55 protein-coding genes and 1 pseudogene are annotated in these 57,671 nt (G+C 35.0%); 11 read left to right on the top strand and 45 right to left on the bottom strand.

The features are described from left to right. Nucleotides 1–563: 563 nt before the first annotated feature. From ACZYRN_RS04290 to ACZYRN_RS04265, 6 genes are all read right to left on the bottom strand, one after another. A complete protein-coding gene (locus ACZYRN_RS04290; protein WP_488910245.1) occupies nt 564–2,030 on the bottom strand; it encodes a restriction endonuclease subunit S in 1,467 nt (488 codons plus the stop codon). Further along, the gene (locus tag ACZYRN_RS04285) at nt 2,027–3,457 is read right to left on the bottom strand and encodes a type I restriction-modification system subunit M (protein ID WP_488910244.1); all 1,431 of its coding nucleotides are present in this window, start codon (nt 3,455–3,457) and stop codon (nt 2,027–2,029) included. The genes ACZYRN_RS04290 and ACZYRN_RS04285 overlap by 4 nt, the downstream gene beginning before the upstream one ends. Nucleotides 3,458–3,585: 128 nt before the next feature. Continuing rightward, nucleotides 3,586–6,795, bottom strand: coding sequence for a type I restriction-modification system endonuclease (hsdR, locus tag ACZYRN_RS04280; RefSeq protein ID WP_488910243.1), 3,210 nt, complete (start codon nt 6,793–6,795; stop codon nt 3,586–3,588). A 581-nt stretch (nt 6,796–7,376) separates the two neighbouring features. After that, nucleotides 7,377–8,201 (bottom strand): SH3 domain-containing protein, encoded by an 825-nt coding sequence (locus ACZYRN_RS04275; RefSeq protein ID WP_488910242.1) that lies wholly within the window; start codon nt 8,199–8,201, stop codon nt 7,377–7,379. A 463-nt stretch (nt 8,202–8,664) separates the two neighbouring features. Beyond that, nucleotides 8,665–8,898: a hypothetical protein gene (locus ACZYRN_RS04270; protein WP_488910241.1), complete on the bottom strand. Its 234-nt coding sequence runs from the start codon at nt 8,896–8,898 to the stop codon at nt 8,665–8,667. Nucleotides 8,899–9,474: 576 nt separating this feature from the next. Next, nucleotides 9,475–9,897: a YndM family protein gene (locus ACZYRN_RS04265; RefSeq protein WP_488910240.1), complete on the bottom strand. Its 423-nt coding sequence runs from the start codon at nt 9,895–9,897 to the stop codon at nt 9,475–9,477. 340 nt (nt 9,898–10,237) lie between these two features. Between ACZYRN_RS04265 and ACZYRN_RS04260 the strand changes: the two genes are divergently transcribed. Continuing rightward, nucleotides 10,238–10,600: a hypothetical protein gene (locus ACZYRN_RS04260; protein WP_488910239.1), complete on the top strand. Its 363-nt coding sequence runs from the start codon at nt 10,238–10,240 to the stop codon at nt 10,598–10,600. Between the two features lie 248 nt (nt 10,601–10,848). On the opposite strand, the gene ACZYRN_RS04255 is transcribed toward ACZYRN_RS04260, so the two are convergent. The 5 genes from ACZYRN_RS04255 to ACZYRN_RS04235 form a co-directional block, all read right to left on the bottom strand. Continuing rightward, nucleotides 10,849–10,992, bottom strand: a complete 144-nt coding sequence (locus tag ACZYRN_RS04255) for a hypothetical protein (protein ID WP_488910238.1) — start codon at nt 10,990–10,992, stop codon at nt 10,849–10,851. Between the two features lie 307 nt (nt 10,993–11,299). Continuing rightward, nucleotides 11,300–11,896, bottom strand: a complete 597-nt coding sequence (locus tag ACZYRN_RS04250) for a hypothetical protein (RefSeq protein WP_488910237.1) — start codon at nt 11,894–11,896, stop codon at nt 11,300–11,302. 12 nt (nt 11,897–11,908) lie between these two features. Next, nucleotides 11,909–12,253, bottom strand: a complete 345-nt coding sequence (locus ACZYRN_RS04245; protein WP_488910236.1) for a hypothetical protein — start codon at nt 12,251–12,253, stop codon at nt 11,909–11,911. Nucleotides 12,254–12,339: 86 nt separating this feature from the next. Continuing rightward, nucleotides 12,340–13,245 (bottom strand): S-layer homology domain-containing protein, encoded by a 906-nt coding sequence (locus tag ACZYRN_RS04240; protein ID WP_488910235.1) that lies wholly within the window; start codon nt 13,243–13,245, stop codon nt 12,340–12,342. Between the two features lie 65 nt (nt 13,246–13,310). Then, a complete protein-coding gene (locus tag ACZYRN_RS04235; RefSeq protein WP_488910234.1) occupies nt 13,311–13,541 on the bottom strand; it encodes a hypothetical protein in 231 nt (76 codons plus the stop codon). Between the two features lie 538 nt (nt 13,542–14,079). On the opposite strand from ACZYRN_RS04235, the gene ACZYRN_RS04230 reads away from it, so the two are divergent. The 4 genes from ACZYRN_RS04230 (at nt 14,080) to ACZYRN_RS04215 (ending at nt 16,192) form a co-directional block, all read left to right on the top strand. Further along, nucleotides 14,080–14,634 (top strand): TetR/AcrR family transcriptional regulator, encoded by a 555-nt coding sequence (locus ACZYRN_RS04230; protein WP_488910233.1) that lies wholly within the window; start codon nt 14,080–14,082, stop codon nt 14,632–14,634. After that, nucleotides 14,631–14,954: a DMT family transporter gene (locus ACZYRN_RS04225; RefSeq protein WP_488910232.1), complete on the top strand. Its 324-nt coding sequence runs from the start codon at nt 14,631–14,633 to the stop codon at nt 14,952–14,954. Before ACZYRN_RS04230 ends, ACZYRN_RS04225 begins: the two co-directional genes overlap by 4 nt. 21 nt (nt 14,955–14,975) lie before the next feature. Beyond that, the gene (locus tag ACZYRN_RS04220; protein ID WP_488910231.1) at nt 14,976–15,323 is read left to right on the top strand and encodes a DMT family transporter; all 348 of its coding nucleotides are present in this window, start codon (nt 14,976–14,978) and stop codon (nt 15,321–15,323) included. A gap of 161 nt (nt 15,324–15,484) precedes the next feature. Further along, on the top strand, nt 15,485–16,192 hold the full coding sequence (locus ACZYRN_RS04215; protein ID WP_488910230.1) for an NAD(P)H-dependent oxidoreductase: 708 nt from the start codon (nt 15,485–15,487) through the stop codon (nt 16,190–16,192). Nucleotides 16,193–16,911: 719 nt separating this feature from the next. On the opposite strand, the gene ACZYRN_RS04210 is transcribed toward ACZYRN_RS04215, so the two are convergent. Further along, nucleotides 16,912–18,048, bottom strand: coding sequence for an S-layer homology domain-containing protein (locus ACZYRN_RS04210; RefSeq protein WP_488910229.1), 1,137 nt, complete (start codon nt 18,046–18,048; stop codon nt 16,912–16,914). 230 nt (nt 18,049–18,278) lie between these two features. On the opposite strand from ACZYRN_RS04210, the gene ACZYRN_RS04205 reads away from it, so the two are divergent. From ACZYRN_RS04205 to ACZYRN_RS04195, 3 genes are all read left to right on the top strand, one after another. Next, nucleotides 18,279–18,692: a DUF5412 family protein gene (locus ACZYRN_RS04205; RefSeq protein WP_488910228.1), complete on the top strand. Its 414-nt coding sequence runs from the start codon at nt 18,279–18,281 to the stop codon at nt 18,690–18,692. Between the two features lie 106 nt (nt 18,693–18,798). Further along, nucleotides 18,799–19,230, top strand: a complete 432-nt coding sequence (locus ACZYRN_RS04200; RefSeq protein WP_488910227.1) for a hypothetical protein — start codon at nt 18,799–18,801, stop codon at nt 19,228–19,230. Between the two features lie 201 nt (nt 19,231–19,431). Then, nucleotides 19,432–19,764, top strand: a complete 333-nt coding sequence (locus ACZYRN_RS04195) for a hypothetical protein (protein WP_488910226.1) — start codon at nt 19,432–19,434, stop codon at nt 19,762–19,764. Nucleotides 19,765–19,968: 204 nt separating this feature from the next. Here ACZYRN_RS04195 and ACZYRN_RS04190 read toward each other — a convergent pair whose 3' ends face one another. Then, a complete protein-coding gene (locus ACZYRN_RS04190; RefSeq protein WP_488910225.1) occupies nt 19,969–20,427 on the bottom strand; it encodes a hypothetical protein in 459 nt (152 codons plus the stop codon). Nucleotides 20,428–20,640: 213 nt separating this feature from the next. On the opposite strand from ACZYRN_RS04190, the gene ACZYRN_RS04185 reads away from it, so the two are divergent. After that, nucleotides 20,641–21,114, top strand: coding sequence for a DUF2975 domain-containing protein (locus ACZYRN_RS04185; protein ID WP_488910224.1), 474 nt, complete (start codon nt 20,641–20,643; stop codon nt 21,112–21,114). 232 nt (nt 21,115–21,346) lie between these two features. Here ACZYRN_RS04185 and ACZYRN_RS04180 read toward each other — a convergent pair. From ACZYRN_RS04180 to ACZYRN_RS04140, 9 genes and pseudogenes are all read right to left on the bottom strand, one after another. Then, nucleotides 21,347–21,577, bottom strand: a pseudogene (locus ACZYRN_RS04180) (tunnelling fold family protein); the annotation flags it as partial. Between the two features lie 33 nt (nt 21,578–21,610). Then, nucleotides 21,611–22,630 (bottom strand): tyrosine-type recombinase/integrase, encoded by a 1,020-nt coding sequence (locus ACZYRN_RS04175; RefSeq protein WP_488910223.1) that lies wholly within the window; start codon nt 22,628–22,630, stop codon nt 21,611–21,613. A 316-nt stretch (nt 22,631–22,946) separates the two neighbouring features. Further along, the gene (locus tag ACZYRN_RS04170) at nt 22,947–24,599 is read right to left on the bottom strand and encodes a hypothetical protein (protein WP_488910222.1); all 1,653 of its coding nucleotides are present in this window, start codon (nt 24,597–24,599) and stop codon (nt 22,947–22,949) included. 314 nt (nt 24,600–24,913) lie between these two features. Next, the gene (locus tag ACZYRN_RS04165; RefSeq protein ID WP_488910221.1) at nt 24,914–25,975 is read right to left on the bottom strand and encodes an SH3 domain-containing protein; all 1,062 of its coding nucleotides are present in this window, start codon (nt 25,973–25,975) and stop codon (nt 24,914–24,916) included. Nucleotides 25,976–26,266: 291 nt separating this feature from the next. After that, nucleotides 26,267–27,034: an N-acetylmuramoyl-L-alanine amidase gene (locus ACZYRN_RS04160; RefSeq protein WP_488910220.1), complete on the bottom strand. Its 768-nt coding sequence runs from the start codon at nt 27,032–27,034 to the stop codon at nt 26,267–26,269. A gap of 2 nt (nt 27,035–27,036) precedes the next feature. Continuing rightward, entirely contained in the window at nt 27,037–27,492 is a 456-nt protein-coding gene (locus ACZYRN_RS04155) for a phage holin family protein (protein WP_488910219.1), read from the bottom strand. Continuing rightward, nucleotides 27,493–27,639 (bottom strand): hypothetical protein, encoded by a 147-nt coding sequence (locus ACZYRN_RS04150; protein ID WP_488910218.1) that lies wholly within the window; start codon nt 27,637–27,639, stop codon nt 27,493–27,495. Between the two features lie 16 nt (nt 27,640–27,655). Next, nucleotides 27,656–28,780, bottom strand: coding sequence for a fibronectin type III domain-containing protein (locus tag ACZYRN_RS04145; protein ID WP_488910217.1), 1,125 nt, complete (start codon nt 28,778–28,780; stop codon nt 27,656–27,658). Between the two features lie 75 nt (nt 28,781–28,855). Beyond that, nucleotides 28,856–30,454 carry a phage tail protein gene (locus tag ACZYRN_RS04140; RefSeq protein ID WP_488910216.1) on the bottom strand — a complete coding sequence of 533 codons (1,599 nt, stop codon included), beginning with the start codon at nt 30,452–30,454 and terminating at the stop codon, nt 28,856–28,858. Nucleotides 30,455–30,632: 178 nt separating this feature from the next. On the opposite strand from ACZYRN_RS04140, the gene ACZYRN_RS04135 reads away from it, so the two are divergent. Next, the gene (locus ACZYRN_RS04135; protein WP_488910215.1) at nt 30,633–31,085 is read left to right on the top strand and encodes a CBO0543 family protein; all 453 of its coding nucleotides are present in this window, start codon (nt 30,633–30,635) and stop codon (nt 31,083–31,085) included. A 32-nt stretch (nt 31,086–31,117) separates the two neighbouring features. Here the strand turns inward: ACZYRN_RS04135 and ACZYRN_RS04130 are convergent, their stop codons facing one another. The 18 genes from ACZYRN_RS04130 to ACZYRN_RS04045 all read right to left on the bottom strand — a co-directional run bounded on the left by ACZYRN_RS04130 (nt 31,118) and on the right by ACZYRN_RS04045 (nt 49,707). After that, a complete protein-coding gene (locus ACZYRN_RS04130; RefSeq protein ID WP_488910214.1) occupies nt 31,118–31,402 on the bottom strand; it encodes a hypothetical protein in 285 nt (94 codons plus the stop codon). Nucleotides 31,403–31,693: 291 nt separating this feature from the next. Next, nucleotides 31,694–31,831, bottom strand: coding sequence for a sporulation histidine kinase inhibitor Sda (locus tag ACZYRN_RS04125; RefSeq protein WP_488910213.1), 138 nt, complete (start codon nt 31,829–31,831; stop codon nt 31,694–31,696). 127 nt (nt 31,832–31,958) lie between these two features. Then, complete coding sequence (locus tag ACZYRN_RS04120) at nt 31,959–35,006, bottom strand: polysaccharide deacetylase family protein (RefSeq protein WP_488910212.1); 3,048 nt, start codon at nt 35,004–35,006, stop codon at nt 31,959–31,961. Nucleotides 35,007–35,065: 59 nt separating this feature from the next. After that, nucleotides 35,066–35,881 carry a phage tail family protein gene (locus tag ACZYRN_RS04115; RefSeq protein ID WP_488910211.1) on the bottom strand — a complete coding sequence of 272 codons (816 nt, stop codon included), beginning with the start codon at nt 35,879–35,881 and terminating at the stop codon, nt 35,066–35,068. Between the two features lie 2 nt (nt 35,882–35,883). Further along, complete coding sequence (locus ACZYRN_RS04110; RefSeq protein ID WP_488910210.1) at nt 35,884–40,755, bottom strand: phage tail tape measure protein; 4,872 nt, start codon at nt 40,753–40,755, stop codon at nt 35,884–35,886. Nucleotides 40,756–41,098: 343 nt separating this feature from the next. Next, on the bottom strand, nt 41,099–41,461 hold the full coding sequence (gene gpG, locus ACZYRN_RS04105; RefSeq protein WP_488910209.1) for a phage tail assembly chaperone G: 363 nt from the start codon (nt 41,459–41,461) through the stop codon (nt 41,099–41,101). 103 nt (nt 41,462–41,564) lie between these two features. Then, nucleotides 41,565–42,146: a major tail protein gene (locus ACZYRN_RS04100; RefSeq protein WP_488910208.1), complete on the bottom strand. Its 582-nt coding sequence runs from the start codon at nt 42,144–42,146 to the stop codon at nt 41,565–41,567. Nucleotides 42,147–42,206: 60 nt separating this feature from the next. Continuing rightward, nucleotides 42,207–42,542, bottom strand: coding sequence for a hypothetical protein (locus ACZYRN_RS04095; RefSeq protein ID WP_488910207.1), 336 nt, complete (start codon nt 42,540–42,542; stop codon nt 42,207–42,209). After that, nucleotides 42,539–42,901, bottom strand: coding sequence for an HK97-gp10 family putative phage morphogenesis protein (locus tag ACZYRN_RS04090; RefSeq protein WP_488910206.1), 363 nt, complete (start codon nt 42,899–42,901; stop codon nt 42,539–42,541). The genes ACZYRN_RS04095 and ACZYRN_RS04090 overlap by 4 nt, the downstream gene beginning before the upstream one ends. Then, nucleotides 42,902–43,219 carry a phage head closure protein gene (locus ACZYRN_RS04085; protein ID WP_488910205.1) on the bottom strand — a complete coding sequence of 106 codons (318 nt, stop codon included), beginning with the start codon at nt 43,217–43,219 and terminating at the stop codon, nt 42,902–42,904. Next, nucleotides 43,206–43,370 (bottom strand): hypothetical protein, encoded by a 165-nt coding sequence (locus ACZYRN_RS04080; protein ID WP_488910204.1) that lies wholly within the window; start codon nt 43,368–43,370, stop codon nt 43,206–43,208. Before ACZYRN_RS04080 ends, ACZYRN_RS04085 begins: the two co-directional genes overlap by 14 nt. After that, entirely contained in the window at nt 43,360–43,638 is a 279-nt protein-coding gene (locus ACZYRN_RS04075; RefSeq protein WP_488910203.1) for a head-tail connector protein, read from the bottom strand. Before ACZYRN_RS04075 ends, ACZYRN_RS04080 begins: the two co-directional genes overlap by 11 nt. Nucleotides 43,639–43,650: 12 nt before the next feature. Next, nucleotides 43,651–44,769 (bottom strand): phage major capsid protein, encoded by a 1,119-nt coding sequence (locus ACZYRN_RS04070; RefSeq protein ID WP_488910202.1) that lies wholly within the window; start codon nt 44,767–44,769, stop codon nt 43,651–43,653. Nucleotides 44,770–44,823: 54 nt separating this feature from the next. Further along, on the bottom strand, nt 44,824–45,417 hold the full coding sequence (locus ACZYRN_RS04065; protein ID WP_488910201.1) for an HK97 family phage prohead protease: 594 nt from the start codon (nt 45,415–45,417) through the stop codon (nt 44,824–44,826). Continuing rightward, entirely contained in the window at nt 45,404–46,651 is a 1,248-nt protein-coding gene (locus ACZYRN_RS04060) for a phage portal protein (protein ID WP_488910200.1), read from the bottom strand. The genes ACZYRN_RS04065 and ACZYRN_RS04060 overlap by 14 nt, the downstream gene beginning before the upstream one ends. A 183-nt stretch (nt 46,652–46,834) precedes the next feature. Continuing rightward, the gene (locus ACZYRN_RS04055) at nt 46,835–48,547 is read right to left on the bottom strand and encodes a terminase large subunit (protein ID WP_488910199.1); all 1,713 of its coding nucleotides are present in this window, start codon (nt 48,545–48,547) and stop codon (nt 46,835–46,837) included. Beyond that, nucleotides 48,544–49,047, bottom strand: coding sequence for a phage terminase small subunit P27 family (locus ACZYRN_RS04050; protein WP_488910543.1), 504 nt, complete (start codon nt 49,045–49,047; stop codon nt 48,544–48,546). Before ACZYRN_RS04050 ends, ACZYRN_RS04055 begins: the two co-directional genes overlap by 4 nt. A 279-nt stretch (nt 49,048–49,326) precedes the next feature. Then, complete coding sequence (locus ACZYRN_RS04045) at nt 49,327–49,707, bottom strand: HNH endonuclease (RefSeq protein ID WP_488910198.1); 381 nt, start codon at nt 49,705–49,707, stop codon at nt 49,327–49,329. A gap of 91 nt (nt 49,708–49,798) precedes the next feature. On the opposite strand from ACZYRN_RS04045, the gene ACZYRN_RS04040 reads away from it, so the two are divergent. Next, on the top strand, nt 49,799–49,972 hold the full coding sequence (locus tag ACZYRN_RS04040; protein WP_488910196.1) for a hypothetical protein: 174 nt from the start codon (nt 49,799–49,801) through the stop codon (nt 49,970–49,972). Between the two features lie 118 nt (nt 49,973–50,090). On the opposite strand, the gene ACZYRN_RS04035 is transcribed toward ACZYRN_RS04040, so the two are convergent. The 5 genes from ACZYRN_RS04035 to ACZYRN_RS04015 all read right to left on the bottom strand — a co-directional run bounded on the left by ACZYRN_RS04035 (nt 50,091) and on the right by ACZYRN_RS04015 (nt 57,492). Continuing rightward, nucleotides 50,091–51,113 carry a hypothetical protein gene (locus ACZYRN_RS04035; protein WP_488910195.1) on the bottom strand — a complete coding sequence of 341 codons (1,023 nt, stop codon included), beginning with the start codon at nt 51,111–51,113 and terminating at the stop codon, nt 50,091–50,093. Between the two features lie 457 nt (nt 51,114–51,570). After that, nucleotides 51,571–52,119, bottom strand: a complete 549-nt coding sequence (locus ACZYRN_RS04030) for an HNH endonuclease (protein WP_488910194.1) — start codon at nt 52,117–52,119, stop codon at nt 51,571–51,573. A gap of 343 nt (nt 52,120–52,462) precedes the next feature. Then, nucleotides 52,463–52,642 carry a helix-turn-helix domain-containing protein gene (locus ACZYRN_RS04025; RefSeq protein WP_488910193.1) on the bottom strand — a complete coding sequence of 60 codons (180 nt, stop codon included), beginning with the start codon at nt 52,640–52,642 and terminating at the stop codon, nt 52,463–52,465. Between the two features lie 198 nt (nt 52,643–52,840). Further along, on the bottom strand, nt 52,841–55,600 hold the full coding sequence (locus ACZYRN_RS04020) for a hypothetical protein (RefSeq protein ID WP_488910192.1): 2,760 nt from the start codon (nt 55,598–55,600) through the stop codon (nt 52,841–52,843). A 407-nt stretch (nt 55,601–56,007) separates the two neighbouring features. Beyond that, nucleotides 56,008–57,492 carry a DEAD/DEAH box helicase family protein gene (locus tag ACZYRN_RS04015; protein WP_488910191.1) on the bottom strand — a complete coding sequence of 495 codons (1,485 nt, stop codon included), beginning with the start codon at nt 57,490–57,492 and terminating at the stop codon, nt 56,008–56,010. Nucleotides 57,493–57,671 lie beyond the last annotated feature (179 nt).

Raw genomic sequence — 57,671 nt, 5'->3', positions numbered from 1 at the left:
AATGAACGTTCAATACCTTGCTTTTTTAGGTAATCGAGAAAGTAGCCGAAGTTATTTCGGTATTGTTGGAGCGTATTTAGCGCTCGGCCCCTCGGCTTTTTTAATCGACATGAACGTTTCAAATAACTCGTCGATAGTGGGGGTTTGATTATTCGTTCGTATTTTTCGCATAAAAAAACACGCCTCCTTCCGGATAGCGTGCAACATTTACGTATTCTTTTACCTTTACTCTGCGGACAAGTCATCGCCTATGTCACCACAAAATAAAAGCGCCAGAAACGTTGGTTTAATAACGTTCTGACGCGAAGTATGATTCCTACTGGGTTCGAACCAGCGACCTCTACCCTGTCAAGGTAGGGGCGTGGATGCTGAACTAAGGAATCTAAAAGGTTAATATGCAACTATTTATTCAATATTAACGAATTGGTCACAAGCTCGTGACCAATCTGTGACCAAAATTTAAGATCTTAACCCTGCGCCAAGAGGTTTCCTTTGAACTACACAATTTGACTTCTAAATCTAAAAGACAGTGAGCTACGTATAGGCTCACTGTCTTTTTCCAACTATTTCACTTGTTCTTGCAATACTTCTTTTAACAACTCAATCGCATTTTCTTCACTTGGATCGTTTGTTCCAAGTTCACCTCGGAAAGCTTTTGAAAGAATGGTCTGTTTTAGCGTTTCCAATTGTTCCTCAACATGTAGAATTTTCAAAGACTCTGTTTCTTTTTCTAATATAGCCACCAATTTCTTTTCAATTTCCTTTGCCTCATCCAGTGGCGGTACTGGTATTACGATCGATTCGACTGCCTTAGAACCTACATTACCTTGATTGACCCCCCCTGTCTCAAAACCAAAAAAAGTATTTCTAAATGCAGATGATTGAAGATAGTAGAATACATACTCATCCATTCGTTTAGGCTTTAACGACAAAATACGTTGATTAAGCAGTAATGGTTTATCTATTCCATCTACTTTAACCGCATAACCATAGTCTCTTTTGTATTTCGTTCCCGTCAAGGACAATAAAATATCTCCATTTTTAATGGTGTATTTCTCAAAAATTTTCGCATCATATTCTTTAGGCAAATAGACAGGATTTCTTTCTAATGCTAAGTCGTTTTTATATAGATTACCCATTCGAATAAGCTGGATGCCTTGATCTACAAAATCCTTGCTCTTAAATGCATAACCATTCTTAAACTCAGCAATATCTTTTAGCGTGTCCCATCTCCATGTATCTGGTATCACATAAGGCATTTTCGAATCGCTTAATATGGAAACTTGAATGGATTTATTCTCTTCCATATTTTGATTTTCTTCTCGCCACTTCCTCGTCAATTCCCCACGAAACGCCTTATCCAAAATAGCTGCTCGACGAAGTTCAAACGTTTCCTTCGCTTCCTCAATCAACCGCTTTGCTTCTTCCACTTTATTTAAAAGACGCTCTATTTTCTCAGCAATTCGTTTTTGTTCATTTAATGGCGGAATAGGAAATGGTAAGTTATCTAAATGTTCTTTTTTAATATTATTTATATTACTGCCTTTAGCCAATTTAGAAATCAAATTTCTATAGTTTGAAGTTTGATAAAAGATACTAAAGTAACCATCGTCTATTTTTTTGCTTGGACGTATGGTAGTTAAGAAAGCACCAAAACTTTCCCCAACAAATTCAAGGGAAATTGAGGCAGCTTTCCCAATAACCTTGCTACTTCCTGTTGAAGATACAATGACAACATCACCTTTTTGCAACTTCTGTTCTTCTTTTACTAACTCTTTAGAGATATATACATTATCTTTTTGATTCACCACATGACCATCTTGAATATTTCCACCTCTTAAAATGAGTGAATTATTTAAATCTTTTAAACTTTCTACATGATGTTTTTTATAAGATACACCCCTTAAGGTTTTAGACAATGCTCCTGCATTGCTCCATATCCAATTCTCTGGAATTTCATATGGCTGATCTTCTGCTGGAACTAGTGATTTTTCTACTAATTCCTCGATGCTCTTCTGTTTCTTACTCATTGAGTGACCACCTGATCCTCTTCAACCGCTCGAAGTTCTTCTACAACCTCATTTAATAAATCCATCGCCTGCTGAAGTTTCACTATCGCTTCTTCTGCCGAATCAATCGGATCTGGTAAGTTGTCATAAGCAGATAAGGAATCATCCGCAATCAATCCGATATCTAAGCTGTCATCCTTTTTCGCAATTTCTTCTCGTGTAAACTTATTCCACCGCTCATCTTCTACTGTCGAACGGTCTTCTGCTACATAAGCTTTCATAAAGTCTTCAAAATGAGCCATTGTTAATTGATTACGTTTCCCAAACGAAGACATGTTTGTACGAAGGTCATATACCCAAACATCTTTTGTATTATCTTTGTCTGTCGTTCCTCTTGTAAAGAATAATACATTCGTCTTTACACCTTGTGCATAGAAAATACCTGTTGGTAAACGCAAAATCGTGTGAAGGTTACATTTATCCATGAGATCACGACGAATTTGCGCACCAATTCCACTCTCAAACAAGACATTATCAGGGATGACAACCGCCGCACGTGCTTGTCCATCCTCTTTTAACGCATTATAGATGACCTGTAAGAAATTCAACTGCTTGTTAGACGTTTCAAAGGTCAAATCATCACGAGTCACACGTTCTCCGCCTTTTTTATTACCAAACGGTGGATTGGTGAGAATAACATCAAAGTTTTTCATCCATTTCCCGTTACTTGATAATGTGTCACCATGTTCTAAACGTCCCTCAATATCATGTAACAGTGCGTTCATAAGCGCCAAGCGGTGTGTATCTTTGACAAGTTCCATTCCTGTAAAAGCTTCTTTCTTTTGAAATTCCACTCCTTCTGTTTCTAAATCAAAATAGCCATCCGTTTTTTCTTTCACATATCGATCCGCTGCAATCATAAAGCCAAATGTACCAGCCGCTGGATCGACACAACGCTCTCCCGGTTTCGGATCAACTAATTGCACCATCACATCAATAAGCGGTCTCGGCGTAAAGTATTGTCCCGCTCCCGATTTGGTTTCGCTTGCATTCTTCTCAAGCAATCCCTCGTATAGATCACCTAGTCCCTCTTCTTTAGCGTTATACCAGTCAAGCGCATCAATAGATTTAATAATTTTTTCTAAGTTCTTCGGCTCTTCAATGCTTGTAGAAGCATCACTATAAATAAGGCGCAGTTTTTTGTTCTCACTGTTACCAAGTTCAAGTAGTAGTTTTTGATAAAACTGTTTTAATGGGAGTCCTTCTTTTTCGATTAAATCATCCCATCGGTAGCCTTCTGGAATAGTCTCTTCTGTTTCTTGCTCTTTCATCATTTTCAAAAACAACAAGTATGTGAGTTCAGTTACATATTGTTGATAGTTAATGCCGTCATCACGCAGTACATTACACAAATTCCATAACTTCTGTACAATTTCTTGGTTTGTCATTTTATGCCTCCAACTAAAATTATTCTTACTATGAAAACGACTCATAAATAGTCTGTATATAAGCAAGTCAATTCCCTCATTATAACGCAAAAAGTACCACTATATTAAACCAGTGGCACTTTTCTTCGTTAAACTACATACAAATTTTCATTAATTGTTGATACAATCGGATCGATTAAATCACCGAATTCCCTTTTCAACACTTTGTAGCCGCCACTGCTTTTAAATGGCTCTTCTGTGAAAGCATCTTCTGGTGTGGGTGCTAATACAGGGAACAGCAGTAATTGTTTTTCGATCCGCTCCAGCCATCTTTTCTGTCTCGGTGTCCATTCATGAAGCGAATTTACTTTCTGCATCGCATATTTAATACGTGTTTCATGATCAACAAGCCCTACACCGAGAGCGGCCTGACGAACAAAGCTAATAATATCCGCCGCAATATCTTCATTCTTCGCTTGCTTCCATGCCGTTTGTAAATGGGACTGCTTAAACCCTTTTGTTTCTAAGATCGTAATAAGCTCTCTTAAATCTTTTCTTGTTAAATCCTTTGGACGAGTACAGATAAGCTGAAGCGCTGGGATTTCGTTCATATTTTCTTTCACGAATTGAACAAACCCATCTAAATAATCTTCGGGTCGGCTATTCCCCTCGCCATATCCTCGTGTTACCTCTTTCACCTTGTCTTCTTGATTGGAGATGTACCGCTTTTCTCCTGTTACTCGGTACGATTCCATATATTCAAATAGAATAGAATGCTTCTTCGCTTCTAGTGAGGAATAAGACTTTACTTCACTTGCCCATTCATCAATACTTTTCCCGTTGGAAAGTTCCTCGAACCTCTTTTTATCTTCTTCATTCAATCGTTGCTTACGCCGCTGTAGTTTTGCCGCTAATTGTTCACTATAGAAGCTTGCTTCCACATCTGTTGTTGCATCAGTCAGCCGTTCATACAATTCGCCAATACTTTGATTTTGCTGCTTCACTACAGGCTTCATTTCCGTGTAACTTTGCAGTTTATCATAAATACCGACTGCATCATAAATAGTAAAGTGTGTCTTGCCAATCTCAGGACACAAACGAGTAGCACGACCAAGCATTTGATCGTACAGAATACGTGACTGTACACGCCGCAAAAAGACAATGTTTGTAATAGGCGGTACATCAATTCCTGTTGTAAGGAGATCAACGGTAACAACAACATTTGGTAGCCGCTCGTTTTTAAACCTTTTGATTGATTCGAGCGGTTTATAAATGTAGCCCGTAATTTTGACAATCGCATCATCTTCTACCTCGTCGCCCCGTTCTTGAAAGGCTTCTTTCAGTAAGCGAACGATTAAATCCGCATGCTGATCCGTTGCCGCAAAGATGAGTGTTTTTTCTTTTCCCATCGGATCAATATATTCAACCAACTTATTTAGGATTGCTGTATTGAATGGTTCTGTAATCACTCGCTTATTAAATTGCTCTACCTCAAAATGAACGGTATCTTCTACTTTTTCTAGTTGGATTTCACCTTTATCAACATCATATACTTCCACTTCTTCATCTTTTTCGAAAGTAATACCTAAGCTTGAAAGCTCTGTTTTAAATACATATGGCGGTTCATGATCAACCAAGAATCCATCAAGGACCGCTTCACTATACGAATATTTGAAGATCGGCATCCCGAATATTTCAGTTGTGTGAAGAGCCGGAGTCGCTGTTAGTCCTAAGCAAGCGGCATCAAAATAATCAATGACTCGTCTATATTGGCTAATGTAATCATTTTGGTCTTGGTATTGTAACTCATCATCCGACATTTCACGGTCGCTTGTGTAACCCCTGTGTGCTTCATCAACAATGATAAAGTCATATTGTCCAACACTTGGCGGTCTGCCATCTTCACTGTAAAAGAGTCGATGAACCATTCCTTGTACGGTGGCAATATGAACTCTCGTCATCACTTCTGGCGAAATATCCTCTAATGACTTCACATCATAGATACTGGAGAATGGTAGCCCTTCTATTTCTGTATCTTTCAGGGCATTTTCTGTCTGTCTGCCGAGTGCTTTACGGTCAACAAGGAAGAGAATACGACGACACTTTTTCGCTTTGATCAAGCGGTACATGAGCGCAATAGCGGTTCGTGTTTTCCCTGTCCCTGTCGCCATCGCCATCAGCATTTTTCTCTGACCCTCTTGCAACGCCTTTTCAGCAGCTAATACCGCATTTTGCTGATAGGGGCGCAAACCAAACTTTGTAATATCCTCTTCGTGCAACTGTTCATCTGCCGCTTCATCATCTTGACTGAGAAGCAACTGAAGATCTTCTGGAGAGTGCCAGCCTTCAAGCGGACGTGCATGCTCTGTCGGCTTCCGAGAATCCCAAAACCATATCCCTGACTCTTCTTGTAATTGTCGTAAGAATGGCCTTCCATTTGTGGCATATAGAAATGGCACTTTATAATTCCCTTTTATCGGTTCAATCTTTTCATTTTCAATTGGTGTCACATTTCTTGCATATGTTTTTGTCTGGCTATCTAACACAGAAGGTACATTTTTATGTTTTGCTTTCGCTTCTACTAACCCAACAAGGCGCAAGCCAATAAATAGCGCATAATCAACTCTTCCGCTTCTTACTTTCCATTCTGCAATCGCCATATTACGATTTTTCTCCGGCAACGTTCCCTTTGTATAGTGATTCAGCTCGTTTGTATTCACTTCCCAGCCTGCTAAGCGTAGTTTCTCGTCAATGATTGTACGTGTTTCCGCTTCCGTTAATTGCTGTCGGTGAACAAATTTCTTTGATATCTTCTTACGTTCTGTCTTTGCCTGTGGTTGCTCCTTCTCTGCTTTTTGACGAATGGCTTCCAGCTCTTTTTCAAGCTGCTGCAATTTAGTATCGTACTCTTGCTGAAGTGTATCAATTTTATCTGTTTCTTCCTGCTCGCTGTACTCAACGTACTCAGGCGCTTGAAAATGCCAGTCACCGTACACTTCCATGAACCATACAGACAGACGAAAAGCGATATGCAGCATTGCTTTCGCTTCTTCTACTTTTCCATACTCTGCTTCATGTACCGCTTGATTTCCTTTACGGCGCAGCGTTTCGAACATTTCAATTAATTCAGGTTCTAATATTCCTTCTCTTCGCAACGTATTAATCCGATCCACTTGCGTCGTATTGTATACTTCACGAATATTCTCAGATGCCAAAATGTATTTTGTCATGGTCTCCGCAAACAAGCGCAGTTTCATTAATGTTGTATGAGGGTCCACATGTACGTTTCTTTCCGCTGACTCCGCTAAATTAGCAAGCACATCCCATTCCGCACGAAAAAATGAAAAATTGCTCGTCATTTTCATCACCGTTTCCAATGTTTATTTGTGAATATTATACTATAGTATCTCAAATATTAGTAATTGATTGGAACGTGTGTGGTTTTCGTTTCCCATTTAAACACTAAAAGTTATTAATCCTTATTTATTTTTTATAATTAATTCAGATGCATTGCACCTAATAGTCACTAGCTCTTGATTTAATAAAATCATTCTTTTATTAATCCGTTGTTTTCACCTAGTTTTATTAGACTAATCTATTAGAAAATAAATAATGAAGCGGTTTAAGATACTTATCCCTTACCATCCTATTCAATGTAAAAAATCAATTGTTACAAAGAGAAAAATGGGCGTATAAGCCGTTCTGGTACAATCCCCTTACTTAACTTAATCTGACGGCTTAAAATTGATTCTGTGCTGTCTGGATACATTGACAGTATAAAAAAGAACCGCTCCAATAAGCAGTTCTTTACAGGTATGAAGCTATAAAATTGAAACAAGTAATAATCCCTTGGTATTTTCCCGTTGGCATTATTTCCTAACCTAAATAAATGCCCCCTAAAATGTTTGCTATATTTTTCATTTAAATTAATGTAATCAGCTTATTTGTAATAGATACCATCAAATGTTGCTGCTGCCCCATGATATGCAAGGCATGCTCCTGATTCTTGTACTGCAATGGAATTTTTTTGATTTGTAAAGGTAATTCGACAGATTGGATCATCAAAAAAACCTTCAAAATCTTCTATGTATTCAGTGTATACGCCTTGACCATTTTTAATTTTTGCTGTTCCTTCAATACCCCCTACGTGTCCGCCCATTACTACATCAATAGAAAATTTATAACTAGTCGGGGTTTCATTAGAGATTGAAACAGAACCAAACTGATTTTCCCATTTCCCATTCCATTTACTTTTTGAAACAGTCTGCCCTTTTAATCCACTGGTTGCAATGTATCCAGCTTTATTATTGAATTTGATCTTAGACCATCCACCGGGCACTGTACTATATACGAATACCGATGTTCCTTTTTTTAGTGATCCAACTAGTTTTGCTCTAGGGCTTGGATTGTCTTTTACATCTAAGGTATTCACATTTACTATAAAGTGTTTGTTTACATCAGTAGATTTACTTGGTGATGGTGAAGAAGCCCCATTTTGCTTCAATCCATTGGTTGCAATATACCCTGCTTTATTGTTGTACTTAATTTTAGACCATCCACCAGACTCTGTATTATAAACAAATACAACTGTTCCTTTTTTAAGAGAACCTACTACTTTTGCTCTAGGACTTGGATTTTCACGTACATCTAACTTTTTTACATTCACCGTATAGTGCTTGTTTACAGCTGCTGCTTCTGTCTTGTTTAAAGGTAATAGTGCAAGCATTAAAACTAAAACTGTAATAAATCCTAAAATCTTCTTCATAATTTGATTTGCCTCCTATGTATTTTTATTGCAACATGCTAATAATACCATAACATTAGAATCTATAATTAACATTTTTTTGATTTTAAATGAGCATTAAATAATAAATCTGAAAACCACAACGTTAGTTGACATGTCCTAGTTATAATTGAATCACTTATTAATTATGGCTTGTTTTATTGGACTCGTCTAAAGCATAGTTGTTCGTTCGCTTATATGACCCGCTTGATGAATGATCACAATTTTCCCAATCCATAAAATCCCTCTTTTATTTACACGTTGTTTTTAGCCCTTTTTATAGACTAAACTATTAGAAAAACGGACGCATAAGCCGTTCTAGTACAATCCCCTTACTTAAACATTCAAAACTTTTTATCCTTTATTTCTTACTGAAGGACATAAAAAAGGACTGTCAATAGACAGTCCTTTTCATTTAATTAGTTCCTCCAGGATTACTGTTAAATCAACGTTCATCAATTTCAGGTGGAAAGTCGGCAGAATAATGCGGATGTAACCGCTTCGGTTCCTGTGTAAGTTCAGAGGTAAACTTTGCAGAGTAATGCTGAGTTGGCTGTTCCGACCATTGTCTAATTTCAGTTCCAAACTCTTGTATAATTCCAGTTCCAAACTTTGTAGAGTAGTCCTCATCTGCACGTCTGGATCGCTGTGTAATTACATATCCATTGTTAGTAGACATAAAAAGTTCCTCCTCAGTAAATTTGGATTTTGCTTACGGTATTTGATTACCCGGTTGTCTTTTTATCAAACAAAATTTCAAAAGACACAACGAAAGAACTAGAATATAATTTTAAAATTTTAATAGGAAAGGTTTCGCTTGTTATAATTTCAATTCTGTATACATTGTGCTTTCTGGTACATCGGTTAATTTAACAATATCTGCGATGCTCATACATCCACTGTGTCATAACCTAGAAAACAATAGGTTAGTGAACAAAGAATAATGAACATGGTTTTGTTACATTGGATCCAATAAAAAAGCCTATTTTTAATAGCTTAACGATTGTGTTCAGAAAAGGGAGAGTTTCACAACACTTCAATTAAATTAATCTGTCGTACTCATCATCGAATGAACATTTCATTAAATACGATGATAGCTACGAACGATTCTATTTGTGCATTCGATAGTCCGCTATCAAATATGATTGGCGTGAGGAAACTTCTTATCTATATTGTTACATTTATGATAACCAAAAAGGCAATTACCTCTGGACGAAGTAATTGCCTTTTTGAATTTTTCTTTTTTCAAAGATCATTAGCTATGACGTATAGTGCGTGTGTCATCTGAGTGCTTTTCATCAAATACATGTCTGTCGAGATATTTGTGGAAAAACCACTCCCCTGCTGCAATAATAACCGCTGAGAGAATAGAAGCTATTAAAACATCACTATTATCTGTAAAAAGTTCTTTCCCCATGAGCCAGATAACTAAAAAAGATAAGACAGCATCTGAAATGGTCGCAATGATGTTTCTTTTTTGATGGTCTGCATTACGATCACGATCATCTCCGGCTTTACGGAAAATAAACAAATCACCGATGATATAAGCCACAATCGTGAGAACTACGCTAATTAAAAGCGTATCTTCAAATTCCCCATCAAAAATTCCGGTGAGAATAATACCTAATACAATAGTAATCATTACAAACTTAATTAAAATGGCTTTTACATGATCCAAGATACATTCCTCCTTTCTATTTTATTCTTTTATCTATACCCCAAAAAAAGAAAATAAACTCCTTTATTTACTATTGTATTAAAAAATTCCCTCTTAAATCAGACCTTTGTCCTTCAACACCGCCCGTACAATCTCATTCATGAGATCAGATTTGTTACCGGTGCTTTTATTCCGATGCAACAAACTATCTAATAAGTTACATTCATTGATTTAGTTAAGACAATACCTCGATCACTCGTTTTGAACCATAAAAAGAACCAACGAAACAAACTTCATTTTAACGTTTGAAAATACCTTCATTTATACGTATAATCAAACCTACAAACGATTAAAAAAGAAAATGGAGGAACATCTCATAGTAGTTAAAAAAAAATTTTCCGTTAAGGAATTTATAGAACTCGTCGGTCATCACAGCGAGGGAAACATTCGTTTTTTTCGTTTGAAGTTAAGAGAAAATGGTGTCATCAAAAGTTATCAACCTTTAACTGAAGATATGATCCCTATTTGGAATGAAGTATGTAAAGTGAAAGAAGCTGGTGCTACATGGAAGGAAGCGATGAATCACGTTATCGGTAGCCATACAGGTAGTGCAGAAGCTGAAAACCCTCAACCAAACATAAATGTCCTTACAACAAATAATGATCAAAAGATAGATGAGATAATACTTCTTTTGAAGGACATAAAGGACATTCTAAAAAAATGAGATAAAAAAACAGCAAATAAAATAAAAGTGCTAATGCCCCACCTTTCTAAAGGAGCATTAGCACTTTTTTTACTTTTTATATAAGAAACCCACTGTAAATACTATCCCTATTAAGTTTTCTTCAACTACATGAGTAGTTTTGACATTAACCGTCAACCACAGTCATTGCAGGGGCTAAATCCAAGTAAAAATTATGAACGTAATCTACTTGTTCTTCCTCTACTTGTCCTTTGAATTTATCGTTTAATTCAGCAACAGTTACCACAATTTTTTGATTTGTGATAATTCGTTATCGTATGTTCAGATAAACCATCCATCTGCTTAATTCGAATAACAATATCCCGTGCCTTTTCAACCGTCAGTTTGTGCTGAATTTTTGTTTTTCTGACCATAAAAAAAATCCCCTTCCTATACTGAGTAAGTACAAGAAAGAGGATTAAGGGGTCATTCGTGGTAATGGTCGCAAATGACTTGATTTCCTTATTATATAACATTAAAACCATTACCCTACACTTTGGAGAATGCAGTGACACCGTGTCACATCGCTGTTAACCGCAATACATCACGGGCGATCATCACTTCTTCGTTCGTTGGGAAAATATGTACCAACTGTAAATTGAAATACCTATTAAAATTAACGTTCTTTTATCTTATTTCCTTAAATCTACCATATTGCTCTTTGTTTTACAATATTTTTAGTTATGTACTTGCTACTCTTACAGCCGTAATAATTAGCAAACCTTTTTTAGTTTTATCAATATTACTCACTTTCCAGTTGTCACCATCCGGCTTAATTACATCGTTTAATTTGATTTTATCACGATTAACTTCATTGTCCTGTACAGTAACATAAATTTCGTTGTCTAAGGTTGACAACTGTGCAATATCAACGGAAGATTTTTTCTTCTCTACAATAGCAGGAATGAAAATAGGATCACCTTGAACGATAATTTCAATCGGTCTGCCCTCGTCATCTAATAAATAATCACCATGTTCATCCCGTAAATAATCCGTAGTCGTTTCCCCTGCTACTTCAATATTAAAATTACAATGACGCATAAGGGCTTTATATTTAGCATGACGTTTTGACATTGTTTCCGTCAATATTAAATAGTTGTCGCCATCATAATTGATTAAATCGCCCATGTTAATTTGAAACTCTGAATGAATGAATCTTTCTTCAAACCGATTCGTTTTAGCCAAATCAGGATTCGTGATGATGGCTCTTTGATCTATGTTGTTAATTTTAATTGGTTCTGATAATTCCTCAAACAAAAATGTTACATCGGTTATCATGCTTGCACCTCCTTATTTATCAAATAGCATGAAATAGTTTGATTCATTGGCAAGTTGTTCATCTGTTTTCAATTGCCGTACTTTGCGTTCTAATTGATCTATACGTGATTGAATTGAATCTGCATAATCAGATATCGTCATATCATCCAATTTAATTGATTTCATTTGTGTGGGATTGTTTGCTAATGATTCAAGAACAGATAATGCTGCTGAATAAATACCCTTCTTATTTGTGGCAGACAATGGATTATATTCTGTGAATGGTTCAAGATTGACTTCTTCAAGATAAATGGAGAGTTCATCTTGTTCAAGTAGGATACCTTTTGTTTCTAATTGTAGACGTTGAATATTGTTCATTTTATCGCTTCCTTTCTGTAATTTTGAGCATGAAAAAAACACCCTCGATTGAAGGGTGTTAATGTTTTTATTAGTTATTAATATTCTTATCGTAATTTGTCCATTTCTTCCATCAGTTTATTCAATTTGTTCTCTTTGTCCTCTACAGATGCTCCTTGATATTGCTGTGGATGATAGGACAAAGTAATTTTACTCTCTCCACCTACATTTCTTACATTCAACAATATATTGTAACCATTCATCGTCCATAGACTTTTATAATTAGCGTAAGTATCTTCGTTAGAGACATCGGCTTCACCAAATTCTCCGATTGTCGCTGTTTTTATGGCAGAATATTTTTGATATAGTTCACTGCCTGTATAATAGATTTTACTTGGATTAAAATCGTACCATGTATTGTTTAATGTACTGTAAGCATTAAATCCATAAACAAGTTCAGCATTCCTATCGTACTGTTTTACATCATAGACAAGAAATAATGACCCTGATCCGTATGAATCAAAAACTATTTGTCTCGTTTCTCTATTTTTCACTTGTTGATACGTCATACCAAATGTAATGTCTTTCATCAAAACAGGTTCACTTTTTTCAGGAATAGTAGGTACTTTAAACTTATCATCCATTGATCGACTTAGAAACACAGAAAACTGTACTCTAGTAACTGCACCATGCGGCTTAAAGGAACCATCTGGGTAACCAACTGTTATATTATTATGGGCTAAGGCATCTATATTTTCATATATCACATCCCAAGTAGGTACATCCGTAAAATGTGATTGCTCAACTCCTTTAAGAGAATAAGCAGTTACTAATATTCGCGCCATTTCTTGCCTTATTAATGCGTGATCGGGATAAAACTTTGGTGTCTTATAAAAATATCCCTCATCTACAAGTGCTGCAATTGCCTTATATGCCGTATGATTAGTGCCAACATCTGAAAAACCTGGGTTTGGTCTGTTATTTAAATTTAAATTTAATGCTCTTGCAATCATTATTGATGCTTGGGCTTTAGTAACATTGGTATCTGGTTTAAATGTCCCATCTTTAAAACCACTAATTACTCCTTTTTAAAAACCCTTACATCCTCTTCTGTTTCAATAATACCTTTTCTGATTTTTTCAAAAGTTTCTACCATTGTGAACTGACTTACAAAATTATCGATAATTCCGTTTGTTTCTCGAATTTGCTCTGCAATTCTGATTGTTTCTTGAAATGGATCTACTATTTTACCTGAAATATTAAAAATTTCAGCCCAACCAAAGTTTTCATGTCTAGTCACTGGTGTCAACTCAACCTCCCTATATTCACGATAAATTAGTTGTTTATTTAATTCTTCTCAATTCCGGAATTTTCCCTGTCGCTTCGTCATTAATACGCTGCACCATTTGATCTACGGATGTATCGGTCATCATTTCAACTTACTACTCTTTCATTCTTTCAATTATACAATATAACTAGAAAAAAATTGAAATATTGCTATATTTTTTCGTGGGTGTGTAAAATGGTATGTTAGCGACTTAATTTATCAATTAGGGGTATTTTATTATCAATCACATCATCATCTCATTCGCTATTATGTATATAATATTCAAAACTGATCATTTCTGACTTTTTATAGGAGTTGTTATGTCTTTAATGTTTTAGGAACTGTTAAACGACAGTATGGATATTCCATCAAAAGAACAAAAAAAGGAGCAAGTACATCCATTCACATCGGAAAACTTCCTAAATAACTAAATGTAAATAAAGGTTTATTAACCTTTACAAAAAACCGTCTGGACGGTACAATAAAATCAAAAATAATCATTAATAAGGAGAGATGTTTAATGGTATCAAAAGTTGATGTGAAACGTCAGCTCATTTTAGATACAGCAAAACAAATTATTCTTGAAAGCGGTTTAAGCACCCTCACTTTGGATGCTGTCGCTAAACAAGCTGGCATTAGCAAGGGGGGCTTACTCTATCACTATCCATCTAAAGAAGCTTTAATAAAAGGATTAGCCACATCCATTTTTGATGAATTTACCGCTAGATTTTATCAATATGCTGAAAACGACCCTAATGAGACAGGTAGATGGTCTCGTGCTTTAATAGCAGCCACAAAGGTTGATTTAGAAGATAACAGTGAGCTAAATGCTGGCTTTATGGCAACCTCCTATTTAGATGCTGATATAGCTAAAAACATATCCGAAGGTTATGCTTCTATTCTAAAAAAAATAGAAGATGACAAGATCAATCCAATAACAGCCACCATGATTCGATTAGCATTAGATGGACTTTGTTACTCGCAAAAGTTTAATATATCTCCTTTGGAAAAGGAAAGGGAAAATGAAGTCATTCAGAAATTAGTGGAACTGACAAAAAGGGAGGAAAAACTATGAATCCTTATATTCTATTAGCAGCAGCCATTGGAAGTGAGATATTTGCCAGTTCCATGCTCAAAGCCACAAACGGGTTTAAAAAACTCTTACCATCGCTTGGAGTCATTATTGGTTACGTGGTGGCTTTCTATGCTTTATCTTTAACGCTAAACACGTTACCACTTGGCATAGCCTATGCCATTTGGGCAGGCTTAGGTACAGCACTTACAGCATTAGTTGGTATTGTCATTTACAAAGAAGGATTCAATAACAGGAAACTTTTTGGGTTGGTTTCCATTATTTTGGGAGTCGTTATATTGAATATGGGCGGTTCTCATTAATCCTAAGAAAGGGGAAGGTATATGAAAGGTTATATATATTTGACTATTGCCGTTGTTTTGGAGGTTTGGGCTACTGTAATGCTTAAAGTGTCGGAAGGATTCACCATTTTATTTCCGTCGATTGGAGCAACGGTTGGTTTGGCACTTTCTTTTTATTGCTTATCACTGTGTCTTAGAACCGTTCCTTTAAGTTTAGCTTATGCTATTTGGGCTGGGTCAGGAACAGCGTTCACTGCTTTAATAGGTAGTGTTTTATGGGGAGAAGTTTTTAATACCTTCAAGATAATAGGAATCCTATTGATTATCGGCGGAATTATAGCATTAAACTCTTCTAACAATATAAAAACAGCAGAAGAACCTTCAAACTAAGGTCTTTTTTTACTAACGCAGCCTTTAGTTTAAGTTCATCCATTCACATAGGCAAATCTCCTAAATAACTAAATGTAAATGGAGATTTAGTAACCTTTACAAAAAAACCGTCTGGACGGTATAATAAAATCAAAAATAATCATTAATAAGGAGAGACAATCATGAATGTATTAATTATTTATGCACACCCAGAACCTAAATCATTCAATGGTGCTTTAAAAAACCTTGCTGTTTCAGAATTAACATCTTTAGGTCATCAGGTCAAAGTATCGGATTTATATGCGATGAACTTTAAAGCGGTTGCTGATAGCGATGATTTCCTCATGCGACAAGATAAAGATTTTTTAAAATATGCAAGAGAACAAAAAAACGCAGTTAAAACAAATAACTTTACAAAAGATATTCAAGAGGAGCAAGAAAAACTTCTGTGGGCAGATTTTGTTATTTTTCAATTTCCTCTGTGGTGGTACTCTGTTCCTGCTATCTTAAAGGGTTGGTTTGATAGAGTATTCGCTTCAGGATTGGTTTATACAGGAGAGAAATGTTACGACGCTGGTGGTCTTAAAGGAAGAAAAGCAATGTTATCCATTACAACAGGTTCACCTAAACAAGCATATGCCCCGTATGGAATAGATGGTGATATTCATGAAAAGATACTTTATCCTATCAATAGTGGGCTTTATTTTGCGGGTCTAGAACCCGTTGAACCATTCATTGCTTGGACTCCATCGCATGATGAAGCAGACCGAGAAAGATACTTAGAAGAATATAAAGGGCTTTTACAACAACTTTTAGACATACCTTCTATTCCATATCATCCCCAATCTCATTATGACGAGGAATACCAATTAAAGATGGAGTACAGATAAGGTCTACTTTTCTTGTTCTTAAAGCAAGAGTGTGAAGATATGTAATTAAATAAACGGATGCGTTAGCGAAATGATAATAAGGATTCTATCGATTATTGGTGGAATTATAATATTAAACTCTTCTAACAATATAGAAACAGCAGAAGAACCTTTAAACTAAGGTTCTTTTTTAGTCTTCCTTATTCAATTAAACTGCCCGTTAGTTAGACAAGAAAATCTATATTATCCTTAAATGAGCCTTATTTTAAGTAAGTTATTGAAAAGCCTTTTACTCAACAGTATCGGTCTACTACTTCATCTCATTTTTTGAAAAATCAACAGTAGCGTTTAACAAATCCTTTAAATACAAACTCTTGTCCAAATAACGAGTGATCTTGTTGTATAAGCAGCTAAAGAGAGAGATAGTTCAGAGCATGAAAGCTTGTATATAGCAGGATAAAAACAGAATTTTATCATACGTGAAGCATGCTTAGAAATCCTGTCTGTTAAGCAGATTTTAATCATGCAGCACAAACATTCACACGTGTAAGAAAGTAAACTGATTCCGGGGATAAAAGTGCACATACTGCTTTTCAGAAAGCACTTTGATCATTTGGTGATAAACACCCCGACTATGTAATTTTTAAAGTATATAAATTAGCATCACCTGACAGCTTAGAATCTATGTTGGTACATCTAGCAGCATAAAAAAGAACCGTCTTAATAGACGGTTCACAGTTTTATTCTTCATTAAGTTGCTGACTATATTGCTTAGCTTTTTGAATCAAATGGTTCATTCGCTTCTCTTTGTCTTGTTCTGAAGCACCTGTGTAACTCGGTAATGAATACGATAAAGTTATTTGGTTGATTCCGTCTTCATTTGTAACGTAGAGTAATACCTCATAACCGTTCATGAACCATAAACTTGAATAAGAAACGTAATCACTATAATCTGCTTCATCGTAATAATATGTGCCGCCAAACTCACTAGCCGCCACTTCTTGTAAGGCGATATATATATTCCATAGTTCATCATCCGAAAAATAATCATCATTTGGATTAAAATTGTACATTATATAGTCTAATTGGTTATTTTCAAAAAAATAATCAAGATATGTGTTAACACCATATTTTTCTGCATAATAAATAACTAGATCAGAATATTCGTAAGCTATTTCTCTTGTTTCCCTACTTGTGACTTGCTGGTATGTCATGCCAAACTTAATATCTTTCATCAATACAGGTACGTCATTCCCTGTTACTGGCTCAACCTTAAACCGATCGTCTAGACAACGACTTAAAAACACTGAAAATTGAGCACGTGTGACAGAACCTTTCGGTTGGAATGTTCCATTTGAAAATCCAGCAGCAATTCCATTTTCAGCAAGTAAACTGATATAGGGTTGTGCCCAATAGGATTTGGATACATCAGAAAACGTCACATTTTTTTGTCCCTTGAACGAATAGGCATTCACGAGCATCCGTGCCATTTCTTCACGTGTCAGTGTTTTGTCTGGTTCATATTTTGCACCTTTAGGGTAAATCCCAGCATCTACAATCGCTGCAATGTATTTATAGGCACTATGCTTTGTTGATACATCTTTAAAACCGGGGTTTGGGCGATTGGAGAGACTTAAATCTAATGCACGAACAAGCATGATCGCCGCTTGACCACGTGTTACATTCGTTTCTGGTTTAAAAGTTCCATCACTAAAACCACTAATTACTCCTTTACTACTTAAAAATTCAATTTGATTTATTGCCCAATGATTACTGGCAACGTCTCTAAATTTCCCTGCTGCTTCTGTTTGAATAGATGGTAATAACAAACTAATCAATAAAGCGAAACTTAGTGCAATTTTCATCATTCTTCTCATTACTTATTCACCTCTTCTACTTATTCCAGCTCCTACTTATTCCATATATATTTTCCAATTCCTTTATTTTATGTAATTTATATTTCACAAAAATATGATAACTAGTCATGACTATTGACTGCAAAAAAAACACGCCATTAATTGATATGTTAAACTAACCTGCTTCGTTAGTTTAAAAAGAAAAACACACTTTAAATGATATAATTTATAAAAAAGTAGGAGTTTTTTAGATGAATGGCTTTCCTTCAAAAAAAGGTTTACTTATTAAAGGTTTGGTTTGGTTTTCTCTTATTCTTTTACTAGTAGTAGCATTCAACAATTCTCAATATCCCGATCCAGAGGATTGGGCAAAGGGAACATTTGAGAAAGAAGTTCCTTCTCCTAGTAACCAATCATCCATTCGGATGTATTTAATTAATGAGGGTGGTGCTACAAGTCGCTTCCAAATGAGGGGTGAAGTGGTCTATTCTACTCAAGACACGAGAAATATTTATCTCAATTACGATGAGGACCGTACAGATGTCCAATGGCTTAATGAAGAAACGGTCATTATTAATGGAGAAAGATTGAACATAAAAGATGATGTTTATTTTTGGAAGGATGACCCCGACTGGGAAAAGAAACGTGAAAAGAAGTATGAATGAAATAAGATTGATAAATGAAGATATATGGGTTGGCTCTTTAAAGAAAAACCCTGCTAAAGTTTTCTTTAACTAACAGGTGCTCTACTTCATATAAGGTGGTGTTTTTATGTCTCAACCTAGATTTAAAATGAAGAAAATATGGACTGATATTGATTTTTTTGAAGTAAACTTAGAGTTGACTGCTAAAGATTGTGGTGTAAACATTGATATTTATTTAAATAATGGATATTTAGAGGAACTCCAACAAGGCTTAATTAATTTCGCCAATCATTTAGGGAAAAATGAATTTAATTGGATAACAGGGAGTGATTCCGAAAAAACAACTCACTTTCTGTCAATGAGATTTTTTCTTCACGAAAAAAGAGGTATTATAGGCATTGAAGTAACAATAGATAATAAGCTAGAACAACCTTTCAGTATGCGTTCAAATTTCTTTTTACTTACTGAATTTACCCAAATTGATGATTTAGCAAGAAAACTTGATAAGTTCATAAAAGAAGAAATCTTAGAGATAGAAGGTCTGATGCAAATAAAATGAAAACTACTGATAAATGGGTGCTTTAGTTTTAGATTGGGGTTGCAGTTCCCCTTTTTCTTGTTGGCTCTGTTAAAGAATCTTGTTGATTTGCTTGGTAAACTAAAGGGGCAGGTTAATTCCATAAGAAAATGCTCCTATTAGTCATCATAAAAATCCTTTTACGATATATGGTTAAGGTTACAGGAGGAATGAACATTCTAAATGAGAAAATTATGGCAAGTAGTCGAAAAAATATTGGTCAAATCCCGTTTACGTTTACCTATTTACCTCATTACTATGATATTTGGTGTCGGTTTTTTTATAGCACCTAACATTTTCTTGCCAACGATTTTTGTAGCTCTATTAGGCTTTCTTCTAATTATTGAAAGTATCCATCCTAGAGGATACCCGTTACTTTATAAATTCTCAACGGATGTGCTTCCAAGTAAAATAGCGATAACCATTGTGATACTTCTACAAATTCTTGGAATTGTACTAGGTCTTTTTTTGATGTTTATAGGGATTGGGGTAGAAATAGGTCGCTTCTTCAATTAACGTAGCAAAAGCTTTAGAAACATTCACAAGGTCAACTTTTTTCTTGTTGAAGAAGCTGCCTACAAGAAGAACTCATAATTGGGTTCTTTTTCTTTTGTTGAAAAATCAACAGTAACCTTTGACAGAGTCATTATCAAAAAAACACACCGCTCACTCTCCGTGTCTTTCTATGAAACCATTATAGCAGAGCCAAACATTAGCTAATTATTTGAGTAACGCCTTCAATGCTTTTTCAATATCTTCTTTAAAATAATCTTTCGTTACATCATATAATGTTCCAGAACTATTTAAATATCCACCAAAGTAATACCATAAACCAATAGCGTCTGCATAAAAATCTTCGTCAATTTTTGAACCGTCGTAATCTATTGCTATTTGAGAGCGGTATTCTGTTTCGAAACATTTTTCAGAAGTTAATCCTTCTATTTCGTCACCGTCAATGTCTCTACAAACCCAAACTCTTAGGTTTTGTTTTCCCTGTAGTTCAAATTCTTTTACATATTTTTTTTGAAGAACGGTGCTCCATTCTTCTCCTAACTCCTCTAATTTAATGATATTCCTTTTTAATTCTTCGTTTATCTCACTTTTTGAAACTAAGATATACCTGTCCTCAATTTCACCTTCGTCCTGTTGTTTAAATAATTTTCTAAATTTATCAAACAAGCTTTCTCCACCTGCCTAAAGAAAAAGATATACAAATTTTCGAATTAAAGTAAGAGCATTTCTTTGTAATGAGAAATGCTTTTTATTTTTGTTTAAAATTAAAAGGATATTTCAATAACAATAATAATATAATAAAAAACGATACGAATTTATTTTAAAACGATAAAATATATGTTAAAGTCGTATTGTCATTAAATAAGTGAGGTGTTTTAAATGAATGTTAAACGAGGTTCTACCACTTTCTTAAAGGTCATTATTTTTCTGGTTGGAATTGCAGTGCTTACTTTGTGTATTTATTGGATGCCTGTGTTAACCATTAAAGACGTAAAAGCACATCCAGGTGGGGATTACTCGCTATATCCCCTTTTAGTATGTGCGTATGGAATCTGTATTACATTTTCTTTTACGCTGTATCAAGTATATAAACTATTAACCTATATCGAAAGGAACAACGTTTTCTCCGAGTTATCTCTTAAATCTTTGAAGGTTATAAAAAAATGTGCTTTTACAGCCATTTTCTTCATTGTGTTAATGATAATAAGCTTAAAGGTGATTTCTAAAATCACAGGAGATGATGCAGCAGGTCCTATATCGCTAAGTCTGATGGGTATTTTAGCAACAAGTATCATCACAGCCATTGTGGACGTACTTCAAAAGCCATTAAAAAATTTCCTAGATAAAAAATAAAAAATATGAGAAAACACTGCTGGTGATAAAGAAATAATCGATGAGCCAGCGAGAGAGTTAATTACAAAAAAACAAAAAAAGATATCTCCTTTTGGAAATATCTTTTTTACGTATAATGCGTGGTCACATCACTTTATTTTCAACTTCTATTGATCACATTTTTGATCACATTTTTTGAAAAACAGCGGTTTTTCTGGTCACATTTAAGCCATTTTTGTGTGACCATGCTCTATTACCGGTTATCAACCGTCTCCGGATACAGGTCATGATTCATCATCCGATACTCCGCCATCTTCTCATACTTCGTCCCCCGACGCCCGTAATTCGTATACGGGTCAATGGATATACCGCCACGCGGTGTAAATTTCCCCCATACTTCAATATATCTTGGGTCCATCAGTTCAATGAGGTCATTTAAAATAATGTTCATGCAGTCCTCATGAAAGTCATTGTTGTTACAGAAACAGGTGGAACTGAGCACTCTTAATTACCTTCCTTAATGCCTTTTCAGCCTGCCTTTTTTGCTTGTCTTTGTTTTGTAACCTTGCTTCTCATCTAAATGCTTAATGGGCGAAAACTGTTCATGCTGATTCTTTATAGTCGTGTCAAGTACATGAGAATAAATCATTGTCGTTTGAATGTCCCGATGTCCTAGAATCTTCTGAAGCACTCTCATTGAGCCTCCATGTTCAAGAAACATTTTGCATGCAGTATGCTGGAATAAATGAGGATAAATCCTTCTTTTAACTCCTGCCTTTTCAGCAATTTCTCTTAGTTGTTTTCGAACTGTACCGCCCACAAGTTGTTTTCCTGTATTCGTTAAAAAGATGTATTCCGAATCAAATTCTTCTGTTTCCTGGATTAATTGTTCAAGCAAATCTAATGTTCTGGTTGTAATAGGAACAATCCTAAACAAATTATTTTTTGTCTGTTGAAATGTAATAGAAGCATTTTGATAATCGATGTCTTTCTTTTTAATACTCAGCACTTCAGTAATCCGTCCGAATGTATCCAGCAATGTATGAAGCAACACATAAGCCCGAAAATCCGCATACCATGTTCGGTCCAAAACATTTAGCATCCTCGTGATTTCATCTTCAGTGAGCGTATCAATCTGCTCCTGCTGCCTCTTAATATTCTTTAATGACTCCCATACGTTCTCTTCGATGTACCCTTCACTTTGAAGTGTGTTGAAAGCGGCTTTGGCATATTGAAGATACGAATTAGCAGAACCAACCGATACACCAATTTTCTTCTCCTGTCTGAACCGCACTTCTTTAAATTGTTCTTTTTCATTCAACTGCCAGTCAATAAAGCGTCTAGCATCTTCAACGGTGAAGTTGGAAATGAGTATTCTTTTGGAAAAGCAGCGTTCAAGATCATTAAATAACTTATGATAATTCTCCAATGTGTGCTTTGATAAACCTTCGAGTTGCTTAATTCGTGTGACTACCTCTCTTGCTTTTTCAACCGACAGCGATTCCTGCATCTGTGTTTTTCTTTTCTTTTTTGCCAATGAAAAAACCCCCTTATTGTGTGATTTTTTTCAACACATAAGAGGGTTTAAAAGTGAAATTTAGGTCATGGTTTTATTTCACCAAATATTCCATTTAAAAGCTCATTTCCTGACCTGTAACCATCACCCAACATTCCAGCAAGAATGCAGTGACACCGTGTCACATCGCTGTTAACCGCAATACATCACGGGCGATCATCACTTCTTCGTTCGTTGGAATCACGATGGGATAAAAATGTTATATAAATCCTTTTAATTGTACTATCTCAAATAGATATTAGCATAATTGGTAGTTGTTACACAATAATTTTAAGATTTATTCTTCTGTTCTTAATTTTTGATAAGCTAGTGCCAACTTTTTCAAATTCGCAAAATTACCGGATGCAAAATCATCACGATAATCCTCAATTCTGTCAATAACTGTTGGATCATTTAAAACTGAATTTATTATATCCAGTTGTTTTTCAATTTTTTGCATAATTGGTTCAAGTTCTGTTTCCACTTTTTGCAATCTTTGTTTTTTATCTTTAATATACCTAACATCTGAATAAATATTTTTTAACTCATGCCAATTACTCTCACTCATAAATTCAGGCTTAGTATCCGGGAGATTTTCTCCGTTAAGAAGGTCTCGAATCATTTTGAGTGCATACTCATACAGCTTTTTACTTTTATAAATCTCAATGGTTTGTTCGGCTATATGTTCTATAGTAGAATAGTACCCGGTATCTTTAAAAACCCTTCTATTTTCTTCTTTTTTTCGTAGAAATTGTTCAGCACTTTCAAGTTTGAATATATTACCCATTTTAATTAAATGAATACTCGCTGCAAACTCATTTAATAGTCTGATTTGGGATGGATCAAGTTGAGAATTATTATAATCACTTATTAATCCTAACGGATTGTCGCTTATCCAGAGATTTGAAAGTAATTCCATGCAGTAAGTAGTGTTAAAATATTTAATATATTCTTTCCAATTTTTTTCAGATAAATTTTCAGGTTTAACTAAATTTATTTCTTTTAATGAGCGTAATGTTTTAAATTCTAACCCTTCTTTTTTTGTTTGTAGATAAACTTTATTTAATCTTTCTTGAATTTCTGCCCATTTATTTTGAGGGAAATTTTGCGGTCTATCTACCTGCAATAAGTTTATTATTTTCCCTTCATTGCTATTTAGGCGTGAAAAAATCATTTCAATTTCTATCTCAAAATTTTCAATTGCTTTTGAAACAATTTTATTCCATTGTTCATCATTAAGATAATCAGGCTTTTCGCTTTTTAAATATGGATAGAATTTACTATCTTCAATATTATTTATATACTTATTAACACCGTTAAAATAATTTTCTACTGCAAGTTCCCGTACATTATTCCATTCCTTATTGGTTAGAATCAATGGTTTTTTTCTTTGTAAAGTTTCTTTTTGTTTGTAATATTTAGCCCTTCTTTCTAAGGAGTCTTTTTGAAGAATTCTAAAAGACAAAAAAAGATATACTAACATTCCAATAAAATAAATAATCAATGCTAGAGGGAAACTTTCTTTATTTAAGGTATCTACTGCAACACCTTCACTGTGTCTTATGTCTATTGCATTATTTAATACTCCATTTCCGGTTGAAGTAATCGATATTCTTATATTCCCAGCAATCGCTAATTCTTTGTAATTAATTTCAAGTTCCCCGTTGCGGGAAAATTCCTCAATTTTATCTGATTCCGAATCCTTGATGATTTTGTAAGAAGAGATGTCATCATTTATTTTTATAAGAATGTCTTTGATTGGTTTTTCACCTGTATTCTTAATTTCTATTAATTGAATACTACCTTCGCTTTCTTCCTCAGAATTTGTTGATAAAACCGGAATCTCTTCCGACAAAAAGTATGTTAATTCTACTTTTTCGTACTGTGTCAAATAATAACCAACTAAACCTACTGCTAAAGGCAATAAAAAATAGAACATTATATTTTTCAAATCATCATCCCTCATTATTCTTCAATTGTTTTAAATAAAAGTATATTTACATAGATTATACAATTGAAAAATAAAGAAAGCTATTTGTTCACTAAATGTTTAGGTCATTTTCCGACAAAACCTGCATACCAATTCTGATATGCAGGTTGAAAGAATTCACTAATAAATTGTCATCTTATTATTTCAAAACCCCTCAAACTTGTATGTCGGTAAATAACCTCTCCATTAACTGGCTTCTCTTATCTTCTTTAACTATATTGGTCAATGGTATTATAAAATTTAAAAAACCGCCCTAATGGACGGTCTCTAGAATTTTAATGACTGTTTAATTGTTCGTTGTACTTTTCAACTTCTTTAATTAGATGCTGAATTTTACTATCCTTACTTTGCGTTGAAGCTCCTTCATATCCTGCTTCGTGGTATGACAAAGTGATTTTGCTAGGTCCAATTTCATTAGTCACATGCAACATAACCTCATAACCGCTAAAACTCCAGAGGGTTGAAGAATCTACATAATCATCATACGTTCTATATTTATAGTAGTAGTTTCCACCAAATTCTTTTATACCTTGTGCTTGTAATTTATTATAGATTTCTCGTAACTGACTGTTAGTATGATAATTTTCATTTTGATTAAAGTCATACCATACAACATCTAAATAATCGTATGTAAAACTGTATGCAAGATTTGTTTTCATACCATATTTGTCAGCATAATATTCTAAAAAAGAAATCGAATATGGATCATAATAATTATAGTATATTTTTCTAGTTTCTTTACCCTTCACTTGCTGATATGTGATGCCGAATTTAATATCTTTCATCGGTACAGGTGTCTTTTTTGCAGCAGGTGTAGGTTTTGTTGGACTTGCTTGTCCCTTTAATCCACTTGTTGCAATATATCCTGCTTTATTATTGTATTTGATCTTAGACCAGCCACCCGATACTGTACTATATACAAATACCGATGTGCCTTTTTTTAGTGATCCTACTACCTTCGCTCTAGGAGTCGGACTTTCTCTTACGTCTAAGGTATTCGCATTTACTGTAAATTGTTTGTTTACATCAGTAGATTTACTTGGTGATGGTGTAGAAATCCCATTTTGATTTAATCCACTGGTTGCAATATATCCTGCTTTGTTGTTGTACTTAATTTTAGACCATCCACCTGCTTCTGTATTGTAGACGAATACAACTGTTCCTTTTTTAAGTGAACCAACTACTTTTGTTCTAGGACTTGGGGCTTCACGTACATCCAACGATTTCACACTCACAGTAAAATGTTTGTTTACATCACTTGCTTCTGTCTCCTTGTTAAAGAAAAAAACACTTAAAACCAACGTTAAAGATAGAATTAACCTAATACTTTTTTTCACTTTACCTCACATCTCCCCTATTTGTCATAACCTACCTACTACTTTCGACGCAAGGAGAGGAAAACCTTTACAACTTTTGAACTTATTGTGCTTTTTTCTTATATTTCATTTGTAATTTCATTATTCTGTACTGCGTTAAATTTTGCTACATCTCATTTGAGGTAACGTAAAAGTTTACGTATCAGCTAGGCAATTCCAATTTTTACAGCAATACATTAATACAGTTTTACAGTAATACATATCAATTTTAAAATATCCATTTTGGTGATAACAGACATTTTTGTCACTAACTCAAAAAAACATTCCACGTTCAAGTGCAACATAAATTAGTCCAATGGCATCTGACTCACTTAATTCATCTTTAAGTAATTTCTGTTTCCACGATGGATCAATCCCATTTTCCTTCTTACTTAATCTATCTAATACAGTAGAAGTTGAATTAAGCATTGCTGTGTTCGATGGCTCATACAATTTAACATCCTTCTTATTTTTTGCTTTTACAATTGGTTTATTTGCCGTGGAATCAGTCAGTTTTTCACCTGAAATTGTCTCAGCGATCACCCTGCATATGTCATCCATTTTAGATTTATAAATACGGGTATCTTCTGTGCTATCACAAAAACAAATCTCAAGGAGTACGGCAGGTTTTTCAGTCCCATTAAGGAAACCTAAATTGGTGCGTTTCTTGCCTCCACGATCTTTTAATCCACTTACTTTAGCGATAGCAGATGATAATTTTGCTGCCAGTGCTGATTCAGTTACATACAGAACTTCTACACCCATGGGATTATCTGTTGGTTTAAAAGCATTAAAATGTATGGATACATCGAGGTCACGTTTTTTACTATTGTGATACTTTACGATTGTATTGATATTTTGATTCTGAGTGGTGGATGTATCATCATGAAACGTATGTACAGTACAATTCAACTGCTTCAAATATTCGGCTACTTTATTGGTAACTCGTCTAGCTTCCGTTACCTCTTCTAATCCCGTTGGCAGTCCTGATGCTCCCCGAACAAGTTCACTATGTCCTGAACTTATAACTATTTTATCCATTATTATTCCCCTTTCTTTTCTTCAACGTCTTCGCCTTTTTCTTTTAGTACAAGTAAATAATTTTGAATAAAAGAAGGTAACGGCATATTCATCTGACCAAGATTCTCAAGTACAGAAAGACCTTCCATTCCAATATAAAAACTAATAACGGCTGTGCTTGCTACTGGCAATCCTCCAAATACAGCAATATCAAGCATGTTCGCCACGATTAAAACAACAAAGATCATTCCTTTACGGATCATTCCTTGACTCATGTTTCTGCTTCTAAGTGATTTATCGTAAAATCCTTTTGCAATTCCTGTGATAATATCCAGTGAAATCATGACAAGTAATACACCTAATAGTGGTGTCCATGTTCCAAATAAGAAGGTAAATGGTGTACCAATTAATGCTGCTAATATTCCGAATTTTATTTCCATTTTTTCACCACCTGATGTATTAAGAATAGGGAGTCGCATTCACGATCCCCCTTCACTTTCTTCTTTTAATTGAATATTCTCTTGCTCAATTGCATGTAATTTTACTTTTGTAATCGCTAATTCTTTATGTAATTTCGCAATTTCTGCTGATAAAATATCCAAAGCTAAACTTCCATCAATATTCATTCTTGACTACCTCCTTTTACGTAATTGAATTTAAACTATCTCGCAAGCCATTTAATGCGGCTGCCGTTACATCACCACCACTCGCCACTGCCGCAGGTAAAGCAACAGATGGATTCATTGGTGATATGGCTGTTCTTGCTTCATTGAACATATAGGCATAAAAAATACCACCTGCTGTGGCGGTGGTGAATGAATAATTCAATAAACCTTTATAAGCTCTCCATTGATTAATTTTACTCGTTAATGCGTTCCATTCGTTTGCTGTCAGATTATATGTACCGTTCGTTACCTTTGAATATGTCCATGTAAAATCATTCGGAATATTTGTTAATGTCCTGCCTGTCATAACAGATGAATACGAACCATATGTACTTCCTTGATAGCCACGTACCCTAAATTGATAATCAGTTACAGGTGACAAACCCGTTACTTCATGTAAATTATCACTTTGGCTGGTTGCTGAATCGAACCAAGTGCCTGAAGGTGATAATCTGTATTGAACTTGGTAATACCAAGCATTTGAAGCACTTGTCCAATTGACTGTAATAGCATTACTTTTGTAATTTGATAAGGTGACAGTAGGTGTTCCAACAACAATAGGCTCAGGTTCAGATGCAAAAGTGAACCAGTTACCCCAAATTGCTGATCCTCCACTTGGATTAGTCGCCATTCCTCTCATTTCGTAAAGCGTACTGTATTCAGGAACAGTAAATGAAAAATCAGCATAAGTATTGCTGCCAACATTAATTGTTTTATTGAAGCTACCTGAAACCCAACTATAATCAATATCAACAGAACCAGTAGAAGCACCTGTATAAACCCTAGCGTCAATCGTTCTACCATTTGTATCTAATATTGAAAAAGTTGGTTTTTCAGGCATCATCTCATCTGTTTGGAATGATTCATAACTTGATGCAGGTATTCTAACTATCGTTCCAAAACTGTTATATCTAGCTTCTGCATAGAACCGATAATAAGAACCTGAATTTAATCCAGTAAACGTGTACGAACCCGATCTGAAATTACCTGTTGTGCCGCCTGCGCCACTTCTGTTTTTCATGTCTATTCTTAAATTAAGATCGTAACAAACTAAATCAAGTTGGTAATAAGAAGTTGCTGAATATGTAAGACCATCAATCAATACTTCTAAGCTTGTGTATGTTGTCCCTCCCGATGACGGTTGACGTATATATGCGGCTATGACTATCCCTCCCTTTTATCCAAATTTTGCTGTTGTATTAGGTGCATGAGAACCCCAATTAATACTTCTTGCTGTTGATAAGTTGATGTGTGCGCCAGTGCCGCCGTTATATTTATCGAATCGAATCTCATCTCCACCTAAATAAATATTACCGAACGCAGTCACCTCTAAAGAATTTGTACCTGCATATGTTTCTAAACCTGCATAGTTATTAAATACGAGTGATTTATTTTCTGCATTACTTCCTGCTTCTCCGATATATAAAATTTTATTAACCCTTGTGATTCCATCTAAATTAATCCTACTTGCATCAAGTGTAATCGTTGTGGCTGTTTGATTAATTAGAGAAGCAATTTTATTTCCCGTAAAATCAGATTGTTCAACCTTGCTACTAATTTCACCTGCTTGAATGCTTACAGTGGATTCTAGACTACTGAGATCATCCTCTAATTGTGAAACTTGCAGGGTAATGGATTCTGACAGTACATTAATATCACTCTGTAAAGTCCCTAGTTCCCCATCAATCCTGCCGACTTCCAATGTTACCCTCTCATCACCTACTTCAACTCTTGAGTAGGCTTCAACAATACCTGCATCTAATCTTTCAACTTCAAGTGTAATAAGTTCATTCGTCTGATCAAATCTTGAACGAAATTCTCTTTTACTTTCATCAATTTCTACTTGCTGTGTAACCAATTGATCCGTAAATATTTTTGGTACGGTTGATAAAGTAACAACTGGTGATTTTCTTGAAAAAGGAAACTTTTTATATTTCATAATTCGTGTTTGAAATTCAATATTCATCGGCTCATAAATTACCCAAACAGTTTCACCAAGTTCAAAAGAATCCTTTTGTAATTCCGTCAATTCAATATCAATTGTTACTTCAGGTGCATCCATTAACTGTTCCTTGATGTAATTAGTTAAAGATTCGGCAGAAGTAAACCGTTCATCTGAAATAGGCTCTGCTTCCAATTCACCGTAAATACTAGCATTTGGCGATGTGTAAATTACTTCTAATCCATTTGCGCCATTGCCTTTGACAACTGTTGCAAGATCATTCGTATTCACGCTACGTTGTAATGTTTTCGTGTTGTATTTAAAACGGAATTGAAAATCATTGTCTGTACCAATTTGTTGTGCAAATACTAGATGATTATTTGGCATAATCTTCACTTCACATTTCAACTCTTTGCACATGTGTCTAATGAGATTTACTACATTGCCATTTCCAAAGTTCTCTAATACTTGTGGTGGAATAGTACCCTGTACTTCCCATGTCCAACCTGTACCTTCTAAAAGCCAATTAGCTACATCAGATACCGTTTTTGTACCACCATTAATAGTGTACTTCCACTTTTTACCTAAATTAAAGAAAGTGTGAATAGCTGTGACTGATTTACTGTATTGATTTTCATTAATATCAACAATTTTAAATTCATGACCATCGTGTTCAACAATGGCTTCTTCTTCAATTAAACTGTGACCATAATTTTCAACATGCAAAATAGAAGTAAACGAAAGCATGAATTCCCCATTTACTTCTTCATTAATTTCTGCATTTTGAAATTTCGTTAATGGCTCACAATTATTTCCATTCGTAATTGTAAGCAATATTTTAACTCTCCTTTCTTATCTGTTCCAAAAATCAATTTAATCATAGGTTTTCAGTACGCGATTAACGACAATAAGAACCACGTGCAAAAACCTATGAAATTTGGACACACTGATACTATTACCGATGATTAAATACGACAGGTTTACTTATTTGTAACGGAAAGGAGTCCGATCCATGTACTTTTTAATTACTGCTACATTTATAGTTCCGTGGATTATTGGATTATTGCATCTTCACCGACAAGATAAAAAATTCATTCCTTTAATCGCTCCATTCGCTTCAGTTAATGCGTTTCTTATAAATGAATTAGGATTCTCTTTTAATTTTTGGAACACTTATCCTTTCACTACACCTAAAATCTTAATTGGTACACCTTTAAACTTAGGGCTTTATCCTATTTTAGGCTGTTATCTTATTTTTTTTATAAGGAAAAACAAACACCCATATCTCATTATTTTTCTAATGACATTTTTCACAACTTTGATGGAGGGAATACTCTATTTAATCGGAATAGTCGTATACGGGAACGACTGGAATATCTTATGGACTTTTATTTCCTATCTCATTCCTTATCTCTTTGTTTATTGCTTCTATCTTTACCTAAAAAAAATAAAAGCAATGGAATAAGTTTTTCGCATCACTATTCAGTATCATTGTTTTCACGTGCCTTTTATCTTTGTACTAATGATTAACACGATCCAAGACAACACACCAATAAGGTAGACGGGTAATACAAGCATTTTCATTAACTTCATCCATGCAAATTCATCGAAGCCATCTGGTGGTAAGGGCGGATTTACAATAGTGACAAAATAACCTACAACAGCACCCAAACCTAAAATTAAAAATATTTTATAATGCTTCTTTTTGTAAGCTAAATACGGCAGTGGAGTAAAGAGAAGCAAATAGAGGATACAAGCGAATAAAGTGTAAACATAAGTCATTCCATCACCTCTTATTCTTTTTAGGTGTACGAGCAAGTACGGCTGTTAGTGCTGCCACTGCAACAAACATAAAAATAACAAGGAAAAAAGTGTTGATGAAATGATCGTAAGTCCATGACATAAAATCCCGCCTCTTTTTTTTATTCAGTATGCACAACAAAAGTAGAGGTTATTAATTCCTAAAAAGGATTATGTTTAAACAGCAAAAAAATGAACTTATAACATTTTTGGTTATAAGTTCCAACGCTGAAAAAGAGCGACAGCGATTGACAAGTAAATAACATAAGTCTTTTACGACGGTTTTTGAGGAATAGAAAGATTTCGTTTTTCGATTTCTTCTTTTAGGATAAAAAGAAACTCTTTATTCAAATTGAACTTAATGGCTCTAGTGTATGCTTCTATTAATTGTTTATCTGTTAGGTGTAGCAAAACACAATTTCTCCTTGCATAATAAGATGTTTACATGATTACCACAGTCAAAAATAGCATAGCCAGAAAGTGCTGTAAACACAGAAATTGAACCATCTTTTTAAAAGTTTTGGAACATTAATTTTTATTACACTTGTTTTATCCATGAAACAACACCTGTATCATCAATAGAAGCCTTCCATACGCTACCATCTGGTGATCTAAGTGTAGTTAAATCTTGCGTTTGAACTTTGCTGTCATTTACAAACATTGCGCCAGTATCGAGATAAACATAAAAGTCACCTGTTGGAGAATAAAACACAGTAGAGCCGTTGTCATGCAGTTCAACGTTATTGCCACCGACACTGTTGAAAAGTGATATTTTATCTGTTGCCGTTGAAACAATACGACCAAAGTAACCAACACGATCTCCATTTGCATCTTGAAATTCAATTATCTGATCATTTGCTGATTGATAACGAGCGTTTCCACGATAAATAATATCTTTATCAGGCTTCACACGCATGGCTTCTATAACTCCACTACCGTTGTTAAAATCAAAAACAAAGTCACGTAAAATGCCGCCTACACCACGAGTTTGTACACGAATACCCATTTGTTTTCCATCTATATAATTCATGTTGTATAAATCAACAAAATCAGGGCTACCAGTGTCAGGATCAACTTCTCTCATTAGAGTAAGAGTAGCTTCTCTATGTCCATTTACTACTCTGTCTGGTGCAACTACTTCTAAAATCGTGTAGTTTTCACCATCACGTCTTATGGTAACTAATTCTGTATCTTCACCTTCAATCTGATGATGTTCAAGTGTATGTGTTCCTGTTTTCACAGATGGTACTTCAAGTGTACCCCACATTGTATCACCTGTTTTTGATACATTTTGTACCGCAACTTCATTAATTTCAGACTCTACATCCTCAATAGCATTATATTCTCTGATAGGATGACTCTCGACTATGACTGGTGGTGCAGAATCACCATCTACGCTTACTGTAATTACTGAACCTTCACCAAAACTTCGTAATGATGTATCAGGTTCTCCATTCGTTGTGATTGTCACATTTGATGGAATAGTAATTGGTGTTATTCTTTCATAAATAAATGTTATTGGGTTAGCATTCAACCACGTTTTATAGGCAGCTATCGTATATAAATTATTCGCTTCCGCATAAGTTCTATCAATTGATATGTATAAAGTTCCATTTGCGTGTACAACCATTTGATTATTGGATGGATTATCAGGATTGATATAAACATCTTTAACAAAGTCAAATACGTTATTGAAACTAGTGTGGTTTGAATCTATTGCATTAGAAACGTCAGGATAAGCCGTTGAAAATCCATCTAAATGTATTCTGGACATGTTCTCATTAAAAAGTATTGGTTCGCCCCAATCCAATGAACCATCAAGCACGATTTTACCTGTTCTTTGAAACTCTTGATAACCACCATTAAATTCAATTGATTGTTTTCCTATATTGTAATCTTGAATTTCAGCATCTAATTTATTGTAAAATTCGTCTATCGTTTCAGTAGCCATACCAACAGATACTAAATAATCCATTACTTGTACAAGATCATCATAAACAAAGTTCATTCCATCTGTTGTCGATGAACCACCTTCTCCTGCAACATTAAAAATTCGATGAAACATCATAATACATACTTTATTTTGAGCAATGGCATTATCAATTTGAGTTTTGACTGCTGCAAAATCACTAGCCGCACCTGTACCAAGACCACACGTAATAGGTACTAAAGATTGTAATGTGTCTGTTAAAGAGAAGTTTGATGCAAGTGAGTTACCAATATCTCTAGCCGTAGTAAGACCTAAATCTCTACATGCTTGCTTAACATCTGCATTAGAAGCTCCATTTGGAAATGCAATATGTCTGAGACCTGATGTATAACCGTTCGTTTGTAACCAATTCTTCGTTTGCTCAATTTCACTGTATGCTTGTGCATACGTATAAGCACCCATATTAGGATGAGTATAAGTATGATTCGCAATACACCATCCATCAGCGTACATTGCGTCCAATTGTGCTTTTGTTACATATCCCGTCTGATCTACAAAAGTTGGAACAGTATATATCGTACCTTTAATGCCTTTTGTTTTCATGTAATTATAAGCTAAATCATGTTGACTTGACCAACCATCATCAAATGTAATGATTGCTCGTGGTCTTGTGTTCCAACTTGTTAAATCTTCATAGCCACCACCAAGAATAGAATCAAACACTCCATTGGTGCTTCTACCTTCTCCAACTTTCCATTTAAGTGACAATTTACTTTCTTCTAGGTTATCTGGACTTTTAACTTTTACTTCAACATTTTTAAGTGATTTCTTATTAGCTGTATTACCACGAACACCTACGTTTAACTTTCCACTTTTAGCATTAGAATCTAAAACGATAGTAGTATCACTTGTAATATCAAATGGTGTAAATTTAGGTTCGCCATCGTTTCCAATTATGATTTGAAGATCAGCTTCAACTTCTTCCACTTCACCAACAAGATAATCAATAGTGCTTGAATTATATTCGTGAGTATTCATCCATCCAATGCCCGTTTCAAAACGATAAACTTTAGTTATGTCTGTTACATGTACTGTATCTCCATGCTGTGGATCAGGATAAGTTGTCGCAATATCATTAAATGTTGCAACTGGTGTGAGCCAATTGATTTTCACTGATTCAGCCGCAGTATAAGCTTCACCTCCTTTTTCCATTGCATAATTACCTGCATCCGTAACCCTTTCAACTGTCTCTGCTACTTCTGTAAACAACTCCTGAACTAGTGGATAACCTGCACCATTTTCAAAAGCTGTTCCTAATGATTCACCAAAGTATATTTTGATTCTTTTTGTGCTTATTCTTGAATCATTAAAGTAAAATTGAAGCACCATTTCCCCGTAACCTGCAACAGACATTTCTTCATTTCCAATTTCGTATGTAATAATATTGCCTACTGCTGACAGAATGCGTGATGTAACCACTCCATCAGGACGTTTATAATTCATTGTAATTTCATTAACACCTGATAGATCAGCAGCAATCCCCGCATCTTTTACGACAAACTCAACTGTATTAGAATCAAATTGTGTATAGTGCGGAATAGGTGCAACCGTATTTTGTTTAAAATCAACTGTAATTGTTTGTTTATTAATTTCCATTTATGTATATTCCCCTTTCAAAATTAAAATAAAAAAGGACTCTTTCAAGTCCCTTGCTTTTACATATAGTAAAATCTTGTGTCGATACTAACCTCAAAATCCCCCGTATTTCCAGTTACAATGAAGTCATTCCAACCTACTTCAAGTGAAATAGTTTTTCTGTTCGTATTTTTGAATATAGATACATCATTTTTCAGGTGTCTAACTCCCTTTAATTCAATTACATCTGTATCAATTGTTGAGCCTGTATATTCAAATACATCGCCTGTTGTGACATTTTCAATTTTAAGGTTAGTTGATGCCCCTTTAAATTGAATTGTTAAATCCTTGTCTCTAGGATCGACCACAACATCTGAATCATTAAATACTGAAAAATTATTTACATTAAATTCGTATTGTACTGTGGGTTCAAAACCGTCCCAAATCCCATTCTTAAACTGTTGAATATAACTATCTTCATTAGACGTATTTAATGTTGTCCCTATACTTTCAGCAAACGGACTAAAGGAAATAAACTCTACTTCAGTCGATGCTGTTGTATTAGAGGAATTTTCCCATTGTACAGGTGAACTCAATTTAACCTTCCACCGTTTCCATTTTTCACGATCAAACACAATAAAAAACTCTTCACGCTTGGCAAAGAGTTGGTTGAATTTATATTTCAGATCGTATAATCCCTGTATATTGTCGGCTATCATTAACATTTCAACTGAAATTTGTCTTGAAGTAAAATGTGAATCAATTAATAATTCGCCATCCATTCCATCAATTTTCTCTGTGACATTTTCAAAAGAAGGTGAAGGAATGAAATAATTCAACACCTTCAACCCATAATCTTTTATTAAAATTGTTTCTTTTTCTGTGATTAATTTCATCCTTACACTCCTTGCATCATCATTCTAATATTAGTGCGTTTTGATAGTCCATTTTCAATCAAATCAAGCATCTGATTTACATCTGCTTCTGAAGCTGATCCTGAATAATTCAATGTCACATTAATATTTTGTGTGTTACTATTGTTTGAAGATGGAATATTACCTCCACCAAATGACGGAATATTATTGAAAGAAGGTACTTTAAACGCACCAATAATGTTACCTACCTTTTCCCACAAATCTAAGGCAATTCCACGTTTACTTAGAGATAATGGAATAATACCTTCATCACCTGCTTCGCCAACTAATCCTAAATGCGGACTTGTGACGATTCCCCCGTTTGCGTAAGGCTTATAACTTCCACCTCTTGCGATACTTTTTAAGCCAGGATGTTTAGCAATGCCGCCATAACGCTTATCAAGATAACGAATGGCTGCTATCCCATTATGTACTGGATTTAAGATGTTTCCATAACCTGATAACGCATTTGATCTGAATGTGTCAGGTATAGTGTGCATAAGTCCCTGTGAAGGTTGTCCCTTATCTGCGTTGCTATCCCAATTGTTAATCCAATCACGATTATATTTACTTTCGTAATAAGCAACCGTCATTAATTCATCTAGGAAATCTTGACTTTTACCTGTTGCGGCTAATGATTTTGCTAACCAACCTTTTGCTCTAATTGGCCCATAACCATAACCACCGCCACCGCCTGTTGCTGAATCTTTTACGCCACCAAGAATAGGGAATGTACCGTTACCTGCACTACCACCGCCACCTGAAATAACTGGTGATGATGCTTTAAAATCTGCATGTACATGATCCGTATGTGGGTTTCTTCCAGTGTAAGCTCTCCATCCTCCACCTGCTGATGAAATTTTTCTGTTATAAATAACGTATTGAATATTCTGAGCAGATTTTCTTAGAAATTCAGCAATTTGAGACATAGTTGAATGACTGCCGCCAATATCAAATGCTCTACCGTATGCGTGCATAGATTTCACACTAGCATTACCAACTATGCCACGATCTGCGAAACCACCCATAAAATGAGTTTTACCAAATCGCTCTTTTACTTGGTTATACCAGTATTCAACGTATTTCATCATACCGCCCATACCTGCACCACGACCTACTTTATGTGGGTCTTTTTCCATTTCACCAGTAAATCCATCGCCAACAAAAACAGATGCTAATTTCTCTTTAATGAAATCCAATGATTTATCTTTTACATGGCTCAATCCACCTTTGGCAATGTCACCGTATGTACCTTTTAAATCAATTTTCGGAACATATTTAGTGTACAATTTGTCTAATAAATCTTTCGGCTTATCTAAGAAGCTAAAGAAGTCACCAATACCATCCTCGTACTTAGGTATACTTGATAGTAATTTACTTGTCTTATCACCTGATAATACAGATGTACCTTTAGGCAGATTAAGTATCTGATTTCTTCCACTTGCCATTCCGATTTTACCGTCAGGAGTATGGATTAATTCTTGATAGTTGCTACCTGCTCCATCATTGACCATTGCAAGACCGCCTGCATGAGAATGTGTACCTTTCGCATACTTAGGTATTTTCCATGAATCAATTTTCTTAACATTGATCTTACCTAAAACCCAGTTTAGACCGTCAATTGCACCATTTAATCCTTTACCAATTCCTGATACAAGTTTATTCACCATTGAATTTACGCCTGTTATTACGCCACCTGCCATAGCAGAAATACCGTCTGAAATACGTTTTGGTAATGCTTTTGCTCCACCAACAATGTCATCCCATAATTTTTTCGTTGAAGACTTAATATTGCCGACAAGTGTTTCAACTTTTGTTTTAGCTGTATTGAATGCACCAATTATGTTATCTTTTACATTGTTTACTCTATTTGTAATTTCTGTACGAATAGAAGTGAATGCGTTCATCAGATTTGTTTTCAATGTGTTTATGGTTGATTCAACTTTTGATTTTGCATTATTAAATGCCGTTTCAATATTAGTACGAATGGCATTTACTCGGTTAGTGATTTCTTTCTTTGTATTTTCCCATAGGGTCATTAAGAAGGATTTAATACCATTGTAAATACTTTCCGTCTTTCTCTTGACTTCATCCCATTTTTTACTAACGTCTACAACCATATTTCCGATTGATCTAATTACAAAATTAACGATTTCAGGTATCGTTTTAGTGAAGAAAGTTTTGAGACCATTAATGATACCTTCTACATCTGTTTTCAAATCTTTAAATTTCAATACTGCGTTGTTTTTCATTTCCGTTGCTTTTGCTACAACATCAGTCTTCATCATGTCCCATTTAGATTTAACTTGTCCAGTTGTCCAATCGACTTCTGCTACATGTTCACCTGCTTGGGCTTTTGCTTCTTTGACAACTTCAGTATGAGTTTCTTTTGCTTTGGTAATTGAACCGTCACGTTGCTTTTGGGCTTCTGCAATCATCTTGTCTGCTTGTTGAGTAGTAATGATACCTGACTCATCACGCATCCGAATAATTTCTGCCATTGTTTTGTTATACTGATCGTTTGCTTCTTTTACTGCGCCATCTTTTTGCTTAACAGAGTTCGCAACGGCTTCTGCGGCTTGCAATGCAGTTATTTTACCTGATTCTGTTTTTAACCGTTCAAGGATTACCTTTTGTTCAGTTTCAGATTTTGACATTGTTACAACGGCAGTAGTTTTCATTCTGTCTTGAATGGCTGCTATTTCTTTTTCTTCTGCTTCAGTGATACCACGTTTATTATTTTTTGCATTCGTAAGAATCTGCTCAATGCGTACCTGACCATCGGTTATAGCTTGCGCCTGTGCTTCATTATTTTTAGTTTGTTTTTCAATTATTGCGGCTTCTTCTGCCTGTGTGAGTGCGTTAGAATCAGCAAAATATTTCGTTGTTTTCTCTAGTTGTTTTGCATGTTGTTTGTCCATTTCAGCTAAAATTGTATCAGTCATCTTTTGATGATTTGCTGTAATTTTCTCTACTTCACTTGCTGTAACAACACCAATACCAATCATTGATACTTTGGCTTTTGATTCTAAATCAAGATAACCTTGAACTGCTTTTTGAGTTGATTTTGATACTTTATCACCAAAACCTTCTACTTCAATTGCAGGTTTCTTCATCTCTTTCGTTACTTTAACGGCAGCAATACCAATAAGAGCAAGTCCACCTACTATTAAGCCAACTGGCCCTGTAAATGCAAGCATACCTAACCTTATTGCTGAAAATGCTGATTTCAGCTTACCTAAAACGGCGATTGTAGGTGCTACTGCTGTAACTATCGAACCGATTGCTGAAACTATTGTTCCAATTACAATCAATAGTGGGCCAATTGCCGCCCCAATTAAACCGAAAACAACGGCTAATTGTTGTGAAACAGGAGACATACCTTCAAATTTATCTGATACTTTTGTGATAATAGATTCAACTTTAGGTAGAACTGCATCTGCCATATCAAGCAATACCTCACCTAATGGCAATAATGCCGCCTGAGCCTTACGTAATGTCACCTGTAACTTCTCACTAAACGTCTTTTCTACTGCTTTTCTTGCGTTATCAGCCGCACCTTTAACATTATCAAATTCGCCTGTCGTTGTGCCTAATGCTGTGACAACATCGGATTCTAGGTCTTCAAATTGCGTACCGAACAGTTGTACGCCAATCGTATTCCTCTTAATTGGGTCTTCAATTTTGCCTAATTCACCAACTACTTGTTTAAATGCTTCCTGTGCGCCTTTACCTCCACCTGCTAATTTTTTAGACATTTCTCCTGCATTGAAACCTAATGCTGTAAATGCTTCGGCTGTTCCTTCTGATCCGTCTTTTGCACGAATATTAAATTCTTTTACGGCATCCCCAACTTTATCCATCGAAAATGCACCTGCATCTGCTCCTGCTTGAAGGGTATTAAAGAACTCACTTCCACTGAATCTCAATGCTTTAAATTGAGGTGAATATTCTTGGAGAGTATCAAGGAAATCCCCATTTTTATTCAGATTACTTTGCATACCTTTCGCAATGCTATCGAATGCTTCTTCACTTGTCATGCCAAAATCTTTCATCAATTGATTGGCTGATCGAGTAACCTCATTCATGTCTAAATCAAATGCTTCTGAAACAGATAGAGCCGCCTTTGCCGTATCTTCTAATTTTGATGGGTCAATCTCCGTCATGTTCTTAGATACAGTCGCTAAATTACCTGCTACTTCATCAATACTTTCACCGAAACCTTGTTTCCATAAATTAGTTGCTGTACCATTCAATTCTTTAGCTTCTGCGGCTGTCAATCCTAATTGTGCTTGAATTTTACCTGCTGATGAGTCAAAATCAGAGGCAGTTTTCAATGCGGCAACACCTAAACCTACTAGTGGTGCGGTAACACCTGCTGTCATTCCAGAGCCAACGTCTTTCATTCTGCCGCCAACTTCTTGCATCCGTTCTCCTGCTTCTCCAACTCGGTTACTAAGTTGCAACCAATGATCTTCAGCATCAGTAATCCGTCTATTTAACCCTTCTAAAGTTCTACTTGTGCGATCCATTGTAGCCTGTGCATTGTTATATCTCACCAACATATTTTGTGCTTCTGCTGAGTTTTCACCATGCGCCTGTGCTAATCTGTGATATTCTTGCCCCAATTGGCTTACTCTCGTTCTTTGTGCTTGAAATGTTCTAGTTAGAATTTCACTTCTCTGTCTCATACCTGATAAAGAAGTATCAAAATCCTCATTTGCTGCTCTAGCTGCACTCATTTCAGAGTTTAATCCTCTTAGTTGTCGGTTTATAGACTGCATTCCCTGTGTAAAATCAGCACTATTTAAGTCAAGATTGACTCGTAATGCGCCTACTTGTGCCTGTCCTGCCATTCAACTTCCTCCTTTCCTAAAGTGACTAACCAATAACCCAAATTGCAAAAAAAGGTGATATATCTGTTTAACATCTGCTTATTACATACTTAATTAGGTATAAGTAGATGTTAAACAGATGTTAAATAGATATATCACCTAATTAAACATGTGGATTATAATATTTGGTCAATAAAGCCTTTTACTTCTTTATTATTTTTATTTGTTTTCGTATCCATTACTTCAAAGAAGAATAGGTAATCCATATCATCAATTTCATTCATTCTCCATCCACTATCCAACAGTGAACGATACATTTTTTTTATGTCATCGTACTGTTCTTCTACTGTTTTTGGAGGTTTTGTTACTTTCCCTTGTTTGCGGGATGATCTTCTTTAGCTTGATTTTTTACTGATTCTCCTGCTGATGCTTCTACAATCTTCTGAATGATGCCAACAAATTCACTGACATCAATATGTTCATAAAGTTCGTTAATATCGAACTGATTGTTAAAAGCAGTACAAATAAGCATAGCCATTTCATCAGTATCATCAGGTGTTTCCATACGACTTACACCTTTCACTTCAAGTTCTAAATATCTACGATAAACTACCATCTTTGGATTTGGTGCGGCATAAATTTTCTTTTCAACTTTTTCTACGAAATCAATCTCACCGTTTACTTCTACTTCTTCAATAACTTCTTTTTTAAATTCAATTTTGATCATTATAATAATCTCCTTTTTCTTATGTATTATTTTTCTAGTAGCTCACTAAATTAATCAATATAAAAGGGCAGCCGTAATGACTACCCTCATGTTTTAAATATTATTAAACTGTTGGTGTTTCAGATGGTGAGTATACTGCTGTGAAGAATGAAGTAATTGCAGGTGCAGATACTCCCTCATCACCTGTATTAATTGAAACTTCCCATTTACCATCAAAATCACGTTGAATGAATTTAGCAGAAAGTGATTTCGTTTGAAATTCTACTGAATCAGATTGCGTTGCGAATGAGTTAGCTCCTACTTGGAATTTACCTTTAAGCAACCATACCAATTTCTCGCTGCCGTCTGAATTATCCGAACGGAAACCTACTGCAACGTAAGGTGCTTCATCAGTTGAGCCTTTTACTAGAACACCATTAGCATCTACATGATGACCAAGTAGTGTTGCCTGATCTTCAGTTGGAATATCAGAAATACCTACTTCAAATTCAATTTCACCTGTTTTAGTCGCTACCGCATATGCACGATCATCTGCATAATGAGTTGTACTGTTGCTTGAAGGTGTAATACTTGCCTCTGTAATACCTGCGATTGATTTTACTTCACCATAAACTGCTCCTACTTCACTATCACTTGTTAATACACTGTATACGAAATTTTTTAATCCTACTGTAATTGCTGACATTTTAAATTATCTCCTTTAGATTTAAGTTTTTGTTTAATGCTTGTCCATAAAAAATAGCCATCACAATTGATGACTTTCCGAATAGTTGAACCTCAATATTTTTCTGTTTATTTCTGTGTTCTCTTCAAAACCATCCATGACCAGTGTGCGTTTAAATCCTGCTTCTTTCATTAGTGCTTTCACACTATTAGTCAAAGCTGATAAAGAGCCATCTGACCATAAATCAACTTGAATACTATGTGCTGTTTGGATTTCCTCATTATCTGCGAATGCCGTTCCTCTTTCATTAAAGATAAAGAAGGTTATGTACGACTTTTCTACACCTTTATACCGTTGAAATGCGACTGGAACACCTGTTAATTTAAGCGTATCGTTTACTAATTTCTGTACACTCATGTTATGCCCAACTCACTTTTCAACTTATCTGACATGACAGTTTGTAAATTGTCTTTTTCTCTGTCAAATGTAGGCTGCACCACTGGATTTGCTGATAGATTTCTTGTACCAAACTCCTGAAACATCATGTAAAAATGTTCAGGTGCATAACCAACTACCCTGCCATCTGCTGTTTTCTCAATGTTTACATTATCAGCCGCATGTGCGTGATTAATGTTTGAACGTCTTGTATTATCAGCTATTTTTTGTTGTATATACGCCGCCCCTGCATCTAACGCTTTCTCTTTAGCTTGTTCAACGTTCGCCATGCCTGAAATTTCATTAAGCAACGCCTCCATTCCCGTAAACTGAATCGCCACTTAGACCAACTCCTTTCCAACAATGGTTAGAGTTTTATTTAATTCATCATCATTAATAACTGAGAGAATGGAGAATAACCTACTCTTGTATTCAATGAGCAAATCAGGAGTTATATCAGTCGTATATCGAATGACAAAACGAATAGTAACTTCATTCTGAGTAGCGTTTGCCTCTTGAAATTCCTTACCTGTCATTGTTTTCACCATACACCATACGATTTTAACTGTTTCTAATTCAGCAACATTGTATCCTTCATCATCGGTTGTCGTTACTTCTCTGTAAAACTCGATTCTTTTATTAAACTTACTCGAATTCATCTTTCTTCACCGTCTTTTTGACTGCCTTTTCAAGATAACCAAGATCAATCAATTCTTTACCTCGTGAAGTATTAGCTTCATATTCTGAACCTGCTTCGTGTTTTACGCTTGTTTCTTTATCAATAAAGTCTTTCAATACCTTATATTTCACTTGTTCCACCTCCGTACTTCATCTGAAATAGAATACTTTCAAATGAGTAAGCTAATTTATCTGCTTTTCCAACAGCTTCTCTATTCTCATACCAATGAGCAATTAAAATTAATATTGCCAATCTATGTAGATCATTCAATTCATCTACAACGTAACCAATGGCATTTTCAATATAAAGAATGGCCGCCTGTTTAAGAGAAGTAAGGGAAGTATCATCTGCTTCCCCATCCACTCTTAAATAATTTTTAATATCGGATAAATCCAACATTTATATCACTCCTTAAACGGCAGGTGTTACATCAATTTCAGCGTAAACGTAAGCATCTGCATCACCTTGTACAACATCAAAACGCTCAATGCAACGTGAAGTAGTTTGGTTTTTAGTGAAATTTGCTTCTTTAGAAAGAGCCACTTCATAAACGCCACGATCAAAGAATTTTACTCCATCTTTAAGTGAACCGATGAAAATACCTGCTTTATTTGCAACTGATGGTAATTCTTTATTAGAGAATACATGTACAGGTAGACCAAACAATGTTTTAGCTGTTGCATTTGTTGGGTCTGGTTGCAATAGTGGACGGCCAGTTGTATCATCCATTTCATCCAATTTAGCGTAAGCATCTTGGTTCATTGCGATAACTGAAGCGTCTTTGATTGCAGGATCAAGGTCAATGTTAACGATATTTTTAAGTGATGCTACATCTGTAACCACTTTCGCTACCTTACCTGTTTTCAAAGCAGCAAAGATTTTAGCATTTTCTGTTTTAACAGCTTTCTTTGCAAATGTGCTTGTGATATAACCAAGTAAATTCGCTGCTTCATCTTGTAGCAATGAATTTGAAATTGGTGTAATTGCACCATAGTTCTTAATTGCATACTCAATATTTTTGAATGTTGGAGTCTGTTCAGCAAGACCAGTATTATCCTCATCAAAATTAATCAATTGAGTTACGTTCGCCAGTTCTTCAATGACGAATGAACCTTTTTCTGTTCCAGTTGGAATAACTTCAACTAATTCTTTTGCTGATTTATACTGGCGTTTCAATTCACCGATACTATTAGAAATTTCTTTTGGTACTAGATAACCACCTTGAGTATCCACACTTGCTTGTACAAGCGCACGTTCTTCTTCATTCAATGCTCCACCTTTAATTGCTTTAACAAATACATCACGAACTTCAACTTTACCCATTTCTACTACTCCCCGTTTCTCAATTTTAGTTTCTACTTCACGTTCTTCTTGTTTATCCAACTCTTCTTGTAGAGAAATCTTTTTCTCCAATGCACGTACTTCTTCCATTTTGACTTCTGCTTCTTCTACTTTGTTTTCACCTAATAGCGCACGAACTTCTTCTTTAACACCTGTCAATTGCTGTTTCATTTCGTCTGTAATTTTCATTCTCTTTCTATCTCCTTTATAATTTTAATTTTTAGTGCAAAATAAAAAGAACTGTTAATTTAATTCCAGTTCAATCATCAATTTCCGTTTTAATTTGTCGTTTCTTTCTTTTTTATGTACTTCTTCTTTCCAGTTATCTATGCTTCTTTGAGCCACATCAAATCCTGAATCTAAATAAGCAGGATTCAATACTAAACTGACTTCTAATAAATCAACATCAAGTAATGTTCTATGTGCTACACCGTCAACCATATCAATTTTATCTTCGTTTACCACGAATCCAAAAGACATTCCTCTAATTTCATTAGCATTAATAAGCTGTAACATATCTTTTGCATAATATAATTCCATGTTTGGCTTTAGCGAAAATCTCAATCCTGTTTCATCTTCCCAAAGTTTTAATGTTCCATTTGATGTTCTACCTAATGGTCTGCCTGATTCATGGTTATACAAAGCTGGAATATCTTGATTTTCCTTTAATGAACGGGTAAATGCACCCGTTGTTACTTTTTCAAAGAACCCCATGAACTGTGACGGCTTATCAAATTTATTTACATAACCATCAATGACAATTTCATTACTTGTTTCATCGTTTCTAGTTTCAATCCCACCAAGATCAAAATTTCTAATCTCCTTATTCTTCTCCATCTACATCACCCCCTTTCGGTGAAGGTAGTTTATCATTGTAGGCCGCACCAACATTTTGTAAGTTGACCATTGATCCATTTACGATTAATTCATCTCCACCTGCAACAATCGGCATATCTTCCTTCTGTCTAATCTCATTTGCTGTCAAGAAACCACCTGATAAACCAAGATTGTACGCTTCATAACGTGTTTTAATATCCGCACGTAGCATTGAATCAACATTAAATTTGAAGAAGAATCCTTTTTGCACCTCAAGTGAAGTTAAAAGTTTATACGTTAATTCCTGTTCGAGTCCTGTTAGCGTTGACTGTAATGTTTCTACGTAAAATTCACGCTGCTGTGATTCAATATTTGCGTATGTAGAGTTGTCTAATTGATTCAATGAACCCATTTTTACACCGAATGCGGCTGCTATTTGTTGAATCGTTAGCCTGTTGATCTCTAAAAACTGAGCATCTGCCATTGATGTATTCATTGTTTTCATGTCAAATCCTAATGGTAAAGGAAGAATCTTATGTGCATTCTGTACACCTGCCGCCATACGTTCAAAACGATCAACCATTGCTCTTTCTGCTTCCTGTGAAATGTCACCTGTGTAACTTAATATTGCAGAAGAGAATAATCCCTGTTTGTAGAATTTATTAATAAAGTTGCTCCCCGATTGTGCGCTTTCTACAAGTGTACTCAGGTAATCTTTGATCGCCATTCCTTGAATACCATTCTTAGTCATCCCCATAAAGTGTAAAACTTCATTATGTTTAATTTTAATTTCACCTTTTGCCGTTTTGTAAATGTACCAAATAGCGTTTTCTTGACCAATAATCCCCTTATCATCAATCCAAATTTCAACGTTATTCATGTCTAATGGATAGAGTGCTTTCACTTTTCCTGTACGTTCTGTCTCAATATATACAACTGAGTGTCCGTAATAATTGCGGTTAAATTCAACCACTTTCCAAAACGTTGAAGAAGACATTAGAGGATTTGGCCGCAATTTCAATAATGTATACAAGTAATGTTCTGTTGCTTTTGTTATTCCATCGTTCGCTTCCTGATACAACTTTAAAGGTAATTTACTAACTGCTTCAGATAAGATACGTAAACATGAATATACAGTTGCTTCTGTCGCTTTATCACTTTTATTTCCATCTGCTGTGATACCTAGTATATTGCTGAATGACGGATCGTTTAACGATACAACTTCTCTTTTCTCACTTCTTCTAAATAGAGCCATTTATTTGTTCTCACCTCCCTCTATTCATTGGATTTATTGCAAAATAAACACCGTATGCAACGCAAAAAAGCCCTATTGCATAGATACCTGCCACCACACTAATAAGAAATGTAGCCAAACAGATAAGCAATGTGCCTATGATTATGAGGAAATCCTCAATATATTTAGTTATTATTTTCATTTTCACCATCCCAATTTATCCAAATAAGCATCAGTTATATATTTATTTAGGTCTTTCTTGTATTCATGATTGGCTGCCATGACATATGCAGTCATAATAGAAGCAACTGGATCAATTCTCTCCGTTGATTTTGATTTATCTAACATGAAATTACCTGCATGATCTACCTTAGTAATCGCATTACTCATCGCCCACTGAATCAAAGGATCGTTCTCATGTACAATTTCCCCTTTAAATACTTTATCCCTGAAATCCTTTGTGGCAGGTGCTAATGTTTTCATACCCTGTATTACCTTGACCATTTTAAAACCTGCATCTGTCATCTCATTTGTGAATTGTGAAGCATTCCAGTCATCAAACAGAACAGCAATAACAGTCCAGTTATTTTCTTTTACAATATCCTCTATGTACTTCTGAACAAACCGATAATCAACGACTGCATCAGGTGTAGTAGAAATCCATCCCTGTTCAACCCATAATTTATACGGTACTTTATCTGATTTTACATGTGATTGTAGTGCTTCTTCAGGTAAAAAGGAGTGTCCTTTTACAAATAATTTTCCATCGGCTTGCGGAATTAAGAAGGCTACACTCGTTAGATCGAGCGTACTGGACAGGTCAATTCCAATATAAACTTCCTTATTCTTTAAATCAGGTGATTCATCAGTACGGCAGCCGCAAGCATTCCAACGTTTTAAATCCATGTAACTGCTTTTCTTACCTTGAACCCATATGTTTAGATTCTTAGTCATAAACTCATTCATCTTTTCAGGTTGATCTAATGCTATTTTAAAACGGCTCCTCAAATCTTCCATACCATCATCATACGTAGCGACTATCGGATTTGCTTTAATCCAATTGCGCTCATCCTTAATATCATCGCCCTCATCTAACTCGCAAATTAAAATAAAATAATCGTCATTCTCAATTGAATTAGCTGGATCAAGTATCTTTGAACAATACTGATATTCTCGATAGCAAGGAACATTCAAATCTAATCCTGCGGTGGTGATCACAACGATCAAAGCATTCTGTCTACCTACCATACCTGAAGACAATACATTATAAATCTCGTCTGTTTCATGAGCATGGTACTCATCAATAATAGCCAATGATGGAAATTTCCCATCCCCAGTCTTTCTTGCTTCCTTAGATAATGGTTGAATAATTGAACCACTTCTCAAATGAGTTGTAATCCCGTAACTGGTTGTGTATTTGCCTTTTAGTATTTTAACTTCGTTTATCTGATCCAACATCTGCTGATACACAATTTTAGATTGCTCTTTCGTGATACCTGCAATATAAATTTGCTGTTTCTCATTAGTTAAAAATCCAACGTATGAAGCTATGAGAGCCTGTAATTGCGACTTTGCTTGCTTCCGAGCCAGTTGAATATATGCCCGTTTAAATCTTCTCGTGTGCTTATCCTTGCGCTTCCATGAAAATATATTTGCCACAATAAATAATTGGAAATCAGTTAATTCAATAGCTTGTCCTGCCAGTATTCCCTCTTTATGTCTGAATGTTAAAGCCCAATCATTGAAGTCAATTAGCTCTTGTACATCAAAATAATATGGAAAATCTTCATCTTCTACTTTATCCATATCACCAAAGAAACGTTCACATGCCTGAATATGTTTCTTACAGGCCAATATCTTTCCTGAGACAATATCGTTTGCATAATCCCAAACACGTTCAATTAATTCTTTACTCACAAACGATCACTGAACTTATTGTCATCATCACTTTCATCTGCTTGTAGGTTAATCGCCAATCTTGCACGAGCAGTAGGTGACATCCCAAAATCAGAAGCTATTTTATTCATCTGGTCAAATAATGCTTTCTTCTTTGTGAGTAATGGATGAGGAACACGATTAGTTTCTTTTGCTTTATTTGTATGCTCCATCATTAACCCTTCTTCTTTAATGATATTTGAACACTCAATATAATCCGCCAAAGCGTCACAATACATTGACATTAAATACACATCGACATTTGCAAGAATCTCATTGTGTTCATACTCTTTGATAAGCTTTTTAAACAGCCGTTTACCTTCAACCGAAAGCCACGATGGAGGTTTAATATTATCTGATTTAAACTGAATTGATTCTTCTGCTTTTTGTCGCTGCTCAATTTCTTTTTTAGTCAGGTGTGACTTATTATCATTAATAAGGTGCAGGTGTGTAGGCATTGCTTTTCTTACCATTGTAAACATCTCCTTTCTTGTGGAATAACCTTTTTTAGTATTAATATTAGTACTAATATTGACCCTGATTGGTTTCAAATACGAACTTTGTATTTTTTGTGCTCACTCGCCGGCTACTAAACTTTTAATTTTAAGTTTCCGACTATCCCCCGTTGTCTTATTTTTATTTTTCAAAATTTTATTTCCTGTTTTTCTAGACAATTTCTCTATTATTTTTTATTTTGTTATCTTGTTGAATCTAATCTAATCCATATCTGACTCACTGGATAGATTATTAATATATTATCTTTATTTATTACTATGTATTCTGTTGTGACAACTACGGCAGACCGTAATTAGATTACCTAAATCCAATCGTTTACTCCATCCTTCTTCTCCGTCTAGTAACTCCACAATGTGATGAACAATATCTCCTGCTGTAATCTTATTATCATCCTTCAAACACACCTGACACAATCCATTGTCACGTTTAAAGGCAACCTTTCTAACCTTTTTCCACTCCTTACTATCATAAAACTTATGTCTTTCATCCCTCACATACTTGTCGTAATACTTATTGCGCTCATACCGTTCCTGGTTTTCTTCATCCTTGTGCTTGTCACAATATTGTTCAAGTGTCAACTCATTGCAAGCAGTAATGCTGCATAGTTTAATTGGCTTCCTGGTCATTTAATTTTATATACTCCTTAACTAGTTATAGTGAATAAAGTTTGTAACTATTGCGTAGACTATCAATATCAAATCAAAGGAGGCATGCAACATGCAATTTAAAGAAGCTCTTGAACGTAAAAGAAAGTGGAATGAAAAAGGAAATCCACCGTGTGACCATTCATTAGAGAGGGAGTACTATGGAAGTGCGCATACTGGTGATTATGCTTGTACTACCTGTGGAGAAACTTTTTGGACACGAGAAGAAGCAAAGAAAAGTGTTTAATAAAGTACAGGCTGTAGGATTTATTTCTATAGCCTGATTTCTATTACACTTTGTAATACACAAACAGTCCGACTATACCTTTCTCAAAAATAAAAAAGCATCTATATAATAGATGCTTTTACAGATATCCTTTAAAGTTTTTATGTTCCATAAATAGATCGTATTCAACCTTTTTAATCGGCATAATACTTTTTTCCACTAAGTAAACATAATAATTCCATCTTTTTTGAAAATCTTTGTCATCTTTATTTTTATTAAATAAGTAGTCTTTACCATCTGCATAAGAAATAATAAACGTAATTAGGTCTAATAATAGTACAATCTTTAGAGCGTTATTTCTGCTATAAAACCTTTCACTGCCTGCAAGATGTGTAATATAGTTACGATTAAAATAATCCGATTCTTCGGCCTTATCAGTTGTATTAAAAAATACGTCATCACATATATCAATAAAACATCTGATATATTCGTCAAACAGGTAAGGGTGTTTCATAAGTGGTGTGTCTGGGTACTGCAATTCAGCTAATTTCCTGTATACTTTTTTCTTCTGAACCGGCTTGATAGATGTCGGATCATGTCCAATAAATTTAGAAAATATTCCTTCTATTACAGGAGTCAAAATCATCGTAACAGAAATAAAATCACATAGCATTAGTTGCATGTATGCTCTTTCAATTAAGTGTGAAAAATCTGATACATGTTTTGTTTTCATTATTACAGCAGTCATCATTAACGCTCTGTTAGCAGGTAGCATTATATTACCAGAAAGCATTTGACCAATTTTACTTTCATTTTCCGAGTCATCATCTAAATCATTTAACATTTGTTCAATTTGTCTAAATTCTTCATTCTTCATGAATTCCGATATTATACAATAACCATAACTCGATATTTTTCTATTAACCATGAACATATCGTATTGCAATTTACCGTGAAAATTTTCAATGTTATCTGGCTTTGGTATAAGACTACCTTTCAATTCTAGCATATTGATATGGTCAACAGTTTGCTTGTAAATTTGAATCAGTGCAGTTCCAAGTGATTGACATTTGAATTCTTTATTTAGAGTAGGAACTTCAACTTTAAACTGGTCACCTTGTTGGATGATGTTGATATTGTACCCCATAATGCTTCTGTCCATGAATTACTCCTTGTAGATTATTTATACTATTACTATATTCTACAATCTTTGACATTATACCTCTCCACCACCAACTATTTTACTATTTTCAAGGTAATTTGTGCTATAATACAAAAGAACCCTGTACTTGAAGAAGCAGGGAGGTGATAATTATGGCGAAAACGGCTAAAGGCAAGAAAATTGTCACTGTCAAACCTTACACACGCAAGGTTGGTGGGGAAACCATCAAGGTTAAACCTCACCGTCGTTCAACCCCTAACTAACATCTCCTGAGCCGTTTCAATCTCTCCAAAGAGACAGGGTTCACTCCTATCACAAATTTATTCCAATCCACTCATTAAGAAGAATGTAATTCACTTTATACTCCGTTATTTATTCCCTGCAATAATTATTGTTCAGGAGAGGACTCGGAAGTCACATCTCCCTGATCGGCAACATTATGTATGTATTCTATTCATCAAGCAATCTTTCTCAAAATCAATTTCTGTACCGTCTTTGAGCAGCATCCAAACTTATCAGCCATTTCATTATAGAAATCCATCTTATTAATTCTCTCACCATTTTCAGCTTTTAACTCTATGTATAAATAAAATTGATTAACAATCCATTCCTTTTGCTTATCTGTCAAATAAACTTTCTTACGCATATCATCTTTAACATCATCCGTAAATTGCTCAGACGGTTTATTAAGCAACTCTAAATTTTCAATACGATTATCTGAACCATCACGGTTTATGTGATTGACTTGATAACCTGTCTTGCTGTATAGCATTTTTTGCCCCCACATCGAATCAAATACAATCCAATGTAAGTATCTGTGTTCTAGCTTCCCTTCGTCATTCTTCAAATGCAATAGACAATAGCCATCAGCATTCACCTTAGTCGTCATCCATTTATTACTGATGAGACTATACACTCGTCCATTTCCCACATCGCAACGGTAATTACTAAATCCAGGCACAGGTGACAATCTACTCAATTCTTGTTTACTCAATTCGTTTTTCATGATTTATTCCTCCAGTTTATTTTCGTTCAATATGTATTTCTGACTATGTATTATTTTTATTTCTTTATGTAGTTTGACTTTCTCTAACTTTGACCAATAAAAAAAATTAACCAACTGTGTCTATCCATACTTCTTCATTCATACTTTTTCATCTCCCTCAGATTATTTTTAGTAATCCATGTCGGTGTCTCATGCGCCGCCCATTAATGGAGATATTGTAACTACCATTGACATTTTTCCATTGACCTGATAATATTTAGTTGAGATACTTTAATCTTTTTTAAATAAAAAAATAAAAACATTAAAACTTACACTTTCATTCATTCTTCCTCTCCAGTTGTACTTATTTGCTATGTATAAATTCAACTAATTTATCAACCTTATCTTTGCCCATTGATGCTTTATTATTGAAGAAAATACTGATCATTGCATTTGACACGCCAATGGCTTCTGCTAATTCAGTATTTTTAATTCCTTTTTTGTACTTTAAGATAAATAAATTTTCTCGTTCCTGTTTGCTCATTCTTTCTCACACCTCTCCATTAAAATGTTAAATGAAAAAAGGGCAATCACCTGACTGCCGATTCATCATAAACTGGAGGTTAAATAATGAAAGTTGGTCAAGAATCTCATTCTCTTCCATAAGGTAACCTTCGATGTACATAGAAACCCTTATGTGTCAAGGGTTTCCAGTATATGTGCGGACTTTTTGCGGACTTTTTCATGCTTTTTTGAATGTTTTTAAGAATACATCCTCATGATTCACATACAAAGCATTTAGCAGCTTGAGATTGCCTGTCGCTTCTCCCAAGTCCTTTAAGATGATGTACATAGTATCAGGCTTTATTTTCTTTTTTAAAACCTTCTCATTATAAGAATCAATAATATTCTGACTCTTAATGTCCCGTTCTTCTTCATCCTTGATTCTAGCGGCAAACTTTAATTCATTATTCATTTCCTCAATCAATGCTTCAACTGCTTCTTTCTGTTTGCTATTTGCATTTCTTGTTGGTACTTTCTCCAAGAATGTTTGAAACTCAATGTTTTCACGTTTCTCCGCAGGATCAAGATTACTCATTGCTTTAAACAGGTGATCCATCGGTGTTTCGTAGTATGAGACACGTTCTTTAATGGTTTTACTTTCACTGATGTAATTGAAGAACATTGGCTTTGTATGAATCACCTTTTTCTCCACTTTTCCTTCTTTGTCCTTCACTACCTCACCATTTTTATCTACTTTATCTACTTCAATCGTGTTCAATGTGTAATTGTTCACCACATGATTGATTTCTTCTTGCATATCAATGGCAGCCGTCTTCTTAGCCATATCAATAGCGATGCCTGATAATACAGTAGCCACATCCACTTTCTTCATTAGGTTTTCAATATCTTCTTCTTTCGCTCCGTTATTCAATTTATCCCAATACAGAGACATTACTTCTTGTCCCATGTTCACAATGCGCCCAATGTACCGTTGACTCATACTAAGTGAATTATCAATTTTAGCCATATCCTCATTGCTTAACACATAAGGAGTAGCATCACTTTTAACCTTATTGATACATACTCGATATTTAGCGCATCTTTCTTTCGCAACGGCGACCAGTTCAGGTGTATCCAAGAATAATGCCGTATCACTGTCATAATCTGCACCTGATAATTTATCAAGTATCGGAAAATCAATCGCATTCACAACAACGATATTAGCACTAAGATTGAAATACTTTGCGATTTCCTCATTAAATGTATTCTTAGCAACCAATACATTTGAAGGTGACGTATGCGGATTACGGAAACCAACTAATTCAGTTTCCCAATTAAACAACGATGTGTATACTTCATTGTCTTTCAACACCTGTACATTCTCTTTATCAACTGTAAGATCATCGTTCAGCTTACCGATTGCATGATACAAAAACTCCACTGGATTGCCTAAAAGTACGGCATAATCACCATTTAGACGTAGCTTGCCTTTCTTCACATGAGTCACGTATTTATTAATATCTGATTTACGTTGATCACGAAATACTTGAGAATATGCGAAACCATTGTTTTGTTTATAGATGGCAGCCAACATTTTATTACTATTCATTGCCGTTGCTGTTTCAAGAAGATAATTCACATATGTATCATCATCGTTCTTTAATTTCTCGATGTATGCTTGCTCATATGCGCTCAAATCAGCAATTTCATCACTTGTTAATGGCATACTGTTCAACATCTGATACGATGTTTGCTGTAAGATGTTACCCATTTCATCAATGCCACGCTTCGATTTCTTCTCATTCTTACAGACACCGAATACTGCGCCCTCTGATTCAACTAATTGCTTCCAGTAATTAAACATGTGCTTTTTACGATCAGCTTCTTCTACATCTGTGAATACATGTGCAAATTTCAATGATTTTACGGATGAAGGAGTGGTAATCATGTGAATGTCTTTAGCAAGCATCTTTTGACCAAACATATCTTCAATTTCCCATTCATCATAATTAATTCCTTCAGGGCAGTTATCCATTAAGAATGCCTGAATGTTTGTATTGAATGCGGCTGATTTAAACATGTGTTGCCGCAGTAACATCATTGATTTACCTTCTGGAAAGTAAGATGATTCAAGTAATGCTTCTCCATCAAACAATGAATTGCTCACTTCAACTTCTTCCTTGAAGCTGTCTAGTAATCTATCCTTGCCTTTTCTCACTACGCTACACACCTGATTGAATTTGCTGTCTAAATCATCAACCATGAGGATGTTATTTGGATGAATTTGAATCGTGCTTTCCAATGATGAGCCAACTAATGATTCATACGCTAATAATGAAGCAAGATCAACTTTCTTCCCTTTCTTAAATGGCAATCCCATACGTGACCACTTAATCATCTTCTTGTACAATGACTTCTTAATGAATAGACATTGGCCTGTGCGTGATTTAGATGATGAACGCTTGTACACCATATAATCAGTTGATGATTTAATCTCACCTGTATCATAATCCACATCTGTAATCGTGAATCCATTTGCATATAAATTCTCACGCAATTCATCACTGGATACTTCATTCCACTTGGCCGCACCTGATTCAGTTTCTAATTGTTCTTTGAATGCTTTGTATTTCGATAGAGCAGCCAGTAACTCATCAATTAACTTCTTGACTGCATCCTTATCATTCAAATCACATACAGCTAATTTATCTTCTACTTTATCAATCTTCTCATTCAAGACACCTAAAATGTAATCGCCACTTTTGACTTTTGTATTGAATTTGACATTAATCACATCAATGGATAGGTCTTTGTTTGGTTGACGCTGTGATTTAATATTCTTCAATCCAACTTCTTTCAACTTCATCAACTCTAATGAATACGGAATCATACCAAGAAACTCCCTCTTGATGAGATTACCTCTTGATTCATGCTCATGAATTACACTTGCTTCCAAAGACATAATGTATACAGGTTTGTTATTAGTTTGATTTTTCATAATTTATAATTCCTCCAGATATTTTTTTAATTTGTGATTCATCCAATATGTAAATAAAAGATGATGTGAGACAGTGTGCTGTCGAACCAGATGTGAGAAAAGCGTAGCGATCTCATCATCTGCTACCTCGTAGAGTAATAATTAATAATCGTATATGTATAAATCAAAACATTAAGGTCAAGAGATTAAGGGAAACTGAAACCAACTATTTACCTTTCCAAGTGCGGGAAAGCTAAATACCTGCACACAGTTTCCCCTCTTGTTTCGCTACGCTACACAATTCACCCCTTCATGTGCGTATCCTTTTCTTCTTTATTCTTCTATGTGTAATTAAACTTTTCATTATTTGGGACAAAATTGGTGATAACCTCTTTATAGTGCTTTACATCATGTTTGTCCCAATAATGTTAAATGTCTATTTTTTCAACTATCCAATAACGTACACTTCCACTTTTCTTAGGAAGAATAATATAAGGTAAATTAATCATCTCTAGTCCTTCATTCAGTTTCTTATAACTCTTTTGCTGTCTACCATTCACTTTTAAATCAATTTTATTAATCAATTCCTGTTGTTCTACTTTGGATAATTTTTCACCAATGACACTATCCAAATGTTCATTCAGATTCATCTTTTTTTCCTCCACATCAACAACGTAGTAGTCATAATAATTATTCATGCCGTCATAGCGTTCAAATAATCTCGCTAAATACTTGCAGTAGCCAAACTCTTTAAGAAGCTTCATGGCATCCATTTCATTGCGGTCAATTTTACATTTTAGGTACATCAAGTCGTTTACCTTCTTAGTTGCTTTGTCTGATTCACCGTCTATGTATTCATCGTAAACAATGTTCCACTGATCGTATTCTCTAGGGAACTTTTTAATATACTCTTCAACTGTATGACTTCTAAGAAATTCAGCCATTTCCAAACGCTTGTCAATTTGAGTCTGCATACCACCTAATTGCTGATTGGTTATTATCTTGATACACAGGTGAATGTAGTCAGTGTCCTTCATAATTCGTTTGCGGCCGATACATTGAATTAATGTTCCAATGTCTTTTACATCGCAGATGACATGTCTTAAATCATCATCTTTAAGGTTCACACCTGCATCAAGACAAGTAGTGGTGATCAGGATTAAATCTTCAAAGCGTTCCTTATCAAGCATTTCAGCTACTTTATCTTTATCAACGTGAGGATAAAATTTATCATTGGATGTACTGCAAACGAACATTGCATGATCTTTGAATTTCTTGTACAAATCAAATGCCTTTGTTGCTGATTGAATGAATACGATTGTCTTCTTATTTCCATCTACTGCCTGTTGGAGCAGCTTCTCTACTTTTTCATCATTATTGTAGAAACCAAGTGACTTAACGTGATTGTAGTTGCTATCAACCACATAATCCTCTGATTTAACTTTTTTGATGGCATTGATGTAACGCTTCATACTGTCACCTGTTGCACTCATAAAGATTCTCGTGATGTTTTCTTGTTCAAGAATGGCATTGAGTGAAATATCGGTGTACTTATTAAATGGTGCATCACTCATCCAGTAGTGAAATTCATCTGAAACGATATATTCATACGGTGAAAAGTCGAATGTTTCATTGTTTTTATATTTTTCTTCAATGGATTGATAAGTTTTAATGTCAATGGCATCTAATTTTTTTGCTTTCTTCATTTCTCGTCTGAACTGATCAACACAATTTGTTCTATGTATCAGCATGAGAATCTTCTTATTATTCTTTTCCGCATGTGCGTACAGGTGAGTTTTAATGAAATGTGATTTACCTGCGCCCGTACCTGCTTCAATCGTTACCACCTGTCCTGACTTCCAACTTTTCACTTTATCAATCGTGACTACTTCACTTACGAATTTGTTTCTCATTATTTAATTGCCTCCAGTTTTAATTTCATTTTCTATATTTTCGACACTCCAAAAACGTTGGTATATAAGGGTTTTATTTTTACAAAATCACAATAAAACTCCAATTTTATCTTTAAATGGGACAAAACCATTTCGTGCCGCCCCATTACTGCTTGTCCATTTTGACTGTAAATTCTTTG

The sequence above is a fragment of the Domibacillus sp. F004 genome (assembly GCF_057814295.1).
This window is presented reverse-complemented; position numbering and strand designations above follow the sequence as displayed.

What these genes read in the sequence shown, in the direction of transcription:
- ACZYRN_RS04290 (WP_488910245.1), bottom strand. Translation starts at nt 2,030, where the DNA reads ATGAGTAAGAAACAGAAGAGCATCGAGGAATTAGTAGAAAAATCACTA.
- ACZYRN_RS04285 (WP_488910244.1), bottom strand. Translation starts at nt 3,457, where the DNA reads ATGACAAACCAAGAAATTGTACAGAAGTTATGGAATTTGTGTAATGTA.
- hsdR (WP_488910243.1), bottom strand. Translation starts at nt 6,795, where the DNA reads ATGACGAGCAATTTTTCATTTTTTCGTGCGGAATGGGATGTGCTTGCT.
- ACZYRN_RS04275 (WP_488910242.1), bottom strand. Translation starts at nt 8,201, where the DNA reads ATGAAGAAGATTTTAGGATTTATTACAGTTTTAGTTTTAATGCTTGCA.
- ACZYRN_RS04270 (WP_488910241.1), bottom strand. Translation starts at nt 8,898, where the DNA reads ATGTCTACTAACAATGGATATGTAATTACACAGCGATCCAGACGTGCA.
- ACZYRN_RS04260 (WP_488910239.1), top strand. Translation starts at nt 10,238, where the DNA reads ATGGAGGAACATCTCATAGTAGTTAAAAAAAAATTTTCCGTTAAGGAA.
- ACZYRN_RS04255 (WP_488910238.1), bottom strand. Translation starts at nt 10,992, where the DNA reads ATGGTCAGAAAAACAAAAATTCAGCACAAACTGACGGTTGAAAAGGCA.
- ACZYRN_RS04250 (WP_488910237.1), bottom strand. Translation starts at nt 11,896, where the DNA reads ATGATAACCGATGTAACATTTTTGTTTGAGGAATTATCAGAACCAATT.
- ACZYRN_RS04245 (WP_488910236.1), bottom strand. Translation starts at nt 12,253, where the DNA reads ATGAACAATATTCAACGTCTACAATTAGAAACAAAAGGTATCCTACTT.
- ACZYRN_RS04240 (WP_488910235.1), bottom strand. Translation starts at nt 13,245, where the DNA reads ATGATTGCAAGAGCATTAAATTTAAATTTAAATAACAGACCAAACCCA.
- ACZYRN_RS04230 (WP_488910233.1), top strand. Translation starts at nt 14,080, where the DNA reads ATGGTATCAAAAGTTGATGTGAAACGTCAGCTCATTTTAGATACAGCA.
- ACZYRN_RS04225 (WP_488910232.1), top strand. Translation starts at nt 14,631, where the DNA reads ATGAATCCTTATATTCTATTAGCAGCAGCCATTGGAAGTGAGATATTT.
- ACZYRN_RS04220 (WP_488910231.1), top strand. Translation starts at nt 14,976, where the DNA reads ATGAAAGGTTATATATATTTGACTATTGCCGTTGTTTTGGAGGTTTGG.
- ACZYRN_RS04215 (WP_488910230.1), top strand. Translation starts at nt 15,485, where the DNA reads ATGAATGTATTAATTATTTATGCACACCCAGAACCTAAATCATTCAAT.
- ACZYRN_RS04210 (WP_488910229.1), bottom strand. Translation starts at nt 18,048, where the DNA reads ATGAGAAGAATGATGAAAATTGCACTAAGTTTCGCTTTATTGATTAGT.
- ACZYRN_RS04205 (WP_488910228.1), top strand. Translation starts at nt 18,279, where the DNA reads ATGAATGGCTTTCCTTCAAAAAAAGGTTTACTTATTAAAGGTTTGGTT.
- ACZYRN_RS04200 (WP_488910227.1), top strand. Translation starts at nt 18,799, where the DNA reads ATGTCTCAACCTAGATTTAAAATGAAGAAAATATGGACTGATATTGAT.
- ACZYRN_RS04195 (WP_488910226.1), top strand. Translation starts at nt 19,432, where the DNA reads ATGAGAAAATTATGGCAAGTAGTCGAAAAAATATTGGTCAAATCCCGT.
- ACZYRN_RS04185 (WP_488910224.1), top strand. Translation starts at nt 20,641, where the DNA reads ATGAATGTTAAACGAGGTTCTACCACTTTCTTAAAGGTCATTATTTTT.
- ACZYRN_RS04160 (WP_488910220.1), bottom strand. Translation starts at nt 27,034, where the DNA reads ATGGATAAAATAGTTATAAGTTCAGGACATAGTGAACTTGTTCGGGGA.
- ACZYRN_RS04155 (WP_488910219.1), bottom strand. Translation starts at nt 27,492, where the DNA reads ATGCGACTCCCTATTCTTAATACATCAGGTGGTGAAAAAATGGAAATA.
- ACZYRN_RS04150 (WP_488910218.1), bottom strand. Translation starts at nt 27,639, where the DNA reads ATGAATATTGATGGAAGTTTAGCTTTGGATATTTTATCAGCAGAAATT.
- ACZYRN_RS04135 (WP_488910215.1), top strand. Translation starts at nt 30,633, where the DNA reads ATGTACTTTTTAATTACTGCTACATTTATAGTTCCGTGGATTATTGGA.
- ACZYRN_RS04130 (WP_488910214.1), bottom strand. Translation starts at nt 31,402, where the DNA reads ATGACTTATGTTTACACTTTATTCGCTTGTATCCTCTATTTGCTTCTC.
- ACZYRN_RS04120 (WP_488910212.1), bottom strand. Translation starts at nt 35,006, where the DNA reads ATGGAAATTAATAAACAAACAATTACAGTTGATTTTAAACAAAATACG.
- ACZYRN_RS04115 (WP_488910211.1), bottom strand. Translation starts at nt 35,881, where the DNA reads ATGAAATTAATCACAGAAAAAGAAACAATTTTAATAAAAGATTATGGG.
- ACZYRN_RS04110 (WP_488910210.1), bottom strand. Translation starts at nt 40,755, where the DNA reads ATGGCAGGACAGGCACAAGTAGGCGCATTACGAGTCAATCTTGACTTA.
- gpG (WP_488910209.1), bottom strand. Translation starts at nt 41,461, where the DNA reads ATGATCAAAATTGAATTTAAAAAAGAAGTTATTGAAGAAGTAGAAGTA.
- ACZYRN_RS04100 (WP_488910208.1), bottom strand. Translation starts at nt 42,146, where the DNA reads ATGTCAGCAATTACAGTAGGATTAAAAAATTTCGTATACAGTGTATTA.
- ACZYRN_RS04095 (WP_488910207.1), bottom strand. Translation starts at nt 42,542, where the DNA reads ATGAGTGTACAGAAATTAGTAAACGATACGCTTAAATTAACAGGTGTT.
- ACZYRN_RS04085 (WP_488910205.1), bottom strand. Translation starts at nt 43,219, where the DNA reads ATGAATTCGAGTAAGTTTAATAAAAGAATCGAGTTTTACAGAGAAGTA.
- ACZYRN_RS04075 (WP_488910203.1), bottom strand. Translation starts at nt 43,638, where the DNA reads ATGTTGGATTTATCCGATATTAAAAATTATTTAAGAGTGGATGGGGAA.
- ACZYRN_RS04070 (WP_488910202.1), bottom strand. Translation starts at nt 44,769, where the DNA reads ATGAAAATTACAGACGAAATGAAACAGCAATTGACAGGTGTTAAAGAA.
- ACZYRN_RS04065 (WP_488910201.1), bottom strand. Translation starts at nt 45,417, where the DNA reads ATGGAGAAGAATAAGGAGATTAGAAATTTTGATCTTGGTGGGATTGAA.
- ACZYRN_RS04060 (WP_488910200.1), bottom strand. Translation starts at nt 46,651, where the DNA reads ATGGCTCTATTTAGAAGAAGTGAGAAAAGAGAAGTTGTATCGTTAAAC.
- ACZYRN_RS04050 (WP_488910543.1), bottom strand. Translation starts at nt 49,047, where the DNA reads ATGTTTACAATGGTAAGAAAAGCAATGCCTACACACCTGCACCTTATT.
- ACZYRN_RS04045 (WP_488910198.1), bottom strand. Translation starts at nt 49,707, where the DNA reads ATGACCAGGAAGCCAATTAAACTATGCAGCATTACTGCTTGCAATGAG.
- ACZYRN_RS04040 (WP_488910196.1), top strand. Translation starts at nt 49,799, where the DNA reads ATGCAATTTAAAGAAGCTCTTGAACGTAAAAGAAAGTGGAATGAAAAA.
- ACZYRN_RS04035 (WP_488910195.1), bottom strand. Translation starts at nt 51,113, where the DNA reads ATGGACAGAAGCATTATGGGGTACAATATCAACATCATCCAACAAGGT.
- ACZYRN_RS04030 (WP_488910194.1), bottom strand. Translation starts at nt 52,119, where the DNA reads ATGAAAAACGAATTGAGTAAACAAGAATTGAGTAGATTGTCACCTGTG.
- ACZYRN_RS04025 (WP_488910193.1), bottom strand. Translation starts at nt 52,642, where the DNA reads ATGAGCAAACAGGAACGAGAAAATTTATTTATCTTAAAGTACAAAAAA.
- ACZYRN_RS04020 (WP_488910192.1), bottom strand. Translation starts at nt 55,600, where the DNA reads ATGAAAAATCAAACTAATAACAAACCTGTATACATTATGTCTTTGGAA.
- ACZYRN_RS04015 (WP_488910191.1), bottom strand. Translation starts at nt 57,492, where the DNA reads ATGAGAAACAAATTCGTAAGTGAAGTAGTCACGATTGATAAAGTGAAA.